The organism is Tardiphaga sp. P9-11 (assembly GCF_008329525.1).
GTDB lineage: Bacteria > Pseudomonadota > Alphaproteobacteria > Rhizobiales > Xanthobacteraceae > Tardiphaga.
Window position 1 is genome coordinate 113172 of the sequence record NZ_NPKQ01000005.1, and the last position, 56819, is coordinate 169990.

At 60.7% G+C, this 56819-nt stretch carries 53 protein-coding genes and 1 pseudogene (2 of these 54 cut by a window edge); 25 read left to right on the plus strand and 29 right to left on the minus strand.

Annotation, left to right across the window (positions count from 1 at the left end):
* The 10 genes from CIW50_RS18280 to ygfZ all read right to left on the minus strand — a co-directional run.
* Window positions 1-865, minus strand: the 5' portion of a protein-coding gene (locus tag CIW50_RS18280; RefSeq protein WP_149532638.1) for an ABC transporter substrate-binding protein. Its footprint begins 104 nt before the window's first position; only the first 865 of its 969 coding nucleotides appear in the window; it begins with the start codon at window positions 863-865; the stop codon falls past the left edge of the window.
* 34 nt (window positions 866-899) lie between these two features.
* Entirely contained in the window at window positions 900-1757 is an 858-nt protein-coding gene (locus CIW50_RS18285) for an ABC transporter permease (RefSeq protein ID WP_149532639.1), read from the minus strand.
* Window positions 1754-2536 carry an ABC transporter ATP-binding protein gene (locus tag CIW50_RS18290; protein ID WP_149532640.1) on the minus strand — a complete coding sequence of 261 codons (783 nt, stop codon included), beginning with the start codon at window positions 2534-2536 and terminating at the stop codon, window positions 1754-1756. Before CIW50_RS18290 ends, CIW50_RS18285 begins: the two co-directional genes overlap by 4 nt.
* Window positions 2537-2734: 198 nt before the next feature.
* On the minus strand, window positions 2735-4426 hold the full coding sequence (locus CIW50_RS18295) for a thiamine pyrophosphate-dependent enzyme (protein ID WP_149532641.1): 1692 nt from the start codon (window positions 4424-4426) through the stop codon (window positions 2735-2737).
* A 184-nt stretch (window positions 4427-4610) separates the two neighbouring features.
* Window positions 4611-6119, minus strand: coding sequence for a flavin-containing monooxygenase (locus CIW50_RS18300; RefSeq protein WP_149532642.1), 1509 nt, complete (start codon window positions 6117-6119; stop codon window positions 4611-4613).
* Window positions 6120-6263: 144 nt separating this feature from the next.
* Complete coding sequence (locus CIW50_RS18305) at window positions 6264-8960, minus strand: DUF2339 domain-containing protein (RefSeq protein WP_149532643.1); 2697 nt, start codon at window positions 8958-8960, stop codon at window positions 6264-6266.
* 126 nt (window positions 8961-9086) lie between these two features.
* Complete coding sequence (locus CIW50_RS18310) at window positions 9087-9593, minus strand: tyrosine phosphatase family protein (RefSeq protein ID WP_149532644.1); 507 nt, start codon at window positions 9591-9593, stop codon at window positions 9087-9089.
* Between the two features lie 77 nt (window positions 9594-9670).
* Window positions 9671-10285 carry a YfbR-like 5'-deoxynucleotidase gene (locus CIW50_RS18315; RefSeq protein WP_149532645.1) on the minus strand — a complete coding sequence of 205 codons (615 nt, stop codon included), beginning with the start codon at window positions 10283-10285 and terminating at the stop codon, window positions 9671-9673.
* Between the two features lie 27 nt (window positions 10286-10312).
* Window positions 10313-10939 (minus strand): DNA-3-methyladenine glycosylase I, encoded by a 627-nt coding sequence (locus tag CIW50_RS18320; protein WP_149532646.1) that lies wholly within the window; start codon window positions 10937-10939, stop codon window positions 10313-10315.
* On the minus strand, window positions 10936-11820 hold the full coding sequence (gene ygfZ, locus CIW50_RS18325) for a CAF17-like 4Fe-4S cluster assembly/insertion protein YgfZ (RefSeq protein WP_149532647.1): 885 nt from the start codon (window positions 11818-11820) through the stop codon (window positions 10936-10938). Before ygfZ ends, CIW50_RS18320 begins: the two co-directional genes overlap by 4 nt.
* Before the next feature lie 150 nt (window positions 11821-11970).
* Here ygfZ and CIW50_RS18330 point away from each other — a divergent pair, with 150 nt between their 5' ends.
* Entirely contained in the window at window positions 11971-13305 is a 1335-nt protein-coding gene (locus CIW50_RS18330; protein ID WP_149532648.1) for a dihydroorotase, read from the plus strand.
* Between the two features lie 195 nt (window positions 13306-13500).
* Here CIW50_RS18330 and CIW50_RS18335 read toward each other — a convergent pair whose 3' ends face one another.
* Window positions 13501-13767, minus strand: a complete 267-nt coding sequence (locus tag CIW50_RS18335; RefSeq protein ID WP_068730348.1) for a hypothetical protein — start codon at window positions 13765-13767, stop codon at window positions 13501-13503.
* Between the two features lie 186 nt (window positions 13768-13953).
* On the opposite strand from CIW50_RS18335, the gene CIW50_RS18340 reads away from it, so the two are divergent.
* Both CIW50_RS18340 and CIW50_RS18345 read left to right on the plus strand, forming a co-directional pair.
* Complete coding sequence (locus CIW50_RS18340) at window positions 13954-15240, plus strand: DUF445 domain-containing protein (protein WP_149532649.1); 1287 nt, start codon at window positions 13954-13956, stop codon at window positions 15238-15240.
* Window positions 15241-15425: 185 nt separating this feature from the next.
* On the plus strand, window positions 15426-16196 hold the full coding sequence (locus tag CIW50_RS18345) for an esterase/lipase family protein (protein ID WP_149532650.1): 771 nt from the start codon (window positions 15426-15428) through the stop codon (window positions 16194-16196).
* 19 nt (window positions 16197-16215) lie between these two features.
* Here CIW50_RS18345 and CIW50_RS18350 read toward each other — a convergent pair whose 3' ends face one another.
* Window positions 16216-17439 (minus strand): bifunctional alpha/beta hydrolase/OsmC family protein, encoded by a 1224-nt coding sequence (locus CIW50_RS18350; RefSeq protein ID WP_149532651.1) that lies wholly within the window; start codon window positions 17437-17439, stop codon window positions 16216-16218.
* Between the two features lie 351 nt (window positions 17440-17790).
* Between CIW50_RS18350 and CIW50_RS18355 the strand changes: the two genes are divergently transcribed.
* The 3 genes from CIW50_RS18355 (at window position 17791) to CIW50_RS18365 (ending at window position 20802) form a co-directional block, all read left to right on the plus strand.
* A complete protein-coding gene (locus tag CIW50_RS18355; RefSeq protein WP_246664338.1) occupies window positions 17791-18810 on the plus strand; it encodes a TRAP transporter substrate-binding protein in 1020 nt (339 codons plus the stop codon).
* A gap of 83 nt (window positions 18811-18893) precedes the next feature.
* Window positions 18894-19469, plus strand: a complete 576-nt coding sequence (locus tag CIW50_RS18360) for a TRAP transporter small permease (protein ID WP_149532652.1) — start codon at window positions 18894-18896, stop codon at window positions 19467-19469.
* Window positions 19470-19509: 40 nt separating this feature from the next.
* Entirely contained in the window at window positions 19510-20802 is a 1293-nt protein-coding gene (locus CIW50_RS18365) for a TRAP transporter large permease (RefSeq protein ID WP_089265860.1), read from the plus strand.
* 1 nt (window position 20803) lies between these two features.
* On the opposite strand, the gene CIW50_RS18370 is transcribed toward CIW50_RS18365, so the two are convergent.
* The 3 genes from CIW50_RS18370 to CIW50_RS18380 all read right to left on the minus strand — a co-directional run bounded on the left by CIW50_RS18370 (window position 20804) and on the right by CIW50_RS18380 (window position 23109).
* Window positions 20804-21589, minus strand: a complete 786-nt coding sequence (locus CIW50_RS18370; protein ID WP_149532653.1) for a FadR/GntR family transcriptional regulator — start codon at window positions 21587-21589, stop codon at window positions 20804-20806.
* A gap of 70 nt (window positions 21590-21659) precedes the next feature.
* A complete protein-coding gene (locus CIW50_RS18375) occupies window positions 21660-22172 on the minus strand; it encodes a hypothetical protein (protein ID WP_149532654.1) in 513 nt (170 codons plus the stop codon).
* A gap of 439 nt (window positions 22173-22611) precedes the next feature.
* On the minus strand, window positions 22612-23109 hold the full coding sequence (locus CIW50_RS18380; RefSeq protein ID WP_149532655.1) for a YbaK/EbsC family protein: 498 nt from the start codon (window positions 23107-23109) through the stop codon (window positions 22612-22614).
* A gap of 187 nt (window positions 23110-23296) precedes the next feature.
* Here CIW50_RS18380 and CIW50_RS18385 point away from each other — a divergent pair, with 187 nt between their 5' ends.
* A complete protein-coding gene (locus CIW50_RS18385) occupies window positions 23297-24013 on the plus strand; it encodes a glycosyltransferase family 25 protein (protein ID WP_149532656.1) in 717 nt (238 codons plus the stop codon).
* 18 nt (window positions 24014-24031) lie between these two features.
* Here CIW50_RS18385 and CIW50_RS18390 read toward each other — a convergent pair whose 3' ends face one another.
* The 3 genes from CIW50_RS18390 to CIW50_RS18400 all read right to left on the minus strand — a co-directional run bounded on the left by CIW50_RS18390 (window position 24032) and on the right by CIW50_RS18400 (window position 26981).
* Complete coding sequence (locus CIW50_RS18390) at window positions 24032-25249, minus strand: O-antigen ligase family protein (RefSeq protein ID WP_149532657.1); 1218 nt, start codon at window positions 25247-25249, stop codon at window positions 24032-24034.
* The gene (locus CIW50_RS18395) at window positions 25246-26121 is read right to left on the minus strand and encodes an amidohydrolase family protein (protein ID WP_089265865.1); all 876 of its coding nucleotides are present in this window, start codon (window positions 26119-26121) and stop codon (window positions 25246-25248) included. Before CIW50_RS18395 ends, CIW50_RS18390 begins: the two co-directional genes overlap by 4 nt.
* Before the next feature lie 89 nt (window positions 26122-26210).
* On the minus strand, window positions 26211-26981 hold the full coding sequence (locus tag CIW50_RS18400) for an IclR family transcriptional regulator domain-containing protein (RefSeq protein WP_149532658.1): 771 nt from the start codon (window positions 26979-26981) through the stop codon (window positions 26211-26213).
* 106 nt (window positions 26982-27087) lie between these two features.
* Here CIW50_RS18400 and CIW50_RS18405 point away from each other — a divergent pair, with 106 nt between their 5' ends.
* The 8 genes from CIW50_RS18405 (at window position 27088) to CIW50_RS18440 (ending at window position 34992) form a co-directional block, all read left to right on the plus strand.
* Window positions 27088-27564 carry a MaoC family dehydratase gene (locus CIW50_RS18405; RefSeq protein WP_149532659.1) on the plus strand — a complete coding sequence of 159 codons (477 nt, stop codon included), beginning with the start codon at window positions 27088-27090 and terminating at the stop codon, window positions 27562-27564.
* 19 nt (window positions 27565-27583) lie between these two features.
* A complete protein-coding gene (locus tag CIW50_RS18410; protein WP_149532660.1) occupies window positions 27584-28030 on the plus strand; it encodes a MaoC family dehydratase in 447 nt (148 codons plus the stop codon).
* Between the two features lie 17 nt (window positions 28031-28047).
* Window positions 28048-29292: an FAD-dependent monooxygenase gene (locus CIW50_RS18415; protein ID WP_149532661.1), complete on the plus strand. Its 1245-nt coding sequence runs from the start codon at window positions 28048-28050 to the stop codon at window positions 29290-29292.
* Window positions 29293-29335: 43 nt separating this feature from the next.
* A complete protein-coding gene (locus CIW50_RS18420; protein ID WP_246664339.1) occupies window positions 29336-30334 on the plus strand; it encodes a Bug family tripartite tricarboxylate transporter substrate binding protein in 999 nt (332 codons plus the stop codon).
* Window positions 30335-30388: 54 nt separating this feature from the next.
* Window positions 30389-31360: a tripartite tricarboxylate transporter substrate binding protein gene (locus tag CIW50_RS18425; protein ID WP_149532662.1), complete on the plus strand. Its 972-nt coding sequence runs from the start codon at window positions 30389-30391 to the stop codon at window positions 31358-31360.
* 241 nt (window positions 31361-31601) lie between these two features.
* Complete coding sequence (gene ykgO / locus CIW50_RS18430) at window positions 31602-31727, plus strand: type B 50S ribosomal protein L36 (RefSeq protein WP_055038661.1); 126 nt, start codon at window positions 31602-31604, stop codon at window positions 31725-31727.
* 101 nt (window positions 31728-31828) lie between these two features.
* Window positions 31829-32473, plus strand: coding sequence for a tetratricopeptide repeat protein (locus CIW50_RS18435; protein ID WP_149532663.1), 645 nt, complete (start codon window positions 31829-31831; stop codon window positions 32471-32473).
* Window positions 32474-32700: 227 nt separating this feature from the next.
* The gene (locus CIW50_RS18440; protein ID WP_502707501.1) at window positions 32701-34992 is read left to right on the plus strand and encodes a mechanosensitive ion channel domain-containing protein; all 2292 of its coding nucleotides are present in this window, start codon (window positions 32701-32703) and stop codon (window positions 34990-34992) included.
* 182 nt (window positions 34993-35174) lie between these two features.
* Here the strand turns inward: CIW50_RS18440 and CIW50_RS18445 are convergent, their stop codons facing one another.
* Window positions 35175-35354 (minus strand): hypothetical protein, encoded by a 180-nt coding sequence (locus tag CIW50_RS18445; protein WP_149532665.1) that lies wholly within the window; start codon window positions 35352-35354, stop codon window positions 35175-35177.
* A 201-nt stretch (window positions 35355-35555) separates the two neighbouring features.
* Here CIW50_RS18445 and CIW50_RS18450 point away from each other — a divergent pair, with 201 nt between their 5' ends.
* The 3 genes from CIW50_RS18450 (at window position 35556) to CIW50_RS18460 (ending at window position 37778) form a co-directional block, all read left to right on the plus strand.
* Window positions 35556-36275, plus strand: a complete 720-nt coding sequence (locus CIW50_RS18450; protein WP_246664364.1) for a DUF3750 domain-containing protein — start codon at window positions 35556-35558, stop codon at window positions 36273-36275.
* 74 nt (window positions 36276-36349) lie between these two features.
* Window positions 36350-37312, plus strand: coding sequence for an alpha/beta fold hydrolase (locus CIW50_RS18455; RefSeq protein ID WP_149532666.1), 963 nt, complete (start codon window positions 36350-36352; stop codon window positions 37310-37312).
* Window positions 37313-37352: 40 nt separating this feature from the next.
* Window positions 37353-37778, plus strand: a complete 426-nt coding sequence (locus CIW50_RS18460; protein ID WP_149532667.1) for an OsmC family protein — start codon at window positions 37353-37355, stop codon at window positions 37776-37778.
* A 65-nt stretch (window positions 37779-37843) separates the two neighbouring features.
* On the opposite strand, the gene pyk is transcribed toward CIW50_RS18460, so the two are convergent.
* Window positions 37844-39277: a pyruvate kinase gene (gene pyk / locus CIW50_RS18465; RefSeq protein ID WP_149532668.1), complete on the minus strand. Its 1434-nt coding sequence runs from the start codon at window positions 39275-39277 to the stop codon at window positions 37844-37846.
* Window positions 39274-39882, minus strand: coding sequence for a DUF1036 domain-containing protein (locus CIW50_RS18470; RefSeq protein ID WP_149532669.1), 609 nt, complete (start codon window positions 39880-39882; stop codon window positions 39274-39276). The genes pyk and CIW50_RS18470 overlap by 4 nt, the downstream gene beginning before the upstream one ends.
* 179 nt (window positions 39883-40061) lie before the next feature.
* Between CIW50_RS18470 and CIW50_RS18475 the strand changes: the two genes are divergently transcribed.
* The 4 genes and pseudogenes from CIW50_RS18475 to CIW50_RS18490 all read left to right on the plus strand — a co-directional run bounded on the left by CIW50_RS18475 (window position 40062) and on the right by CIW50_RS18490 (window position 42675).
* Entirely contained in the window at window positions 40062-40364 is a 303-nt protein-coding gene (locus CIW50_RS18475) for a DUF1244 domain-containing protein (protein WP_149532670.1), read from the plus strand.
* Between the two features lie 188 nt (window positions 40365-40552).
* A pseudogene (locus CIW50_RS18480) lies at window positions 40553-40717 on the plus strand (GapR family DNA-binding domain-containing protein); the annotation flags it as partial.
* A 109-nt stretch (window positions 40718-40826) separates the two neighbouring features.
* Window positions 40827-41105 (plus strand): DUF2312 domain-containing protein, encoded by a 279-nt coding sequence (locus tag CIW50_RS18485; RefSeq protein WP_149532671.1) that lies wholly within the window; start codon window positions 40827-40829, stop codon window positions 41103-41105.
* Between the two features lie 610 nt (window positions 41106-41715).
* Window positions 41716-42675: a Bug family tripartite tricarboxylate transporter substrate binding protein gene (locus tag CIW50_RS18490; RefSeq protein WP_149532672.1), complete on the plus strand. Its 960-nt coding sequence runs from the start codon at window positions 41716-41718 to the stop codon at window positions 42673-42675.
* Window positions 42676-42725: 50 nt separating this feature from the next.
* On the opposite strand, the gene CIW50_RS18495 is transcribed toward CIW50_RS18490, so the two are convergent.
* The 3 genes from CIW50_RS18495 to CIW50_RS18505 form a co-directional block, all read right to left on the minus strand.
* Window positions 42726-43871, minus strand: coding sequence for an MFS transporter (locus CIW50_RS18495; protein WP_246664340.1), 1146 nt, complete (start codon window positions 43869-43871; stop codon window positions 42726-42728).
* Window positions 43872-44102: 231 nt separating this feature from the next.
* Entirely contained in the window at window positions 44103-44861 is a 759-nt protein-coding gene (locus CIW50_RS18500) for an SDR family oxidoreductase (RefSeq protein ID WP_149532673.1), read from the minus strand.
* A gap of 102 nt (window positions 44862-44963) precedes the next feature.
* Complete coding sequence (locus CIW50_RS18505) at window positions 44964-45311, minus strand: carboxymuconolactone decarboxylase family protein (RefSeq protein WP_149532674.1); 348 nt, start codon at window positions 45309-45311, stop codon at window positions 44964-44966.
* Window positions 45312-45544: 233 nt separating this feature from the next.
* Between CIW50_RS18505 and rclC the strand changes: the two genes are divergently transcribed.
* Window positions 45545-46201 (plus strand): reactive chlorine resistance membrane protein RclC, encoded by a 657-nt coding sequence (gene rclC, locus CIW50_RS18510; protein WP_149532675.1) that lies wholly within the window; start codon window positions 45545-45547, stop codon window positions 46199-46201.
* Window positions 46202-46629: 428 nt separating this feature from the next.
* On the opposite strand, the gene CIW50_RS18515 is transcribed toward rclC, so the two are convergent.
* On the minus strand, window positions 46630-47274 hold the full coding sequence (locus CIW50_RS18515; RefSeq protein ID WP_149532676.1) for a response regulator transcription factor: 645 nt from the start codon (window positions 47272-47274) through the stop codon (window positions 46630-46632).
* A gap of 532 nt (window positions 47275-47806) precedes the next feature.
* On the opposite strand from CIW50_RS18515, the gene CIW50_RS18520 reads away from it, so the two are divergent.
* Together CIW50_RS18520 and tehA are read left to right on the plus strand one after the other, a co-directional pair.
* On the plus strand, window positions 47807-49186 hold the full coding sequence (locus CIW50_RS18520; protein WP_172980376.1) for an MATE family efflux transporter: 1380 nt from the start codon (window positions 47807-47809) through the stop codon (window positions 49184-49186).
* A 28-nt stretch (window positions 49187-49214) separates the two neighbouring features.
* Window positions 49215-50222 (plus strand): dicarboxylate transporter/tellurite-resistance protein TehA, encoded by a 1008-nt coding sequence (tehA, locus tag CIW50_RS18525; protein WP_149532678.1) that lies wholly within the window; start codon window positions 49215-49217, stop codon window positions 50220-50222.
* Window positions 50223-50240: 18 nt separating this feature from the next.
* Here tehA and CIW50_RS18530 read toward each other — a convergent pair whose 3' ends face one another.
* The 4 genes from CIW50_RS18530 to CIW50_RS18545 all read right to left on the minus strand — a co-directional run.
* A complete protein-coding gene (locus CIW50_RS18530) occupies window positions 50241-52970 on the minus strand; it encodes an ATP-binding protein (RefSeq protein ID WP_172980377.1) in 2730 nt (909 codons plus the stop codon).
* Window positions 52971-53290: 320 nt separating this feature from the next.
* Window positions 53291-54637, minus strand: coding sequence for a c-type cytochrome (locus CIW50_RS18535; RefSeq protein WP_149532680.1), 1347 nt, complete (start codon window positions 54635-54637; stop codon window positions 53291-53293).
* Window positions 54634-56805: a xanthine dehydrogenase family protein molybdopterin-binding subunit gene (locus CIW50_RS18540; RefSeq protein ID WP_246664341.1), complete on the minus strand. Its 2172-nt coding sequence runs from the start codon at window positions 56803-56805 to the stop codon at window positions 54634-54636. The genes CIW50_RS18535 and CIW50_RS18540 overlap by 4 nt, the downstream gene beginning before the upstream one ends.
* Window positions 56806-56814: 9 nt before the next feature.
* Window positions 56815-56819, minus strand: the end of a protein-coding gene (locus CIW50_RS18545; protein WP_149532681.1) for a (2Fe-2S)-binding protein. Its footprint extends 460 nt past the window's final position; only the last 5 of its 465 coding nucleotides appear in the window; the start codon falls outside the window, past its right edge; the stop codon is at window positions 56815-56817.

Consider the following 56819-nt stretch of genomic DNA (forward strand, 5'->3'; position numbering starts at 1 on the left):
TCTTCAGCGAGGGTGCAGAAATATCGACGCTGTCCGGATAGACGCCGTCGGCGAGCATGCGTTTGACAGCAGATTCGATCACGGCCGGGTCCAACGTCGGGAACTCCTTCTGTGCGATCATGACGGTTTTGGCCGGATCTTTCTTCATGAAACGCATCGCCATTTCCATGCCGTTAGTCACGCGCTGCGCCAGATCCGGATTGACGTCATTGCGCGCTGTGACCGACGAGAACGCATAGGCGCCGTAGCTCTTCGGGAAGCCGTAAACCACCTTCATGCCCTTGGCGACGACCTGATCGAGGCCGGGTTCATACATCACGGCTACATCGGCCTGTTTGGCGAGAAACGGGCCGGGCTCACTGCCGATCGCAACAGGGATCATCTCGACGTCGGTCTTGCCGTCCATGCCGTTCTCTTTCAGCAGTTTCAGGAACAGCGAGGTGCTGGTGGTCGGCATGGTGCCGACGACCACCTTCTGGCCCTTCAGACTCTTGACGTCAGTGAACTTGAAGTCCGGCGAGGTCGCGATCCACACGGCGGCGCCGTTGACGACATTGGCGATGATGCCGACCGGCGCGCCCTTGGAGGCCGCAATGGCTGTCCATTCCGGCCCGTGGATCGAGAACTGCGCGCTGCCGGAGATCACCGCCGAGAGTGCGACGGTGGGCGAGCCCGCAGTTTCCTTGGTGAGGTCGAGGCCCTGTGCGGTGAAGAAGCCTTCGTTGATGGCGACATAAAGCGGCAGATACAGCATCGACTGGAAGGCCTGCGACAGCACGACCTTCTTGTTGTCAGCCATGGCCGGGGTGGCAAGCAGAACAGCAGCCAGCGCTGTGGCGCCGATGATACGCTTCAACAACGACATGCAACGTCTCCTTGAGTGCGAAGGGAAAGAGAAATCAAACCTGAACCTGATGCGAGGTGGTCGCCTGCTTCCAAGGCAGCAAGGTGCGCTCGATGATGTCGATGACGTAATAGAGCACGAAGCCGAGGATCATCAGCGTGAACAGCCCGACCCAGACCGAGTTGAGATCGTACAGGCTGGAGGCGAGGAAGATCATGTGGCCGAGGCCGCGCTGCGACGAGATGAATTCGCCGACTACGGCGCCCACCAGGCCGAAGCCGATATTGATGCGGAAAGTAGCGATGATCGATGGCAGCGTGGATGGCACGACAGCTTTCCAGAACACCTGATGCTTGTCGGCGCCCATGGAGATCATCAGCGACTGCAGATCGACGTCGGCGTCCTTTGCTGCCTGATAGGCCGCGATCAGTGCCACCAGCGCAGTGAGTGAAACCGCGAGTGCGATCTTCGAGATCAGGCCGGTGCCGAACCACAGCACCACGATGGGCGCCAGAGCGATTTTTGGCACTGAATTGATGGCGACGATGAAGGGCTCGACCAGTTTCGCGACGAACACCGAGTACCACAGCGCCAGGCCGAACAGCGATCCGAAGATAGTGCCGATGATGAAGCCCAGAATGGCTTCGAACAGCGTGTACCAGGAATCCGACAGCAGTTCGCCGCTCAGGATCAGCTTGTAGGAGGTGGCAAAGATGCCGGAAGGCGATCCCATCAGGAATGCGGAAATATAGCCGGCATGGACTCCGGCTTCCCACAGCGCGAAGAAGATGGCGACGCCAAGCAGCTGCAACATTGCGCGGCCGAGCGTGGTGTCGAAGGTGGAGCGCTTCTTGCGGGACTTGCGCGGAACGGCCTTCTTGCGCGCGGGCGCGCCGGACATCACGAGGCTCATGATGTTTTCTCCGTCTGGATATCGAGTTCGGCGCAAAGCGTCTTGAAATAGGTCGAGAACTTGACGTCGTTGCGCGCGGTGATGGGCGATGTCGCCTCGATGTCGATCTCGTGCACGACCTTCACCCGCGCCGGGCGGCCGGACAACACGACGACGCGCTTCGACAGAGCCACGGCTTCGTCGATGTCGTGAGTCACGAGGATGACTGTCTTGTTGTAGGTCTGGACGGCGTCCTTCAACACGCCTTCGAGGTACAGGCGCGTCTGGTAATCCAGCGCCGAGAAGGGCTCGTCGAGCAGCAGGATATCGGGATCCATGATCAGCGTACGGATCAGCGCGACACGCTGGCGCATGCCACCGGACAATGTCTTGGGATAGGCGTTCTCGAAGCCGGCGAGGCCGAACTGCTTGAGATACTCGCGCGCTTTCTCCTCGGCTTCCTTCTGGTCGACGCCGCGCGTCTCCAGCCCGAGGAGCACATTGCCCATCACCGTGCGCCACGGAAACAGCAGGTCCTTCTGCATCATGTAGCCGACGCGGCCACGCAGGCTTTCGATCTCCTCGCCGCGATAGGTGATGGTGCCGCCATCGGGCTCCAGCAAACCTGCGATGATGTTGAAGATCGTCGTCTTGCCGCAGCCACTGGGCCCGATGATGCTGACGAAATCGCTTTCGTTGATGGTGAAGGTGAGGTCGTCCAGCACGTTGAAGTCGCCGCCCTTGCCGGCAAACGACTTGCTGATGTTCTGGACGGTGAGCTGAATTTGTTTCGGCGGCATGATGCGGTTTCCTGGGTACCGCACATACGCAAGCTGCGTGCCACCTTTGGGGGCGAAAAAGCCTCAAGCAATCGCGCAGGTTTTCTGCTGATAGCTTGATGCTTGAAGTATTTTGCCCCGGCTTTGGGCAGGCTGGATTTATTCTCGGTGATAAATTGAGCAGGTGTGGCGAAGTGTATTTTTGGCGAACACTTTGCGTTAGCCGGTTACGGCCATCACTGCTTCCTTGATCTTCGCCAGCGCGTAATTGCCGACCATGGCGGCGTCCACATGCGGCAGGTTCGGGATCTCGTCAGCAGCGACCACGCAATCGATGATGGCGGGTCCGTCACAGGCCAGCGCGTCGGCGATGGCCTTCTTCAGATCACCCGGCTGCTTGGCCGTAAAGCCCTGCGCGCCGCAGGCACGCGCCAGTGCGGCGAAATCGGGATTGGGGAATTCGATGGCTTCGCGGAAGGGCGCCAGGCCGATGCTTTCGGCTTCCAGCGTGATCAGGCCGAGGGCGGAGTTGTTATAGACGATGACCTTGATGGGCAGCTTGTGTTGCACGGCAGTCATGAACTCGCCCATCAGCATGTTGAAGCCGCCGTCGCCGGTGAGCACGATCACCTGCTTGCTGCGATCGAGGATCTGCACGCCGTTGCCCTGGCCGACGGACGTGCCGACCGCGGCATTGTTGAACGAGCCGATGATGCGTTGGGTGCCGTTCTGGCGGATCCAGTTCGCCGACCACAGCGTGTTCAATCCTGTGTCGAACACGAAGATTGCATCGGGCCGTGCCAGATCGCTGGCGATGCGCGCGACGGCCTGCGGGTGGATCTTGTTCTTGCTGCGCGCGGGATCGGCTTGCTTGTCGAGCATCTCATCCCACTTCTTGCGGGCGTGACTGGTCGTCTCGAAGAACTTGCTGTCGGTTTTGGTCTGCACCTTGTCCAGCAGCATCTTCAATGCGGGGCGTGCTGAGCCGATGACGCCGAGGCTCGTCGGTGTGCGGCGGCCGAGGGCTTCGGCGCGCACGTCGATCTGAATGACATTACCTTTACGCGGCAGGAAGTTCGAATAAGGATAGTCGGTGCCGATCATCACCAGCAGGTCGCAATCATGCACGGTATTGTAGACGGCCTTGGTGCCGATCATGCCAAGACCGCCCATCCATCTGATGTCATCGAACGCCATGATCTCCTTGCCGCGCACCGAATGCACCAGCGGCGCCTTCAGCTTGTCGCTCAGGGCTCGCAGCAGTTCGGCGGTGCCAAGTGCACCATGGCCACACATGATCACGACGCTGCCGGCTTCATCGATGCGGCGTGCAGCTTCCTGAATCGCAGCATCGTTGGGCAGTATCTCGCCGCGCGGTACCAGCGTGGCAAGGCTCGCGGTTGCGCCTTCGGCTTTCGATGATAGCACATCGACGGGTAGGGTCAGATGCGCGACGCCCGGGCCGGCATAAGCGGTGGAGATCGCCTGATGGATCACACCGGGCGCCTGTGCCGCGGTGGTGATGGTCTGGGTGTAGAGCGCGACGTCGCGAAACAGCAGGTCCGGCTCGGTGGTCTGGAAGAAGTCGACGCCTTTGGCTGCCCGCGCCATTTCACCAGAGAGCGCTAGCACCGGGGCATGATCGCGCGCAGCCTCATAGAGGCCGGCGACGAGATGCGTGCTGCCGGGCCCCGTGGAGCCAGCACAAACGCCGAGCTTGCCGGTGAGCTTGGCCTGGCCTGCGGCGGCCAGCGCCGCGCCTTCCTCGTGCCGTACCCCGACCCATTCGATCTTGCTGCGCCGGACCGAGTCCGCCAAAGGATTAAGCGAGTCGGCGATCAAGCCGAAAATCTGCTGTACGCCAATCGTCTCAAGCACATGGACAATCTCATCCGCGACAGTTTTCGACATGGGGGCTCCGATTTCTTGAAATGGTTCGCCGCCGCGAAGCAGGCACGACGGCAATGCGTTCGGCGATCCCGACATGGGAACCGATCGATCGCATTGCGGCAATAACTGAACCGCGAAACGGTTTCATGATCGTCAATTAAGTTTGCGCAATGCTTGGACAAGTGCGCGATGTGTTGGACGTTTGTTACGTGTATCTGAAGATCGGGTCGTCATAGTCGATCGCCGGAAACACGTCCTTGTCGCTCCAGTAGTCCTGGTTGTGCTGCCACTCCTGCTTGTCGCCGCGCTTCGGCAGCAGGTGCATGCCGCGCATGATATACCCCGGGTTGAAGTCCTCGGGATCAATCCATGGCAGCAGCGGCATGTCGCTGTCCTCAGGCCGCAGCATCGGCCTCACCGTCGTCGCACCGGTCTCGTCCATATGTTTCAGCAGGCCGCAGACGAAATCGGCAACGAGATCGACGCGCAGCGTCCAGCTGGCGCGGAGATAACCGAAAATCCATACCAAATTTGGCACGCCGGTGAACATCATACCGCGATAGGTCACAGTGTCGGAGAAATTCAGCGGTGTGCCATCGGTGGAGAAGGCGATATCGCCGAGCACATTGAGGTCGAAGCCGGTGGCGGTGACGACCACATCGGCGTCGATCGTCTTGCCGGATTTCAGTGCGATGCCGCCCTCGGTAAAGGTCTCGATTTCGTCGGTGACTACGGTCGCCTTACCGGCCTTGATGCTCTGGAACAGGTCGCCATCCGGAATGAAGGCGATACGCTGCCGCCATGGCCGGTAGCGTGGCGTGAAATGTGTGGCGATGTCGTAGTCCTTGCCGAGATAGGCCTGCACGCCTTTCAGCAATTCCTCTTTCACCACCTCCGGTTCACTGTTCGTCCGCTTGGTGAAGGCCTGCTGATCGAACAGGATCTTGCGGCGGACGATCTCGTGGACCCATTCTTCGTCGACATCCAGCTCGCGCAGCGTCTCTGCCAGAGCATTGGCGTTGCGGCCGGTGATGAAGAAGGTCGGTGAGCGCTGTAGCATGGTGACTTCGGCGCATTTGTCGGCGATGGCCGGCACCAGAGTCGCCGCAGTCGCGCCAGAGCCGATCACCACGACTTTCTTGCCGGTGATGTCGAGGTCCTCCGGCCAGGTCTGTGGATGCACCATGCGGCCCTTGAACCGGTTCATGCCGGGCCATTGCGGCGTGTAGCCCTGACTGTGGTTGTAATAGCCCTGGCACATCCAGAGAAAACGTGTGGTGAAGTTCAGCGCCTCCCCGGTATCGTGACGGACGACCGTCAGCGTCCAGAGCTTGTCGTCATTCGACCAGTTGGCGGAGAGGATCTTGTGCTTGTAGCGGATATGCGCGCCGAGGCCGTTCTCGGCGATCACGTCACCCATATAGCGCAGGATTTCCGCAGCGGTGGCGATGGGCGCCGAGGTCCATGGCTTGAAGCGATAGCCGAACGTATGAAGGTCGCTGTCGGATCGGATGCCGGGATAGCGATGGGTATGCCACGTGCCGCCGAAACTGCCCTGCGTCTCTAGGACCAGAAAACGCGTATCCGGATTCTGCTTCGTCAGATGATAGGCGGCGCCGATGCCGGAAATGCCGGCGCCGACAATGATGACATCGACATGTTCGGCGGAGTTTGCGACGGACGAATCTGTGGCGATCTTTCCCTGGACGTTCATGGAGCTCCCGATCTTTTTTGGCTCTCGCGCTTGGTGCGCGGATGCTTTTATGCGGCGATCCCCGGTTTAAGGCCGGGGATCGCCGCGATCGGTATCATTGACGATCACAGGGAATGCGCAAGCGGGAATTGCGCCCGGTTGATGTTAGCTTTCCGCCGCCGGAGCCACTGTCGGTGCCTGCGCCTTGCGCCTGGAGAACAGGATGCGCTGATACAGCCAGCCGATGGCCACCAGCACGAGGCCGAGGCACATGAAAGACAGGGCGCGGTAGACGCCGGTGAGCGACGACATGTCGATTAGGAACGCTTTGAGGATCGTCAGTGCAATCACCACGGCAGAGGCGAGCCGGGCGCGCTGCGAGTTGAACAGGATGCCGATGCCGAGCAGCACGACGCCAAAGCCGAGCCACGCGATCGACAGCGTATATTGCTCGGCATCGGTGATCGAGGCGTTGTAGAAAATCGGCCCGTGATAGATGCGGCGGATTTCGAGCGTCACATACATCAAAGCCAGCACCAGCGCGCCACCGGCGATGGTGTTGCCATAGGCTGGTTTGCGACGGCCGGCGACGGCATAGGACAGCAGCAGGGCGAGCACCGCGGGCAGGGCATAGCCGAGCAGCAGCAGGTTGAAGATCACGCCGCCGACATCGATATGCCAGATGCCGGGATTGGTGATGAACAGCAACCCGCCGAGACTTGCGACGCCGGCGAACAGCGTCAGCAACCCGGCACTGACGCTGTGCACGATGCTGCGGCTCCGCTCCCACAGGCGTTCCAGTCCGATTGCCATGGCCAGCGCGACGCAGACCTGCAGCGCGACTTCGGTGAGGCTCGAGGAGGACCGATAGACATCGCCGCCATTCACGAAGTGGCGGATCTCCATGAAGGCCAGCAGTACCGTAAACAGGATGGCAGCAGATTCCACCATGCGCAGCGGTGCGTCATCGCCGCGGCGGCGCATCAGGATGCTGGCGGCCCAGAACGAGGCAGCCGGCACGCCGTAACCCCATAGCAGCCAGTTGAAGATCGGCGTGGTGCCGACGAGATCGCCGACCACGCGGGGCTCCCAGCCCATGCGGGCGACGACGATGCCGGCGAGGATCGCTGCGAGCCAGCGCAGGAACGGGATCGGCCGCTGCATGGAGATCCAGGCGGTGCCCAGTGCCATCAACGACAGCGCGATGGTGAGCCAGCCCTTCTCCAGTGCAAAGGTCAGCCCCAGCGCCAGCGCGCCGAGCGTGCCGGTGGCGTACAGCGCGGTGGAGATCGCGAGGCCCGGACGTGGCTCGCGCTTGCCAAGTAGTTCGGTGGCGGCCGCGGAGGCTGCGCCGATGATCACGGCGAGAATGGCGAAGGGGATCGAGCGATCGAGATGCGCGATGCGGGCATAGAGCGCGATCAGCAGCGCCAGCGGCGTGAACACCGCGGCGCCCGACCAGATCACCGGAATGACGGCATTGACGGAGCGGCCCTGGGCGAGAAAGCCGAGCACACCGAAGCCGATGGCGAAGAGCGCGGCGGATGCGAGATGCAGCGACACCGAGCTTTCCACAGGGCTGGCGCCGATACCGGCCAGCGGTCCGCCGGGCAGTACCAGCATGTCGAGATTGCCCTGGATGGCCCACTCCAGGAAGACCACGGCGACGAAGCCTGCGGCCACGGCAACAGCCACGGTGGCCGCTTGGGCATACCACGCGACGAACAGCGTGCCGGCGACGATGAGCGCAAAGGTCACCATGGCGATGTCGGCATGGAAGCTCGAGAGCACCACCAGCGTCGCGCTGAGCAGGCTCGCACTGAGGGCGCCCGACGAGATGCCTTCGATGCGGCCTTCTTCCGCCGGCGGGCCATACATGAAGCCGCAGACGACCAGCAGCGCGGCGAGGAGGAAGCCGGCCAAGACATGGAACGCATGGGGTGCGAGCGCCGGGGTGCCAACGTCGAGGCCTGGCAGGGTCCATAGCGTCGCGAAGGTGATGGTGGTCAGCGCCAGCCAGCGCCACAGCCGGATACGCGCGAGGCCGAAGGCGGCCGCCATGACGATGGCGAGATAGATATAGAGCGCCCAGTAATCCGGCTTGCCCGACGATACCAGCACCGGCGTCACGAACGCGGCAACGATACCGAGGCCCGCAAGCGCCGGGCCGTGCAGCAAGGCCGCAGCCATGGTGCACATGGCGACGATGCCGAGCAGGGCGAAGGCCGTGCCGGGGACGAGGAAGTTATAGAGCGCATAGGCTGCATAGACCGTGGCGAAGGCGACGGCAGTGCCGGCCGCCGTGAGGATCGCCGGAATATTGGCGATAGGCAGCGATGCGATTGCCGAGAGGCTTTCCTTGCGGCGCGCGAACTCGCCGACCCCAAGTAGCGCGAGTGCAAACAGGCCGCCGAGCAGCACGCGCACTTCGGGGCCGAGCAGGCCGGCCTCGATGGAATAGCGCACCATGAAGAAGCCGCCGAGTGCCAGCGTGAGGCCGCCGACCCAGACCACCCAGCGGGTGCCGATGCGTTCCTCGAAGCCGGGGCCAGCCGCAGGAGTTTCCACAGGCGCGGCGGGGTCGGGCGCAGTGTGAGCAGGGATATCCGGCTGGATCGAGGGGGCAGCTTCGCGGATCACCTCGGTTGGAGTCTCGGATACGGCAGGGGCAGATGCAATGTTCGGCGCGGTCGGTGTGAGGTCCGGCCTTGCGACGGCGGCCGGCGTTGCTGCCACGCGCGGCAGCGCCTCATAGGCGTCGACCCGGGCGCGCAGCACCTTTACTTCATTGCGCGCCTTGCGCGCGAAGATGAAGGCAACGATGGCAATCACCAGCGTGACGAAACCGAAATCATCGAACATCGACTATCAAACCTTCTGGAAACAGGACGCGCGCCAATCATGCCCCGGAACGGAGTCCGGGGACATGGCCACTCTATGTGTTGTCGTGGAGAACTTTAGTTCACGCGCCGCGTATAATTGCTGGAATTAATCCAGATCGAGGCGAAACGGCTTGCCGATCACGGTCAGATTGCCGGGGCCCATCTCGTCGAGCGCGCGGACCATGCGGCCGCCGCGGCCGAGCGCCTTGTCGGCGAGGGTCACGAGCAGGCGGTTGGGGGAGGCGATCGGCGAGGCCGCGCGGATGCGCAGCGCGATATCGCGCTCGTCGCGATCCGGATTGAGCATGCAGGCGGCGGCGAAGGCGCTGGCCGTCGAGCGCGAGATGCCGGCATAGCAGTGGATCACCAGCGGTGCGGTGCGGTCCCAGTCGCGGGCGAAGTCCAGCACCTGCGCGATGTGGCCCTCGTTCGGCGCGACAAAGCCGTCGATCGCCTCGGTGATGTCGTCGACCTGCACCCTGAGATGGTTGGCCTCCGAGATAGACGGCGGTCGCTGCACCTGCGCGACATTGGCCATGATGGTGAGCACGTGGCTCGCGGCCGTGTCCTTCACGGTGGGATGCAGATCGGCGAGCGAGCAGACGTGGATCATCGGGGGAGCCTTTTTGTTGAGCGTCGTTATAACGCTCCATTCTCTCCACGTCATGCCCGGGCATGACTGAGTTTAAATTACGCCAGCAGCGCCTCAAACCGCGCCAGAAACCGCTTCTCAGCCTTCCCCGCCGACCACGGCGTCAGGTAATCTTCCACCATGGCTTCCGAGAGGCCGGGGTCCTTGCCGAACAAACGCTTTGCCTCGGCTTCCTTGAAGCCTGCAAGGCATGTGGCTTCCAGATAGGCGGCGCCCATATCGGCGGCCTTGATCTGCTTGGTGATCCCCTCGACCAGGACTGGCGGCAGGCCGAAGCGGATGTGGATGGCGCCGAGCAGGCGATTCTCGATCACCTTGTAATCGCCGCCGATCACCGCTTTGAACGGCGAGATCATGTCGCCGATGACATATTCCGGCGCGTCATGCAGCAGGGCCGCGAGCCGTACGCGCTCGTCGGCGCGCGGCATCTGCTCGCGCAACACGGCTTCCACGAGAAGCGTGTGCTGTGCCACCGAGAAAATATGCGCGCCGTGGGTCTGCCCGTTCCAGCGCGCGACGCGCGCCAGCCCGTGGGCAATATCGGCAATTTCGATATCCAGCGGCGAGGGATCGAGCAGATCAAGCCGCCGGCCCGACAGCATGCGTTGCCAGGCGCGGGTGGTGACGTCAGTGGAGAATTTTGATTTGGCCATCGGTTCTTGGTCTTGAGTTTCTTGCTGCTACTTTGCCTTGAGGCGCGGCTTGCGCTTCAGGCCCATGCAGGCCTCGTGGCAAAAGCAGGTCACGAGATGATCGTTGACCATGCCTGTGGCCTCCATAAAGGCATAGACGATGGTCGGGCCGACGAATTTGAAGCCGCGCGCCTGCAGGTCTTTCGAGATCTTGGCCGATAGCGGTGTCGAGGCAGGCACGCTGCCATGGGCCTTGAAGTTGTTGACCAGCGGTTTGCCGTCGACGAAGTCCCACAGATATTTCGAGAAGCCGGCGCCTTCCTCCATGATCTTCAGATAGCCTTTGGCACTGAGGATCGCGCCTTCGATCTTGGCGCGGTTGCGCACGATGCCGGCATCGTTCATCAGCGCATGAACTTTTTTCTCGCTGTAGCGCGCGATCTTCTCCGGCTGGAAATCATCGAATGCTTTGCGAAAATTGTCGCGCTTGCGCAGGATGGTGATCCAGGAGAGGCCGGCTTGGAAGCCATCGAGGATCAGCTTTTCGTAGAGCGCGCGGTCGTCATATTCCGGCACGCCCCATTCGGTGTCGTGATAGGCGACATAGAATGGATCTTCACCCGGCCACGGGCAGCGCGTCTTGCCGTCAGCATGCGTGATCGCAGGTTTGCTCATGCGACATTTTTCTTCGTAGCCAGCGCGCGAACCGCAGCGGCGTCAGTGAGATGGATCGCGATATCTCCGGCCGTGAAAGCCGCACCGGCATCGAGCGCATCGGTGGCGCGGTCGGTGCGGATCATCGCGAGGCCACGGCCATCGGCAGACGAGCCCATGGTGCCGATCGGCTTGTCCGCAGCGCGGATTTCGGTGCCGGCGGCCGGCGCCGTGCCATCCAGCATGACGCCGACAATGCGCGTGCGCGCGGTGCCGCGATGCTGCATGCGGGAGACGACCTCCTGGCCGATGTAACAACCCTTGTCGAAATCGACGCCGCCGAGCTTGTCCATATTGGCCTCATGTGGAAATGCGTCGCCATAGGCAAAGTCGGCGCCGCCACGCGGCACGCCGAGCCTGATGCGATGCGCGTCATAGGCTGATGCATCGACCAGTTCGGCCCCAACCAGCGCAGCCGTCTTCGCGGCGAGATCCGCCGGCACGAGGATGCGGTAGCCGAGCGCAGTGTTGCGCGGATCGGCAAAGGTCAGGTCCGGCTTCATGCCGGGCTCGCCGTCCCACACCGCAAGCACGCCGAGCGCGTCGGAGAGATTCTCTACCGTCACCTTGGCGCGCAGCTTGTAGAAGCCGAGCTTGGTGGCCAGCGGTTGTGCCAGTTCGCGCGGGCAGTCGATCAGGAGCCCGCCGCCATGGCCGGCCGGCGCTTCGGCGATGAGGAAGTCGGCGATGATCTTGCCCTGCGGCGTCAGCAGTGCGCCGAACCGGGCGAGGCCAGGCGCCACCCCCTCGATCTCGGAGGTCACGAGGTTGTTGAGAAAACCGCGGGCGTCGTCGCCGGCGATTTTCACCACACCCCGATCGGGGAGAAACGCTGCTTTCATTGGGAAAATCTCGAAAAATCCAATAAACGAGCCAGGAAACAAGGGTGAATCACGGCTGGCGGATATGACAGCTAAAGTTAAGCCGCTAAGATGCCGACAACAAGGCCCGCGCTCATCCAGCGCGCCATTCACAGGCTGTGACGAGACCAGATGACCCAGACATTCGATACCATTTTGAAGAACGGCACCGTCGTCAATCAGGACGGCGAGGGCGTGCGCGACATCGGCATCCGCAATGGCCGAATCGCGGCCATCGGATCGCTCGGTGCGGCCTCGGCCGCTGAAGTAATCGACTGCAAGGGGCTGCACATCCTGCCCGGCGTGATCGACACCCAGGTGCATTTCCGCGAGCCGGGCCTCGAGCAGAAGGAAGACCTGGAGACCGGATCACGCAGCGCCGTGATGGGCGGCGTCACCGGCGTGTTCGAAATGCCGAATACCAATCCGCTGACCATCGACGAAGCCACCTTCACCGACAAGGTGAAGCGGGGTCATCATCGCATGCATTGCGATTATGCCTTCTTCATCGGTGGCACCCGCGAGAACGTGCAGGACCTGCCGGAGCTGGAACGCGCGCCCGGCTGCGCCGGCGTGAAAGTATTCATCGGCTCATCCACCGGCGCGCTGCTGGTCGAGGACGACGACAGCCTTCGCCGCATCTTCCAGGTCATCAAGCGCCGCGCCGCCTTCCATGCCGAGGACGAATATCGCCTCAATGAACGCAAGAACCTGCGCATCGAAGGCGACACCCGTTCGCACCCGGTGTGGCGCGACGAGACTGCGGCGTTGATGGCGACGCAGCGGCTGGTCAACCTTGCGCGCGAGACCGGCAAGCGCATTCATGTTCTGCATATCTCGACCAAAGAAGAAATCGACTACCTGCGCGACCACAAGGACGTCGCGTCCTGCGAAGCAACGCCGCATCACCTCACGCTTGTCGCGCCGGAATGCTATGAACGGCTGGGCACGCTGACGCAGATGAATCCGCCGGTACGCGATGCCAGCCACCGCGACGGCATCTGGAACGGTATCGCCCAGGGCATCATCGACGTGCTCGGCTCTGATCACGCGCCGCATACGCTCGAGGAAAAGCAGAAGGTCTATCCAGCCTCGCCCTCAGGCATGACCGGTGTGCAGACGCTGGTGCCGCTGATGCTGGATCATGTGAATGCGGGCCGCCTGTCGCTGGCGCGCTTCGTCGATCTGTCGAGCGCTGGTCCGGCGCGGCTTTACAACATCGCCATGAAGGGCCGCATTGCAGCCGGTTATGACGCCGATTTCACCATCGTGGACATGAAGCGCACAGAGACCATCACCAATGATTGGGTGGCCTCTAAAGCCGGCTGGACGCCCTATGACGGTGTGAAAGTCACCGGCTGGCCCGTCGGCACCTTCGTGCGCGGACGCAAGGTGATGTGGCAGGGCGAACTGGTCACGCCGTCGCAGGGCGAGACGGTGAAGTTCCTCGAGACGCTGAAGGCTTGATGAGAACACGCGGGGCGTAGCTCTGCCTGGCGCACCTAGCTCTCAATGTCATCACCCGCGAAAGCGGGTGATCCAGTATCCGAGATAGTCGAGTTTAATGACAGGTGGCGGTGTCTACTGGGGCACCCTGTCAAGTCGGGCGATAACATCGCACGACAAGCGCTTTAATGAAGCGCAGTCTTTAATAGCTGCTTCTTACTGCCGTGCCAGCGTCAGCGAAAATTCGCCATTGCGCACGCGGCCCGGAAGACCCTCGACGAACTTCGCCACGGCGTCTTCGCCATAGGTGCCGACGAGCTCGGCGAATGCGGCGAACAGGCTGGCCTGCGCGAGGCAATCGCCATCGACGCCGTCATGTCGCGCTTCCGCCCAGGCTTCGTTGAGATAGCTCAGCGCGGCCTGCTTCTGTTCCTGATCCGGTAGCGGATCGCGGGCGGGGCGGTACGACAATGATTCGCTCATGAAATTCCCAAAACGGTCTTCGGTGCGCATCAAAGCGAAGCGCACCTCGCAAGTTCGAATCGAGATTTACCACGCGGAGCAGGTTCCGCGAGCGACATCTTTAAGAAAGGTTAACGGCAGCGACTCACATTGTCCGACATTATGTTAACAGCGGGAACCTGTGATCGTGACCGTTTAGGGAAGCCCATGGACGCAAACAGTTTTTCGTCTTTCGCAAGTCCCGGCGACGCTGCACGCGCAGCAGAGTTGCGCCGCGTCAAGGCGATAGCGGCGCTGGTGCTGGCGAGCTGTCTCGTGGTGTTTATCGGTGCAAAAATACTGCTGCCGATTCACCCCGCATTCGGATTCGTTGCGGCCTTCGCGGAAGCCGCGACCATCGGTGGATTGGCCGACTGGTATGCTGTCGTCGCGCTGTTTCGCCGCCCGCTGGGTCTACCGATTCCGCACACGGCGATCATCCAGGCGAATCAGAATCGTATTGCCGACAAGCTCGGCGAGTTCATCGAGGTGCATTTCCTCGAAGCCGGGCCGGTCGAGGCCAAATTGCGCGAGGTGGATTTCGCAAGTTTCATTGCCGACTGGCTGAGCGACAAGAAGCGATCAGCCGATCTCGCGCGTTTCGTGCTGCGTCTGTTGCCGGAGGCGATGTCGGCAACGGAAACCTCCGGTCTCAAGACCTTCCTCGTCCGCCGCGTGATGACGCAGTTGCAGTCCGTTGATCTCGCGCCCATCGCTGCCGGCACCATGCGCGGCTTCATTCGCGATGGTCGCCATCAGGGCCTGCTCGACAATCTGCTCGGCGCCATGCATGGCGCGCTGACCGAGCCCGACACGCTGGCGATCATCAAGAACAAGATTCGCGATGAACTGCCGACATTGTTGAAGCTCTACCGCGCCGATGCATTTCTGCTGAAACGCATCGTCGCTTCCGCCACGACGTTCTTCGACGATGTCCGCAAGGATCCCGCGCATCCGTTCCGCGGCGAGTTCGATCGCATGTTGGTATCCTTCGTCGATCGACTCGAGACCGAGCCGGGTTTCACCGGCCGCATCGATGGTTTGAAGCGCGACCTCTTGGCGCGGCCGGAGCTCGCAGAGCTTGGTCGCAATCTCTGGAACAATGCGCGCGGCTTCATCGAGCGCAGTGCATCAGGTGAAAGCAATGTACTGGCACATCATCTCGCCAACGTGTTCGTCGAGGCCGGCGCAGCGCTGCGCGCCGATGCCGAGATGCGCGGCGAGATCAACCAGGGCATCGTCGTGGTGCTGCGCACATTCATTGCCGATCAGAAGAGCGGCGTGTCGACATTCATTGCCGATCAGGTGAAGTCATGGGACATGGGCCAGCTGATCGGCGTCATCGAAGTCAATATCGGCAGGGATCTGCAATATATCCGCTTCAACGGCTCGCTGATCGGGGGGCTCGCCGGTCTGGCGCTCTACACGATCGAATATCTGCTGCGCTTGCTGTGACGCGTCATTCCGCAATGCGGAAGCAGCTTGGGAGGTGGGTATCCGGATGCGCTTGAACTGCCGCAAACCCGGCCTTAACTTCAGTGAACTGATACTTGTTCGATGCGTTGCGTGATGCCCTTCTTGTGAGGCTGCTTTCAAATCAATCGGTATGACCGGCCAACGCGCCGGCGAGAGGAAATCAGATGTCGGCTACGGCCCAGGCGCAGCGTCCCCCGTCCAAAACCCTGATGTTTCTTGAAGGCCGTGCGGTCCACGAATTCGGAGCTTTTCTCGGAGCGTTGCCGCTGCTGAATCTCGCGCCGCGTGGCGATGGCCATCCGGTGATGGTGCTGCCGGGCCTCGTAGCATCGGATGTGTCGACCGGTCCGCTCCGCACCTTCCTCAAGGGGCGCGGCTATGCGGTGAGCGGCTGGAAGCAGGGCCGCAATCTCGGCCTGCGCGACGGCGTGCAGGACAGCATGGTCGAACTGCTGAAAGAGATGAACGAGACCCACGGCCGCAAAGTGAGCGTGGTCGGCTGGAGTCTCGGTGGCCTCTATGCGCGCCAACTCGCCAAGATGATGCCGGAGCGCGTGCGGTCGGTGATTACGCTGGGCAGCCCGTTCGCCGGCCATCCGAAATCCACCAACGCCTGGCGCGTCTATGAATTCGCCAGCGGCAAGCGTGCTGACGATACCGACGATAGTTTCGGGGGCTCGCTCGCCGATACGCCGCCGGTGCCGACCACGGCGATCTTCAGCCGCAGCGACGGCGTCTGTGCATGGCAGGGCTGCATGGAGAAATCGTCCGCGATGTCCGAGAGCATCGAGGTCGAGAGCAGCCATTGCGGTATGGGCCATCACCCCGCGGTGGTCTATGCGGTGGCCGAGCGCCTTGCGCAGAAGGAAGGCGCATGGGCGCCGTTCGATCGCTCTGGCTGGCGCAGTCTGGTCTATCCGGACCCTAACAGGTAAATGCGCGTCAGCGACGCGCTTACTCCGAAGCCTTCGTCACGATCCTGATCTCAGATGTTAGTGTCCGGTGTACCGGGCACTTGTCAGCGATCTCCATGAGCTTTGCGCGCTGCTCGGCGTCGAGCTTGCCGTCGATCGTGATGACGCGCTCAATCTGGTCGAGCATGCCGTCCTTGGTCTCGCACTCATCACAATCTTTCGCGTAAATCTTCTTGTGGTTCAGCGTTACCGTGATGTGGTCCATCGGCAGTACCTTGCGATCGGCATAGAGCCGCATCGTCATTGCAGTGCAGGCGCCGAGCGCGCTGAGCAGCAGATCATACGGTCCAGGGCCGGTGTCCTCGCCGCCGGCGGCCACAGGTTCGTCCGCGAGCAGGCGATGCGGGCCGACATTGATGACTTGCTGGAATTTATTGGCGCGCGTCTCGCTCACTACCACCCTGCGCGGTTCTTCTGGCAGGCTGGCCACCGGCGTCATGGCAACAGGATCGAGATAGCGCCCGGCCCAGGCGGCGATGACGTCGGCGACATAGATCGCGTCATGTTTCTGCGTCAGCAGATGATCGGCGCCCGCCAGCGAGACGAAACTTTTCGGATGTTTGGCAGTGACGAAAATCTTCGTGGCGTTGTCGATGCCTACAGTGTCGTCTGTGGGCGCATGCATGATCAGCAGCGCCTTGTGCAGCCTGGCGACCTTGGCCATCAGATTATGCTCGGCGATATCGTCGAGGAATTCGCGCTTGATGCTGAATGGCCGACCGGCGAGCTTGACCTCGACCTCGCCCTTTTCGTGGATCGCGTCGACATGCTCGGCGAACATGTCGGTGACATGAGCGGGATCGGAGGGTGCTGCGATGGTGACGACGGCCTTGGCCTCCGGGACTTGTTCGGCCGCGGCGAGGATCGCGGCGCCGCCGAGGCTATGGCCGATCAGGATCGCAGGCGATTGGCGGATCTCGCGCAGATGGTCGGCGGCTCTTACGAGATCGGCGACATTCGACGAAAAGGTACTGTTGGCGAAATCGCCCTCGCTGGAGCCGAGGCCAGTGAAGTCGAAGCGCAGCACGGCGATGCCCTTGAACGTCAGCGCGGTAGAGATGCGCCGCGCGGCGAGCACATCTTTGCCGCAAGTGAAACAATGCGCGAACAGCGCATACGCATGGACATCGCCATCGGGCAGGTCGAGCGCCGCCGCCAGCATCTGGCCGGCTGCGCCGGGGAATTGAAAGCGTTCAGTTGGCACGGTGAACTCCTGTCGTGACAGATGCCTCTTTCTACACCGATTCCGCTCGATCAATCAGTGGGGACCAAGCATCCGTCCGGGAACGATGGATGAGCTGCCCTCTCTTTGCACTGCACCCCAGGTTGAACTTTAGTTCTGCGTGGCCGTTCTGGCGCGCGCTTGCCGGCCTCCGATGTCGGTGCTAGATGTCGGGTCATCGTACAACTTTTGGGATGCGTTGCCGATACAAGCCGATGGACGGCGGGCCGGTGCGCTTCTAGAGTTGCGACCACAAGATCGACCCCACAAAGGGGCGAAGCAGAATAACGGCCAATGCGCCGCGTCGGGAAATTCACAGGGAGGATTGGGTTTATGAATATTTTGCCCATGAAGAGAAGAGATGTCGTTAAAGGCGGCCTGGCCGCGCTTGCGGTTGGTGCCACTGGTCTCGGGCGGTTCACGCCTGCGCGGGCGCAGACCAAGATGGTTCTGAAGGCTTCCGACGTCCATCCGCTCGGCTATCCCACGGTCGAATCCGTGGTGCGGATGGGTAAGAAGCTGGATGCCGCCACGAGCGGCCGGCTCACCATTCAGATGTTTCCGTCCATGCAGCTCGGCGGCGAGAAGGAAGCCATCGAACAGGCCCAGGTCGGCGCACTGCAGATCGCCCGTATCTCTGTCGGTGCGGTCGGCCCGGTGGTCGATGACGTCAACGTCTTCAATATGCCGTTCGTGTTTCGTGATTCGAAGCACATGGAGGCGGTCCTCGACGGCGAGATCGGCACCGAGCTGCTGAACAAGATCACGGCCAACGAAAAAACCGGTCTGGTCGCGCTTGGCTGGATGAATGCCGGCTCGCGCAACATCTATAACAGCAAACGCCCGATCAAGACGCTCGCCGATCTCAAGGGTCTCAAGATCCGGATGATCGGTAATCCCTTGTTCATCGACACCATGAACGCGCTCGGCGGCAATGGCGTCGCCATGGGCTTTGATCAGGTGTTTAGCGCCATGCAAACCGGCGTCGTCGATGGGGCCGAAAACAACTTGCCATCTTTCGTGGCGCAGAACCACTTCCAGGTCGCCAAGTATTTCTCGATGACCGAGCATCTGATCATTCCGGAATTGCTGGTGTTCTCGAAGGCGTCATGGGCGAAGCTCACGCCGGACGATCAGGCATTGCTGAAGAAATTCGGCCGCGAAGCGCAGCTCGAGCAGCGCACGCTTTGGTACGAGGCGGAGAAGACTGCGCTCGACAAGATGAAGGAAGTCGGCACCGACATCGTGACGACGATCGACAAACAGCCTTTTCGCGATGCCGTGAAACCGGTGTGGGATAAATATGGCGCGAAATACGCCGAGATGACCAAGCGCATTGCTGCGGTGAGCTAGCGGCATGTTCTCAATGTGTCGTCCCCGCTTTCGTGGGGACGACAGGATAGACCTGCGCTTCCGCCGCGTTACCTGAGGTCTTCATGTCTGACGTTATTTCCAAACTGCCGGTTGCATCCAATCATCACGCCGATACGGCCAGCCATGGTGCGGCTTACGCATTCCGCCGTGCCATGAACGCTCTGTACTGGACCGGTGCCGTGTTTTCTTGCCTGGCGCTTGTGTTGATCTCTGCGATTATCCCTTGGGCTGTTTACACCCGCTACATTTTGAACAGCGCGGCGTCCTGGCCGGAGCCGCTGGCGGTGTTGCTGACCATCGCGGTGACGTTTATTGGCGCTGCCAACTGCTATCGCCAGCGCATCCACATGAACATGACCGTGGGTACCAACCTGCTGCCGCCTCGCGCGCGTGTCGCAGCCGCCTTTATCAGCGAGTTGCTGATGGCTGCGGTGGCACTGTTCATGGTGATCTGGGGTATGAAGCTGGTGATGGCCACTTGGGGCAATTCGGTGGATGAATTTCCCTGGTTGTCCGTCGGGATCACCTACATGCCGATCCCCGTTTCCGGCGCGATGATGTTTCTCTTTGTCGTCGAACGCCTGACCATCGGTCCGCCGCCGCAGGATGGCAGCGACGCACACATACCTCTCGACTAGCTTCGCCGATCAGCTCCAGCCAGAACAAAGAAAATCCGACATGGACATCGCCGTTCTTCTGCTCAGCATGTGTCTGTTCTTCGCCGTCGGCATGCCGATCGCCTTCGCGCTGGCGCTTTCGGCGCTGGTCGGTGCACTGTGGATCGATCTGCCTGTTGCGGCCGTGATGCAGCAACTCTCCAGCGGCGTTGGCAAGGTGTCGATGCTGACCGTGCCGTTCTTCGTGCTGGCCGGTGCCATCATGGCGGAAGGCGGTATGGCGCGGCGGCTGGTGGATTTTGCTGCCGTCGTGGTCGGCTTCACGCGCATTCGCGGCGGCCTGTCGCAAGTTAATATTCTGGCCACCACCATCATGTCCGGCATCTCCGGCTCGTCGGTCGCAGATACGTCGGCGATTGGCTCGGTGATGATCCCGCAGATGGCGGCAAAGGGTTATCCACGGGTGTTCGCCACCAATGTGACCATCTCCGCCTCGGTCCAGGCGATCCTGGTGCCGCCGAGCCACAATGCGGTGATCTATTCGCTGGCGACCGGCGGCGTGGTCTCGATCACCAGCCTGTTCCTGGCAGGCATCGTGCCCGGGCTGCTGCTTGGTTTCGCGATCATGCTGCTGTGTCTCTACTTTGCCTATCGCGATGGTCATCCGAAGGGCGAGCCGGTGCCAGTGAAGCAGGCGCTGAAGATGTTGGGGGATGCCACCTGGGGCATCGTCACGCTGGTGATCGTGCTCGGTGGCATTCTCACAGGCGTGTTCACGCCGATCGAGGCTGGCGCTGTGGCGTGCGTCTGGGCCTTCTTCGTCACGATGTTCATCTATCGCGACTACAAATGGTCCGAGCTGCCGATGCTGACCTACCGGACGCTACAGACGGTGGCGATGGTGCTGACGCTGGTCGCGACCGCGTCCTGCTTCGGCTATGTCGCCGCCATGATGCGGATGCCGGCGCATATGACCGAGTTCTTCGTCGCCATCTCGTCGAACAAATACGTGCTGTTGATGTGGCTCAATATCATGCTGCTGATCCTCGGCACGGCGCTCGATCTCGCGCCGCTGCTGCTGATCTGCACGCCGATCCTGCTGCCGGTGGTGAAGAGTTTCGGAATCGATCCCGTGCATTTCGGCATTGTGATGCTACTCAATCTTGGCATCGGCCTGCTGACGCCGCCGGTCGGTACCACGCTGTTCGTCGGCTGCGCCATCGGCAAGGTCTCGGTGGACGAAGTGATGCGCGGGATCTGGCCGTTTTACTGGGTGATGTTCGCCGTATTGATGCTGGTGACTTACGTGCCGTGGTTCTCGATGGCGCTGCCGCACGCGTTCGGCTTCAGGTGAGCTACTGGACCGGATCGACTGACAACTGCTTGTAACGTTCCTTGCCGTTCAACAGATGCCGGCGCATGGCATCGCGAGCCTTGCGCGGCGAGCGTGCACTAATCGCATTGACGATGACTTGATGCTCCTTCTCGATGCTCTCGAGATAGCGCTTCTGCAATTCGACCTTGCCATCGAAGGTGCGGATGCTCTGTCGCGGTATGATAAGGCCGCCAAGGAATTCCAGAAAACCGACAAAGCGTGCATTCTGCGTGGCGACAGCAATGGCGAAGTGGAAGTCAAAATCTTCCTTCACTGCGCGGTCGCCATTGGCGATGGCGCGACTGAAGGTAGTCGCGGCTTTGGCAATGGCCCTGATCTGGGCAGAGGTTGCGCGCTCGCTGGCTATAGCCGCAGCCTCTATCTCGACGGCCGTGCGCAGTTCAAGAATTTCGATCACGCTGCCGATTGAGCCCAGACCGTCGGGGTCGATGGCATAAGGCTGCTGGTCGGGCTCGCTGTTGACGAAGGCACCGGCGCCTTGCCGGGTGGTTACAAGACCCCGGGCGCGGAGTGCCGCAATCGCCTCGCGAACGACCGTGCGGCTGACGCCCATGGCCGCCATCATGGCTTGCTCGGTCGGCAGGCGCGCGCCTGCTGGCAAGCGACCTTCAGTGATCTGGGCGGCGATACGCTCGACCACCTCCTCGGTGCGGCGGCGCACTGGATTGAGCGGTCGCAGCAAAGGCGTGCCTGCGGCTCCATTGGTTGTCTTGCGCCTGGTGCGTGGCTTAGCTTGTCCGGTCATCGTACAACCGGGCTATCATCGCCGATGTCGCTGCGCAAGCTTGCGGCACGCGGCATTGCGCTGCACGCTCTTACATTGTTTCGAGTTCGGGCAGCTTGAGGTCGCATTCGACCCAGGCACCGTGAATGGCGAAGCGCTGGAACGGCGAGTCTGGGACAGGGGCCTGCAACGGGGCGAGGAACTGCGCGTCGGCAGGGCTGCGCAGGTGAAACTGGATATGGCTGGCGGAGAGGGCGTTGCGCGACAGCCAGACCATGCCGGAAAACAGCTCGATCAGCAGTTGTCCATATTTATCGAGACCGGCACTCCCGAGGTCGTAGGTTGGCGACATGGTCATGAAGCGGCAACGCAGCACGGGGCCTTCGAATTTGGGCATCAGAAGTTTGCTGACCTGGCAGAAAGCCTGCGGAACGGTGCCGTCGTAGAGGCCGTACAACCCACCCTTGCCGCCCTGCATGACCGGGTCCAAAGCGGCGAAAATGCCTTGGGTGTAAGTGGAGAAGTCTTCCTCGGCTGCCTCGGCGGCCTTCCGCCACTGTGACTTCAGAGAAGCCCAGCTCCTGTCGGCGTCGGTGATCGGCAAGAGCCGCATCTCGAGGTCCCCCCGCCGATTTACACACGGCCGGGCGCAACCTTAGCTATATACCCTCAAGATTTTGATAACGCGGGAACCTCGGCGCCAGCGGTTAGTGCGCCAGCGGACGTCTGCGAGCGCGTTCAGGCGCCAGCGGACTGCAGTCCGGCTGCAGCTGCGGCCACAATCGATGCCACAACCTGCTTCCAGGTCTTCGACGACTGCGGGCGATGAGACGGGGCTTTGAAGCGCATGGTCCTTGTCCGGTTTGGCCGCACATATTGTTGTGCAGCCGAGCGTCCTCTGGGACGACACCCGGAAAATCGTGCCTCGCGCAGGGGAAGTCGATCCCCCGACAAAAATAGCAATACCCGCACTGTTCTGGTGCGGCATGACGGTTGGCTTGTTCTCTGCCGACAATCAACGGCAGTGAATTATTCTCGCTGCCTCAACCCATCGCGGGAGCTTGCTCCTGCACCACCGCCGGCTCCTGGCAAACATTGACCCAGCTGGCCCCGGTCAGTTCGGCCATCTGTGCCGGAGACATCCGCACCGAACTGTTGACCGAGCCCGCCGCCGGCCACACCTCGGCGAATTCCTTCAGCGACACGTCGCAGTAGACTTGTAATGGCGTTGCCAGGCCGAACGGGCAGACACCGCCCACCGGATGGCCGGTGAGGGCAACGACCTCGTCGGCTCCCAGCATGCGCGGCTTGCCGCCAAGCGCATCGCGTGCCTTCTTGTTGTCGAGCCGCGCTGTACCCTTGGTCACCACCAGCACCACCCGGTCGCCGACCCGCACCGACAGCGTCTTGGCGATCTGGCCGGGTTCGACGCCCAACGCCTCGGCGGCGAGAACGACCGTGGCCGAGCTTTTGTCGGTGACGGTGATGGACAATTCGGGGGCGTTGGCGGCGAGAAAGGCGCGGACGGACTCAAGGCTCATGATGCGGTCTCGGTGACATACCGCCACGCCCTCTCACATGTCGCGGTCAAAGGGAAGTCCCATCCGGGCATTGGGGAACTGGCGCCGCGCTGTGGCTCGGCGCGCCATTCCCTCATGCCGGTTTTGACCTTATACGGGCTCCTGTCCGGCTAATTGTGCCGGACGATGTTCCGGAGACCACTCGTCGATGCTGCCGGCCTATGTGATCCATGCCAAGTCGTTGCCCGAGCGCACGGAGCATATCCAGCGCGAGCTCGACCGTGCGGGCATCAAGTTCGAGTGGGTGCTGGATTTCGATGCCGACGAGATCACCTCCGATGTCGATCGCGCCTATTTCGCGGAAGGCGCTGACCTGACGCTGAGGCAGAAATCCTGCGCGCTGAAACATGTGGTTGCCATGCAGCGCATTCGCGAGCGCGGCCAGGATCTGGCATTGATCTTCGAGGATGACGCATTGCTGGTGCCGGATTTCTGCGACCAGTTGAAGCGCGTGCTTGACGAAGCCGAAAAGTGGCCACGGCCGCGAATTCTGCATCTTGGCGCCGCGACGAATTTTTACACCCCGGCATCGGAGTTGCGCGCGGGCCAGATCGTCTATTCCGGCAATCGCGTGCGCAATATGGAAGCCTATGTGCTGGGCGCGCCCGAGGCTTCGGCGCGGCTTGACTGGATCGCGCGGCATCCGATGCACGAGCCGATCGACATCGCCTTCAACACTGGCGATCCTGCCATGGGCATCCCGTTCCTGTGGCCAGAACCGCCGCTGGCCGAACAAGGCTCGCTCAACGGCGTGTTCAAGAGTTCACTTGATCGCAAAGGGCATGCGCAATTGCAGTTGCGTATACAGTTTGCCGTGCAGAAGTTCAGGCGGCGTTATTTGAAGCGGTGGCTGAAGCTGAAGTAACTGGCGGCTTCCGGCCGGTCATTCCGAATGTGCATTGCGCACCAACGCGCCCAGCAACCCCACTGCCAGGCAGTACAGCATCCCTTGCGTCACCGCCGAAATGTGGCTGTTGAATAGAGAGCCAATCAGGTTCTGCAACACAACCGCCTGGCCGACGATGCTCGCATAATCGCGCGCGAGAAAAAGCCGTGCATGCGCGATCCACATGGCCCAGAGCAGCAGCCCGCCGATCAGGCCGACCTGCAGCACCGTATGAAGCGTTTGATTGTGCGGATCTGGTGTGGCCTGGCCATAGGGCGACGGCTTCGTCGCCTCCATGCTCTGATACAACGGCTTGATGCTCCCGGTGCCGTGCCCGACGATGGGCGAGGCCTTCACAAAGCCGACTGCCTTGCTCCAGAAATCCAGCCGCGATGCAGTCGAGACTGTTTCGCCGCCGGCGGTCTCGCCGCTATTGGCGTTGATGTCCGAGTTGATCTCTGCGATCCGGCGCTGGGCTTGTGGCGAGGTCAGCAGTGCTATGCCGATCACGATCACGGCTGCGACCGCGACCATGGCAGAGCGCCGCCAGCCGCCGGCGTGGATGACGAATAAACCGAGCAATGCAGCGGCCATGATTGCGCCGGTCTTCGACACATAGATCAGGAAAATGTCGGCAAAGAACAGAAGTGCGAGCACGATCATTGCAATGGCACGGCGGGGGTCTTGCACCCAGATACGCATCGCGCCGATCGCCAGAGCGAAGGCACAAAGTGCGAAGCAGCCGGATTGAACCGCGTTGTCCTTGAAGGGCACGCCGGGTGCCTTGAACCAGCCCCACGGTCCCGTGGGCCACAGGAATGCAGCCCATGACAGGGCGAGAAGACATATACAGGCGGCAAGAAAGCCATAAGCGATCTGTAACGCTTGTTTCGGCGTAAATGCCGTTGCCATCACCAATGGGATCAGCAGCAGCTTGGCGTAGGGACCAACCCATCTGATCGCGCCGCTGAGCGGCTGCATCGACCAGAGCACGCCGACCAGGATCAGCGCGAACAGCGCGACCGGCAGATAGGCCGCAGGCCGCCGCAACGTGGCGATGAAACGATCGCGGTCGAGTGTCAGCAGCGCGAGCACTGCAAAGATCGACACCGCGATAGCCTGACCGCTGGTTGAGAACGGCAGCGAGAAGCCGGTGGCAATGGCAGCGATCTGCCGGGCATCCGCAAGTTTGCGCGGCAGATCGTTGTTCGTCATATGCCCAGGAGTTTCCGTGCGTTGTTCTTCAGGACCTTCGGACGCACCTCGTCGCGAATGTCGAGCTTGGCGAAGTCGGCCATCCAGCGATCCGGCATGATCACCGGCCAGTCGGAGCCGAACAGCATCTTATCCTGCAGGATCGAATTGATATAGCGCACCAGGATCGGCGGGAAGTATTTCGGCGACCAGCCGGACAGGTCGATATACACGTTGGGCTTGTGGGTCGCGACCGACAACGCTTCTTCCTGCCAGGGGAAGGAGGGATGCGCGAGAATGATCTTCATGTCCGGAAAATCCACCGCGACGTCGTCCATGTACATCGGGTTGGAATATTTCAGTCTCATTCCCATGCCGCCCGGCATGCCAGAGCCGACGCCGGTCTGGCCGGTGTGGAAGAGCGCGATGGCGCCGCCTTCCTGGATCGCTTCATAGAGCGGATAGGCCATGCGGTCGTTGGCGTAGAAGCCCTGCATGGTCGGGTGGAACTTGAAGCCCTTCACACCGTATTCGGAGATCAGCTTGCGTGCCTCGCGCACACCGAGCTTGCCTTTGTGCGGATCGATCGATGCGAACGGGATCAGCACGTCGGCGTTCTCTTTGGCGATCTCCAGCATCTCGTAGTTGTTGTAGCGGCGGAAACCGGTCTCGCGCTCGGCATCCACCGGGAAGATCACCGCGGCGATCTTCTTGTCGCGATAATAGGCAGCGGTTTCCTGCACCGTCGGCGGATGCTTGTGCGGCGACTTGAAATACTCGGCCATCCGGGCCTGGAAATCGTCATAGCCGTCGTCGGCGTGGCAGCCGCACGGTTCTTCCGCATGGGTGTGGATGTCGATGGCGACCAAGTCGTCCGGATTGAGCAATTTCATGTCCTGCGTCTCCCGCATTTTCATCATTATCGTTGGCGGTTGCCTTAGCAAACCGGCCAGCCCAATGAAAGGCGCGGAAGACTTCCGGGCTAACCAGTAGACGAGGTTTGTGTCCGGATGTCCTGCGCGGTGCGACGGAGAGGGATCAGGTATTTCTCCTTCGCCATGGTTTCGTCCATGGTGCCAGAGATGGCATTCATGCTGATCGCCGCGACGACCCGGCCGCCGTGATCGCGCACGGGAACGGCGATGCCGCAGATCGCGGGATCCAGTTCGCCATCAATCCAGCTATAGCCCTCGGCGTCGACGCGCTCCAGCTCACGTTCCAGCAGTACGGGATCGGTGATGGTGCGTGGGGTGATCTGCTTGAAGTCGGAGGTGGCGAGATACTGCGCGCGCTGTTCCGGCGGCAGGGCTGCCAGCAGGACGCGGCCGAGCGACACCACATGTGCGGGCAGGCGACTGCCGATGGCGAGATTCGCCGAGAGAATGCGCCGTGCCGGCAATCGCAGCGCATAAACGATTTCGGTCTCATCCAGCACGGCCAATGAGCAGGATTCGCCGATTTCGTTACGCAGGTCTTCCAGCGCGCGTTGCGCGTAGCCCCAGTATGGCAGCGCGTTGAGATAGGACAGGCCAAGCCCCAGCGCCCGCGGGCGCAGGCTGAAATAGCGGCCATCGGCTTCGCAATATTTCATCACGATCAATGTCGCCAGCATGCGGCGCGCCGTCGCGCGGCTGAGGCCCGCGATGGCGGCGACTTCAGAGAGCGTGTGCCGGCCGGGTGGGCGACCCAGCGCTTCGATCGCCGCAAAACCACGGGCGATCGCCCGAACAAAACCGTCACTGTCTTTGGCCATGCACCATCCTACCGGTCCGGGCTTGTCAGTCCCGAGAAACCGCGTCTATAGTTGTTCGTAAGGCGGCTATAAAGTTCGCCTGGTGAACGATAGTGGAGAAGGCGCTATGGCGCAAGCGGAAGTTTTTGAAACCGATTTCTGGAAGGACGCGAACTTGCGCAAGGTCTGGGACGAGATCGTCCCGGGCGAGCCACGCAAGACGCTGCCCTATGTTCTGACCAAGGAGGCGATCCAGCTCTACTGCCGCTCGGTCGGCGAGAACCACCCATTGTATTTCGACGAGGCTTACGCGAAGGCGTCGCCCTATGGCGGTCTGATCGCGCCGCCGTCGATCCACATCCTGCTGATGTTCTCCTGCACCCCCACCGATGACTGGATGCGCACGCCCGGCACCGTCAATGCCGGGCAGTCCTGGAGCTACAACAAGCCGGCACGGCCGGGCGACACCATCACGCTGCAGGCCCGCGCGCTCGACAAGTTCATCAAGCGCGAGCGGCTGTTCGTGGTCCACGACAACGTATTTTTCAATCAGCACGGCGACGTCATCTGTTCTGGCCGCGGCCAGACCATCCGCCCGATGTGAGCGAGACGAGAGATTCATCATGACGACCAACTTTGAAAAACTCTCCACCGGCGACACCATCGACGGCCCGAAGTTTCCGGTTTCGCGCGAATCGATCCGGCTCTTCTGCGACGGCTCGCTCGACTACAATCCGCTGCATCTCGACGACGACTACATGAAGAACAGCTTCGGCAAGACCAATTTCGGCGGCATCATCATGCATGGCATGAATAATTTCGGGCTCATCACCCGGATGTTGACGAACTGGGCCTATCCCGCGGGTGCCATTCATCGTCGTCTCGAAACGCGCTGGGTCAAACCGGTGAAACCCGGCGACACGATTCAGCCGGTCGGCATCATCAAGGCGAAACAGACCACCGAGAAGTCGCGTTGGGTGCTGATCGATGTGTTGGTGAAAAACCAGAACGACGAGAAGGTCGCCATTGGCGAGGCGATGGTCGAATTTCCCGTTCAAGCAACCACCTGAGCGTCGGAGGCAAGCGCATGCCGATTTCAATTGCAGGAGCGGGGGTCGGCGGACTGACCGCCGCCCTTAGCCTGCATGCCGCCGGCCGCGACGATGTTGTCGTATTCGAAGCTGCACGCGAAATTCGGGACGTCGGCGTCGGCATCAACCTGCCGCCGCACGCCGTTCGCGAACTCAGTGAATTAGGGCTCGGAGACGCACTGGCAGCCATCGGGGTGCCGACAAGGGAGCTCGCCTATTATGACCCTGCCGGGCAGCTGATCTGGGCTGAACCTCGCGGACTTGATGCCGGATACCGATGGCCGCAATATTCGGTTCACCGTGGTCAGTTGCAGCGGCTGCTCGTCGATGCCGTTCGCCAACGGCTCGGCGCTTCGGCCATTCGGGTCGGACGGCGTGCAACCGGTATCGCCCATTCGGGTCACGACGGCGGTGTCGCGATGCTGGCGGTCGATGTGGAGACGGGGCAGTCCGAATCTCATCCGTCCGACCTGGTGGTGGCGGCAGATGGTATCCGCTCGGCACTGCGTGACAGTTTGTACGGCGCGCCCACCGCCATCGCATCGAATGGATGGGTGATGTATCGCGGGGCGGCCAAGGCCGGACCGTTTCTGACCGGTCAGTCGATGGTCATCATCGGTGACGAAAGGCAGCGCGTCGTCGTCTATCCGATCGCTCCGGGCCTCATCAATTGGCTGCTGGTACGCCCGGCTGACAAAAATCGATCGGATGCAGAACTCGGGAATTGGAATGTACCGATAGCGTCCGAGGCAGTCGCCGCCTTCGCGCGCGACTATCGTTTCAACTGGCTCGATGTGCATGAACTGATTGCGTCAACAGCTCATGCCTATGAATATCCAATGGCCGACATCGATCCGTTGCCGCGTTGGGTTTTTGGACGTGGCGTTCTACTCGGTGACTCCGCCCATGCGATGTATCCGTTCGGATCGAACGGCGCGTCACAGGCGATTCTCGACGCGCGGGTACTCGCCTATCAGATTGCGACGGCGCCTTCGATCGACGAGGCGTTGCTGGCCTATGAGAGCGAGCGCCGTCCCGTGGCAACTGAAGTCCAGCTGGCCAATCGACGGCAGGCTGGTGACGTCATGGCACGCGTGAGCGCGATGGCGCGACGCGGCGCCCATGGCGATGCCGCCACCGAGCTGCAGGATATAGAGCGTCGCTACAAGCAACTTGCCGGTTTTGACGTCAATGCGTTGAATGACCGCAAATCATGGAGCGTGCACACCACGTCATCATGATCATCAACGGATGGAAAATCCGGATCAGAAGAAACTCGGAAACATGGGAAGATTCGATATGGGATGGCTTGGAACGACGTTGCGTTGCGGCTTGATGGCTGCTGGCTTGGCCTGCGCTGTTATCGGTGTTGCCAGCGCTCAGGAAGCATATCCGGCGCGGCCTATCCGGTTGCTGGTCGGCTTTGGTCCCGGCGGGGCGACCGACATCACGTTCCGCAAGCTTGGCGAGCTTGCGAGCAAGCAACTCGGCCAGCCCATCATCATCGAGAACAAGCCGGGGGCAGGCGCGACGCTTGCGCCCTCGACGATGGCGAAGACCGACAGCCCCGATGGCTACACGATTGCGGCAGCTACCGCAGGATTGTTGCGTTACCCTTACATGCAGAAAGTCGATTGGAATCCGATCAGGGACTTTACCTGGATTGCGGGTCTCGGTGGTTACACGTTCGTACTCGCGGTCAATGCCGACTCACCGTTCAAGACGGTTGGGGATCTCGTCGCCTATGCAAAGGCAAATCCCGGTGGGCTGACGATCGCGACGGCTGGGGCTGGCACCACGATGCATCTTCTTGCTGAGGCTCTTGCCGGCATGGCGGGTGTCGAGATCACACATGTTGGATATCGCAGTAGTAGCGAGGCCGGTACGGCCGTGCTGGGAGGCCATGCCATGGCAACCGTCGATGCGGTAGGTACGATTCTTCCTTACACGGAGCCCGGCAAGATGCGCATGCTGCTGTCGTTCGACCCGCAACCGGTCGACTGGCTGGCGGGCGTGCCGACTGCAAAGAGTCTCGGCTACGACCTTGTCTATCCCGCTCCCTATGGACTCGTGGGACCGAAGAACATGCCGCCCGAAATTGTCGGCAAGTTGTATCAGGCGTTCAAGGCGGCGGCCGACAGCGACGAGTACCGCAAATTGCTTGAGACACTACGACAAACGGCGTGGACGCGCACGCCAGGCGAGTACGAGCAATGGGCACGAGAGTTCTATGTTTCAGAGCGATCGCTGGTCGAGCGCGCCAAGCTGCTGCGACAGCCCTGAGACGATCTGATGTTGCAAACAATGCGAAAAGCAAAGCAAGGGCAGGGAACCGCGATGAAGCTTTTATTGACTGCAGTTTGTTCGGTATTCATGCTGGTCACAGCGACGACCAGCCACGCCGCCGACCAGCATTTTCCGGTCAACCAGATCAAGATCATCGTGCCGTTTCCGGCCGGGGGCACGACGGACATTCTGGCGCGGTTCGTCGCGCAATATCTCGGTGAGAAGCTAGGCGTCACCACGATCGTCGAGAACCGCCCCGGCGCATCGGGCACAATCGGTTCGGAAGTTGTCGTGAAGTCGCCCGCCGATGGCAGCGTGTTGTTGGTCACGGCCACGCATCACGTGATCAATCCGAGTCTGCGTAAGAGTCTGCCTTACGAGACACAGAAGGACTTCTCGCCGATCGCCCTGATCGCGACGGCGCCAAATGCGCTTGTTGTGACCAGGGACTTTCCAGCGAAGTCGGTCGCTGAGTTGATCGAGCTGGCGAAGAAGCAGCCCGGCAAGCTATCCTTCGGATCGGCCGGCGTCGGCGGCGCCAATCATCTGTCGGGCGAATTGTTCAAGCAGATGGCTGGAATCAATATCGAGCACATCCCTTACAAGGGTGCCGCGCCGGCGATGAACGACCTGATCGGCGGCCATATTCCGATCATGTTCGATACGTTGCCGACTGTTTTGCCTGCTGCAGAGGCGGGCAACATCCGTGTGCTCGCGGTCACCAGCCTGACCCGGGCGGCCTCGCTCCCCAACGCCCCGACCCTCGATGAGGCTGGCGTAAAGGGGTTCGAGGCGACCGCCTGGTTCGGCATGTACATGCCGCAGGCCAATGGCAGCCCGGCCTATATGAAGCTGGTCGCGGCCATGAAGGAAATTCTGGCGGCACCCGCGACCCGCGAGAAATTCGCCACCCAAGGCGTCGAGCCGGGCAAGCTGACGGGAGCTGAATTCACGGCTTTTGTCGATTCGGAGATCAAGAAGTGGGGCGCAGTGGTGAAAACCGCGAATGTCCCGCAAGAGTGATCCGCACGTGTTTGAAGGGTCCGGTGGCTGTTCCCGGACTCTCAAGCCACCAAAATACCTGCAAATATCGATCCGGTGGTCGCCAGATGCCTGGATCGGATTGACAGTCCGGCGCCCGATGGCTTAGAAACCGCGGGTCCCGGGCGACTTGGTCGCCAGCGGGTTCAAGCCCATTTTCGCTGATTTCGGCCTGCCGCGCACGGCCTTTGAAGTCAGTATCGCAAGCTATCAGGATCGACCGATGAAAGTCCGTAACTCGTTGAAATCGCTGCGTGGTCGTCACCGCGACAACCGCCTGGTCCGCCGCAAGGGCCGTGTCTACGTGATCAACAAGACCCAGCGCCGCTTCAAGGCTCGCCAGGGTTGAGTTGCTGCTCGGCCGGGATTTTGCCGGCTGGGCTCACGACATCACAGGTGTTTGACGCGCTGCTGCTTTGCAGCGCGTTTTTTCGTGTCTAGACTTGCGGTATGGCATTGAGAATCCCGGCCGCAGCTTTTGGAATTCTGCTGAGTGCATTTCTGGGCGCAGCGCCTGTTTGCGCCCAGCTGCGAGATACGCAGATCGTGTCCCCGGATGCGCCGAAGAAGATTCCCGAGCCCCCCGCCAAACTGCCGAAGATCAATGCCGACAAGACGCGCGGTCTCGATTTTCTGTTTGGTGCGCTGAAAGCGGCGCCGGACGAAGCCAGTGCCAAGCACGTCGAAGGCCGGATCTGGGCTCTGTGGTCGCAGACCACGAGCGACACGACCGCGCTGCTGATGACCCGCGCCAAGACGGCGCTGGACGCCAAGCAGGTCGATCTGTCGCTGGAATTGTTGAGCGCGGTTGTGAAGTTGCGCCCCGATTACGTCGAGGGCTGGAATCGGCGCGCCACGCTGTATTACCTGCAGAACGACTACACCCGCTCGCTGCAGGATATCGAGCAGGTGCTGGTGCGTGAGCCACGACACTTCGGGGCGCTGGCTGGTCTGGGCATGATCATGCAGGAGCTGGGCGACGACAAGCGTGCGCTTGATGCGTTCCGCAAGGCACTTGCGGTCAATCCGCATCTCGAAAAGGTGCCGGAGCTGGTCAAGACCCTGGCCGAGAAGGTCGAAGGCCGCGATATCTGAAATTCCTTGAAAGTCTGGGCGCTCGCGGGACATCGCGGGAACATTGCCCTGCTTTGATGCATCCCTGCTGCCCGCGATGGAAAAACAAGACATCGTCGCCGGGGAATCAAACTTCTGACACAGGAAATGGGCGAAAAGGGCGTTTTCCGAGCCACAGGAAGGGACACCTTTTGGCGCCGAAGTCATTTCCGTTATTCGCTTTGCTATGTGTGTTGATGGCCGCACCGATGGCTGCTGTGACCAGCCCTGCGCTGGCGCAGAAAGCTGATGCGCCGCCGGCGCCTGCAGTTTCGACGCTGTCCCCCGATCAGGCCAAGGCCGCGCTCGACACATTGCAAGACGACGTCAAGCGCAAGGAGATGATCGATACGCTGCGCGCGATCGCCACGGCGACACCCGCATCGCCGGAGAAGAAGCCTGCCATTCCGCTCGACGCGGACAGTCTTGGCGCGCAATTGCTCGTGACGATTTCCGATCAGCTCGGCGATATTACGCGCGAGGTTTCGACAGCCGTGCAATCGGTCACGCGCTTTCCGGCGCTATGGTATTGGCTGCAGCGCAGCGCCAACGATCCCGGCACCTATCATCTCCTGTTCGACATCGCCTGGAAGCTTGTTGTCGTATTCGGTGGTGCGCTGGCGGCGGAATGGCTCATGGTCTGGCTGCTGCGCAAGCCGCAGGGCGCGCTTGAGGCGCGCATTCCCTTCGTCGCGCGCGCGCCAGCGGCGGTGATTGAACGTGCCGATCCACCGTCGTCCACAGCCGACTTCACCGAAGCGCCCGATCTCAACAAACGGCGGCGCAGCCTGACCCGGGCCTGGCAATCGCTGCTGCGGCTTCCCTATGTCGTCGGGCGTCTTCTCCTCGAATTGTTTCCGATTTTCGTCTTTACCGGTACGGTATCGCTGCTGCTCGGCACCCAGATCGGCGATGCCGGGATCACGCGCCTCGCGATCCTTGCAATCGTAAACAGTTATGTGGTGGCGCGCGCCATCATCTGCGCGATGCGCGCGCTGTTCGGGCCGCTCGCCCTGTTCAGGGTGAAGGAGGAGACCGCAGCCTATCTCGAAATCTGGACGCGTCGCATCGTCGGCGTCGGCGCCACCGGCATCGCAATCGCCAATGTCGCCCTGATGATGGGCCTCTATCGCTCGGCGCATTTCGCGCTGATCAAGCTCGTGATGCTGGTCGTGCATCTGTTTGTCGTCGTCATCGTCCTGCAGTGCCGGAAGCCCGTTGCCGATGCACTCCGCGCGCCGATCGGCGCTGCGGGCTTCCTGAGCGCGATGCGCAATCGCCTCGCCAGTCTTTGGCATGTGCTGGCGATCGTCGTCGTGATGGCGGCTTGGACCATCTGGGCGCTCAATATCCAGAACGGCTATTCATTGCTGCTGCGATACATCGTTGGCACGGTCATTGTCGCGTTGGTGACCCGGCTCGTCTCAATGATTGGGCTGAGCCTCATCGATCGTGGTTTCCGCATCAAGCCGGAAATCCTGCAGCGCTTTCCGGGTCTTGAGACGCGTGCCAATCGTTATCTGCCACTGTTGCGCAAGGTCGTCGCAACGATCATCACGGTGATCGGCCTGGTTGCCTTGCTGGAGGTGTGGGGCGTCAATGCCATTGTCTGGTTCTATGGCGGCCAAATCGGCAGTCGGATCGTCTCGGCTGTCGTCACCGTCGGCATTGCTGCCATTGTCGCTGCGGTTGTGTGGGAAGGCAGCAATGCGTTGTTGGAGCGCCAGCTCACGGCGCTGACGCGGGACGGTCATTTCGCCCGTGCGGCGCGTCTGCGTACGTTCCAGCCGATGCTGCGCACGACATTGCTCGGCGTAATCATTGCGGTGGTCTCGCTCACCGCGCTGAGCGAGATCGGTGTCAATGTCGCGCCGCTGCTTGCCGGTGCCGGCATCCTTGGCATTGCCATCGGCTTCGGCTCGCAGAAGCTGGTGCAGGACGTGATTACGGGCTTGTTCCTGCTGCTGGAAAGCACAGTTCAGGTCGGAGACAACGTCACGGTGTCGGGCCTGTCGGGTGTCGTGGAGAACGTCTCGATCCGTACCATCCGGCTGCGTGCCGGCGATGGTTCGGTTCACATCATTCCCTTCAGCGCGGTGACCACCATTACCAATGCCAGCCGCGGTGCCGGCAACGCGGCCGTCAGCGTCAGCGTCGCTTACAAGGAAGATACCGACCGCGCCGGCCGGTTGCTGAAGGACATCGTCGAGCAGATGCGCAATGAGGCAGCTTTCAAGCCGCTGATCCGCAGCGATCTGGAACTGTGGGGCGTCGACAAGGTCGATGGTTCGATGGCGACGATCGTGGGTCAGATCCGGTGTACCGATTCTGGCCGCTGGGCAGTGCAGCGCGAATTCAATCGCCGCATGAAGATCCGTTTTCAGGAAGAAGGTATCGAGATTGCATCGCCCGGACAGACCGTTCTGATGCAGTTGCCGCCACCCGGTGCGGAAGACGATGACGCTGAGCAAAATAAGCCGGCGCAACGTCGCACGGGGTAGTAATCGTCGATGGTTTTCGGCGATGCGGGAGCTTCGGATTAACCAAAGTTGCGGCTACGCTGCGCGCCACGGCAACCATAGTCGCCGTTTCGCCCGCGTTCCACCATTCCGCAATGTCCGAAAGTGGAAGACAAAGACGAGCCGGAAGACAGGGGCGATCCAGAATAGGCACGTCAGTCGATCTAGTGCAGGACGTTATTGCCGGGCCGGATAGCACCGCGCGGGGGTGAGGCGGCATAGAGTTGCTGCAATTCCGCTTCCAGTTGCTCGTTGACCATCAGCAAAGCCTTGAGCGCGCCACGCAGGTCGTTGTTACAGGCGGATATGATTTCGTCGATCGCAACTTCGGTTGGGCTGGGCATTGACTATCTCCAGTTCAGATCATGGGGCAGTCCGCCCCGTGATCATGGCGATAACCCGGCGGATGTGGCGGCGTTCCTGTGGATAGCGTGGACAGTTTTGGCGGGGCGGGCCAACGCCACCGTTGTGGCAAAGCTGCAAAGGGTCCCCATATCCACAATATTGCTCCCGTCCACAGGCCTATCTCGGTGAGAAAATTTGTGATTGTCCTGATTGCGTTGCTCGTCGTTCCCATCGGTGTGTCGGCGGTTAAGTACTGGATGGGTGATCGCTCGGTGGATTGGCAAAGTGCGGACCGCTCCAGCGCTGGCCTGCTTCCGCCGCCTGGGGCGCATCCCGAGGCGTTGGTCCGTGTCTTTGCGGCACGGACTGTGCGTTGGCGCGGCATCTTTGCGGTCCATAGCTGGATCGTATTCAAAGAAAAAGGCGCGTTGCGCTATACTCGCTACGATTATACGGCATGGGGCGAGCCCATTCGCTTGAATGGTTTTGCCGCTGATGGTCGATGGTTCGGCGACGTGCCGACTGCGATCGCATCGGCCGATGGTGACGCGGCCACAGCAATGATCCCGAAGATCCAGACGGCGATTGCTGGCTATTCCTGGCGCTCCTATGGCGATTATCGTGCGTGGCCTGGGCCGAACTCCAACACCTTTGTCGCAGCGGTTTTGGCATCCGTGCCAGAATTGCAGGTCGCGCTACCGCCAACCGCGATCGGCAAGGACTTTCCCTATGCCGGCAAGGCCTTTGGCTGGACACCCTCCGGCACCGGCGTGCGCGCCACGCTGGGCGGCTATCTCGGTGTCACCGCAGGCTGGATCGAAGGGCTCGAGCTCAATCTGCTCGGTGCCGTATTCGGCCTCGACATCCGCCGGCCTGCGATCAAATTGCCGGGCATTGGTCGTCTCGGCGTCAGCGCGTAAGTGGCGCGCGACGCGAAACTCTTAGGGTACCGCCGCGTATCTGAACGGTGCACAAAATTTCCCGGATATCGGCAATGATATCAGTCACTGTGGTGGCCGCTTTATGCGTGCTGGCTGTGGCCACACAGGTCGGCGTGCTGGTATTCGAGCGCAAATATCCGCCAACGGGTGAGCTTGTCGACGTCACGGGTGGCCGTCTGCATGTGGTGCAGATCGGACCACGCGATGCATCTGGGCCGCCGATTGTCCTCATCCACGGCGCCACGTCGAGCATGGAGACCATGCGGCTGCCGCTCGGCAATATGCTGGCAGAAGAACACCGCGTCATCCTGATCGACCGTCCCGGCTTTGGCTGGGGCTTGCGTGACGATTTGCCGAACTCTTCTCCGGCGAAGCAGGCGAGGATGATCGACGAAGCGCTCGAAAAACTCGGTGTTGATCCGGCGATCGTCGTGGTGCATTCCCTTGCCGGCGCATTGGGTGCACTGATGGCGCTGGACTATCCGCATCGCGTGGCGGGTCTGGTGATGCTGGCGGGTGTCACTCATCCCTGGCCCGGTGGCGTTGGCATCTATAACGAGATCGTTACCACGCCGGTGATAGGCAAGCTGCTGGCCTATACGATCACGCTGCCGCTCGGTTATTTCCTGACCGACATCGGAGGCCGCGCAGTGTTTACGCCGCAGGCCATGCCGGACGGCTATATCGAACAGACAGCGACGCCACTCGTATTGCGGCCACGCAACTTCCTCGCCAATGCGTGGGATCTGGTGACACTGAAGTCTGCGGTCGTGGCGCAGGCGTTGCGCTATGCTGACATCAAAGTGCCGACTGTTGTCATTGCGGGCTCTGCCGATACCATCGTGTCGCCAGAGATTCATTCGAGGTATTTCGCGAAAACGGTGCCGGGCGCCAAACTAATCGTGCTCCCGGGCGTTGGTCACATGGTGCAAAACGCCGCCCCGGACCTTATCATCGGTGAGGTCGAGAAGATGATCTTGGCCGCTGACACAAAACCGAAGGCGGCGTCGCGCTAGTCCCACTCGATCGACTTCAAACCAAATTGAGGAGAATTGTATGACCGCGACTTTCGGTTCGGCCAAATGGCAGGGTGGCATCAAGGACGGCAAGGGATCGATTTCCACCAAGAGTGGCGCGCTCGCCGACTATCCCTATGGCTTCGCCAGCCGCTTCGAAGGCAAGCCGGGCTCCAATCCCGAAGAACTGATCGGAGCGGCCCATGCCGCCTGCTTCACCATGGCGCTGTCGCTGATCCTCGGCGAAGCAGGGTTGAGGGCAGACAACATGGAAACCAAGGCCGACGTGACGCTGGAAAAGCAGGGCGACGGTTTCGCCATCACCAAGGTGCATCTCACTCTGTCGGCTTCCATTCCCGGCGCCGACAAGGCGAAGTTTGACGAACTCACGGCGATGGCCAAGGCCGGCTGTCCGGTCTCGAAGGTGTTGAAAGCCGAGATCACGCTCGACGCAACGCTGCTCTAGGCAGCATACGCTTCTGGCGTTACTGCCCTCTCCCTACGCAAGCAGGGAGAGGGCGAAGCAGCGAACTACATATCCGCGTCGTTTGGCCCGACATAAGCGATGCGCACCATGTTGGTCGCGCCCGGCGTACCAAGCGGTACACCTGCCACGATGATGATGCGCTGGCCGGCTTTGGCGAAGCCGTCGCGGAATGCGATTCGTCCGGCGCGATCGACCATATCGTCGAGATTCTTCGCATCCTCCGCCACGACGCAATGTACGCCCCACACCACCGACAGCTTGCGACCGGCAGCCAGGTTTGGTGTGATTGCTACGACCGGTGGCTTCGGCCGCTCGCGCGCCACACGCATCGCAGTCGAGCCTGAACTGGTCCAGCAGATGATCGCTGACAGATCGAGCGTCTCGGCGATCTGCCGCGCGGCGTCTGCGATAGCATCGCCGGCGGTGGGCTCCGGCTCGGGCCGCTGCGCCATGAGTACCGTGCGATAGGTCGGATCGCGTTCAACTTCCTCACCGATACGGTTCATCGTCGAGACGGCTTCGACCGGGAATTTGCCGGCAGCTGATTCGGCCGACAGCATGACGGCGTCGGCGCCTTCATATATGGCCGTCGCCACATCCGAGACTTCGGCGCGGGTGGGCACCGGGCTCTGGATCATCGACTCCAGCATCTGTGTGGCGACGACGACGGGTTTGCCGGCGCGGCGGGCCATGCGCGTCATGCGCTTTTGTAGACTTGGTACCCGTTCCAGCGGCAGTTCGACGCCGAGGTCGCCGCGCGCAACCATCAGTGCGTCGGAGGCTTCGAGAATGCTATCGAGACGGTCGATCGCCTGCGGCTTCTCGATCTTCGACATGATGGATGCGCGGCCGCGCACCAGCCGCTTGGCTTCATGCACGTCCTCGGCGCGCTGCACGAAGGACAGGGCTATCCAGTCGATGCCGGTCTCGAGTGCGGCTTCCAGATCCAGGCGGTCCTTCGGCGTCATTGCCGACACCGGCAGGTCCGTATCGGGCAGGCTGACGCCCTTGCGATCGGAGATGCGGCCGCCGACCACCACGCGCGTCACCGCGCGGTCGTTCGATGTCTCCTCAGCAATCAGCCGCAGTTTGCCGTCGTCGATCAGCAGGGCGTGGCCCGGGCGAAGTGCGGCGAGAATTTCCGGATGTGGCAGGTGCACGCGGGTGGCGTCGCCGGGTGCGGGATCGGAATCCAGTATGAAGCTCTCGCCGTTCTTGAGCTGTACGCCGCCTTCAGCAAAGGCGCCGACGCGCAGCTTCGGGCCCTGCAGATCGACCAGAATGCCGATCGGGCGGCCGTAGCTGCTCTCGACATTCCGGATGGTCTTCACCAGCTCGCGCATCTTGTCATGCGGCGTGTGGCTCATATTGATGCGAAACACGTCGGCACCAGCCTCGAACAGCTTGCGGATCATCGCACTGTCCGAGGAGGCTGGGCCCAGCGTGGCCAGAATCTTGATGCGGCGTTGACGTCTCATTGTTTGCCTCCCGGCGGAATTGATGGCGGCAGGGTTGTTGACCCGCCCGGGGGCGTGCCACCTGGCGTATTGGGTAGGCCGGGGAAACCCGCACCAGGCGCGCCTGGAGGCGGTCCGGTCGGCCCCGGAATGCCCGGTAGCTTCGGCGGCTGCTCGTTAGTTTCGGTCAGTTGCACCGTCCAGGCGCGCTGTTCGCCGGTGTCGACCTCAAAAAAGCCGGTCCGGTCAAAGCCGCGTGCGAGGCAATTTTCGGTGCCCTTAATGGTAAATTCCTTGTCACGGGAACACATGAAGGCTTGACCCGACCATTCGCCGCCCCGGTCATAGTCGAGCGCGTAGATATAATAATACCGGGCAACCAGCGTTCCTCGCAGCAAGGTCTCGCAGGCTCGCGATGAGACGTTCCACCAGCCCTCGGTGGTCCAGCCTTCGGCATCCTTGTAACCCAGCGCAATCCCGACCCGGCTTGAGGTGTTGTTGCACAGCCGGAAATCAGCCGCCGCGGGGCTCGCCGACAGGCACGCCAGCGCCAGCGCCAGCACGGGCAACAGGCTGGTGAGGGGGAGGCGTCGGAACGGGCGGGGACGGGAATCTGTTGCGATCATGCGGCGAAGCTATCTCAATTCATTGACGATTTCGCGTGACCCGGCGAGCCTGTCAACGGCCGCGGAACCAATTCTGCCCAGTCGGGCGGGTTTGCGCTGTGATATGGCAAAATCTGTGACAGCGCCCATGTTACACGAAGACGACAGACCGGTATCGGGCGCAACAGCGAGACCTCCTTATGGCCATTGACGACAAGACCCAAACCGAACTCGAAGCCGCCGCCTTTCGCCGGCTGGTTGACCATTTGCGCGGTCGCACCGATGTGCAGAATATCGATCTGATGAATCTGGCCGGTTTCTGTCGCAACTGCCTGTCAAACTGGCTGAAGGACGCTGCCGACGCCAAGGGCGTGGAGATGACCAAGGATGAGAGCCGCGAAGCGATTTACGGCATGCCTTACGAGACCTGGAAATCGCTGCATCAGGCCGAGGCCAAGCCCGAACAAATTGAGGCCATGAAGAAAGTGCACAGCGGGCACTGACGATTTCTCGTTTTTTTGAGGCATGAGATCAAAGCTGTGGGGGCGCTGTGGATGACCGCGAAGGCGCCTTGACGCAGGGCGCCGTGGTCTTGAGTGTCATTTCCTTAAGATTAATGCGCGCATAACGCTGCGCACTCAAACCCACCCCATATCCGCTTAAAGCAACATCAGTTCACCAGGAGTTTTCGATGGCCACCTCTGCTGCGTCCGTGCTGGACGATCAGGCGACACATTCTTTCGCCAAGGATCAGCTCAAGGCCATCGTCGAGCGTATCGAGCGCCTTGAAGAAGAAAAGAAGACGATCTCGGACGACATCAAGGATGTCTATGGCGAAGCCAAGGGTAACGGTTTCTAATCGACCCTTCTTCACGATTGTAACAGAAACATCAAGGGCTTAGTCGGCGCTGTGTCGCCTGTGACTTTTCGCCCCATTTCAGCGGTCAAATCGAGAGAAAATCGCCATGTCAGCGACAGCTACAGCTACCAAAGACGCCACTGGTTCGCACAACGTTGCGGCAGCCGAACTGAGGCAGTTCGTAGAACGCATCGAACGCTTGGAGGAGGAGAAGAAGACCATCTCCGACGACATTAAGGACGTGTTTGCCGAACTGAAGGGGCGGGGTTACGACGTAAAGGCGGTCCGGCAGATTATTAAAATCCGGAAGCAGGACGAGAACGAGCGCCAGGAGATGGAGGCCATCCTTGAAACCTATCTGCAGGCCCTTGGAATGATCGTCTAATTCTATGAGCGTTGCGTTGGATGGGTGGGTATTCCTATGGGGAACCCGCCCATCCCTCAGCCTATTGGTGGACCAAGTTAAGGTTGTGGTGCTCCGTCCGTCATGGAGAACGGGCCTGCGCAGCGGCTCGCCAAATTGCGAGCAAGCAGGGCCGTTCCTTGCTCGATTGATCAGTGTCCGCATCGACCAGTTCTTAGCGGTCGGATAGGGCGACCATTGATACGAAATGGTTCGTCCATAATACTGTCATGTCGGCCCAGCCCTCACCAGGAAGAGCTCATTCCGACCTTCCATTATCGGAAGACCCTGCACCGTAAGGGTTCGAACCCGGGTAGCCATGAGGTCCACTTCTCGGCCCGCTTCGGCTTGCGAAAGCGATAAAGAATGCAGGGCACGATCGAAATACGTGCGGTCGCATGGCAGGTTCGCTCGGCTTTTCTTGTCCAGCGGATGTGCATAAAGCCTATCAAGATTTCCGCCGATCCAAGGAGCCAATAACGCAACGGTACCACGACTCGCCGTTACGCGGATGAGCGGGCGTTGCGCGTGAAAGGGAGTATACTTCGCGATACCACGGTATCTATTATGGAACAGCAAGTAACAGGTCGAGATGCTCGTTCGCTGCCTTTTCATCGTCGCCGCGTTTCTGTCGTTTAGTTTCGTACGAGAAGCGAGAGCGGAATATCCGGATCGACCGATCCATCTGATAGTCGCGTTGCCACCCGGCGGATCGGTGGACGTTGTAGCTCGTATTCTTGCCGAGAAGGTCAGCGCTAGCCTCGGCGAACCAATCGTTGTTGAGAACAGACCGGGAGCCTCGGGCATCGTTGCCGCGGAAGCGGTCTCTACGGCCGAACCTGACGGCTATACGGTTCTTTTCACCACATCGGCGCTAACCACGAGTCCGTGGATGTTGTCGTCGTCGTTTGATCCCGTCAAGAGTTTGCTGCCCGTAGTCCTGGTCGCTCGTGCGGCTTATGTTCTGGTCGTGAGGCCCAGCCTAGGTGTGAATTCACTCGATGAATTCGTTGCCTTGGCAAAAGCGCAGCCAGGCAAGCTTAATTGCTCGACTTACGGTGTAGGGTCTCCTCCTCATCTGGCCCTGGAAATGCTAAAAGACGCCGCCGGGCTCGACATTGTTCACATTCCTTATCGAGGATTTGGACAAGCCCTCCCGGATATGATGTCCGGCCTACTCTCCTGTGCCATGGAAATTCCGGCGAACGTGGAGCAGCAAATCCGTGTAAACAATCTGAAAGCCATTGCTGTCACTACCGCCAAACCGATCGATATCTTCCCGGGTGTGCCTCCGATTGCAACACGTTTTCCAAAGGTGATAGTTGATGGCTGGCAAGGAGTTCTGGTTCCGGAGCGAACACCCCAGTCGGTCGTAAGCCGGCTCAACATGGAATTTGTGAAAGCTTTACGAAATCCGGATACGGTCAAGCGGTTGCGAGAACTTGGCTTTGAGCCGATCGGCAACGACAGCGCAACGGCGGCGACCGTGTTCAGAAATGACTATGAGCGATTCGGGGTTATTCTGAACGAGATGAAGGGCACGCAACGGTGAATTCCGGCATCGGCTGAGCCCACGTCATCTGTCATTCCAGCTCGTAAAATCTAGGCCGCTCGGGAGCGGAACATTAGGAAGAGCGCGAGTGCGACCAACTCGGACATTGCCGCCACCATGCCGAGCTGTGCGATCGCGTCATTCGCCAGAATGACCGAGCCGATCGAACTGCCGACCGCAAAGCCTGCGTACATCACCGACGTGTTCAACGACAGAGTGACGGAAGCGGACGGCAAACCGCCAGCGGCGATCAGGTGTGCCATTTGTGCGGGAAAGAAGCCCCAGACCGTCAGCCCCCACAACGCGATTGCGAGCAGAACAGGGATCAAGGCACTTGTTGGCGACAGCAGTCCGTTGCTTGCCGACAGGACGAGGAAGGAAAGCGCCAAGAGCAGGAGCATGGGCGCGATGACCCGAGCCGATCCGAGCTTGTCATTGAGATAGCCGCCGATCACGACGCCTGCCGCTGCGGACACTCCCCAGAGGGAGACCGATGCGCTGATGCCGCCAACTCCGAAGCCGAGTGTCGACGCTAGATAGGGCGCGATGAACGGATAGGCAATGAAGGCACCGATAGACCAGAACGCGCTCACCGAGAGCGCTTTCAGCACCGCCGGTTCGCCGGCAACTTGCGCCCGTTGACGGAAACCGGGCACGGCGACGCCGCCCCCAGCGCCGTTCTCGAGGCCAAGCATGATGCCGATCGCCGCGACCGCCGCCATTACGCCGACAGCGAAGAAGGTGGCCCTCCATCCGAATGCGTGACCGATCATCGCGCCCAACGGCAGACCAAGAGCAATCGCGATCGTCATGCCGCCGCTGACGATGGCTAGCGCTCTGCCACGCAGTTCTCCCTTAACGATCGCACCAGCAAGCGCGTTGGCGTTCGGAATGTAGAGCCCGGCGGCCACGGCGAGCATGACGCGTGCGATGAGTAGTCCCGTGAAGCTCTGCGAAGACCAAGCTACGAGGTTCGCTATCGCGAAGGCTACCATCGTGCTGATGAGCAGCCTGCGCCGGTCGAAGCGCGCGGTGAGAACGGTAAGGATTGGGGAAGAGATCGCAAGCGTAAGAGTGAAGACGGTCACAAGAAGCGCCACGCTGGAGATGGGGCGGAGGAAATCCCCCGCCATCTCGGGAAGCAGCGGCGCGATCATGAAGCCTTCTGTGCCGATGGCGAATGTGCCCAATGCCATGCAGAAGACCGGAAGCATGCCGGAGTTGGGCGCCTGAGGTGCGACGGACGCGGGCCGTCCGCCGTCCGGCGGAGGAATGGGATCCCCCGTCCTTGCGAAACTAAGGATGCGCGCAGCCCCGAGCGAAACTCCGGTCTCTATCATGGCATTGTCCCTCATCGTGTTTATCCTTGGGGGCAAAACGGTTGGACGGAACCGGCTCGACGAGGTTCGTCGCACCGGTTCTGGAAGTCAGACCGGAATCGGTTCTGCCGCGAGGTATTCGTTGAACTGATTCACCCAGGCATGCTCGTTCGGGCCAGCGTTGTCCCGCATCTTCCGGGCCGATTCGACTACCACTTCAAAAGCATCGGTGGCCAACCCCGCCATCGTCTGCCCGATGAAGGCTTCGAGCGGCATGGCGCGCGGATCGCCGGACTTCTTGACGAGGTCGGTGTTCACCCAAGGCGGTGCGATTTCCTGCAGCGAGACGTTCGAGTTGCGCAGCTGGAAACGCTGAGAAAGCGAATATGAGTGCAACGCCGCTTTCGATGCTGAATAGACCGCGTTGGACGCCAGCGGCGTAAACCCGAGAATCGACGTATTGTTGATGATGACCGAATAATTCTGCGCCTTGAGATGCTCGATCAGAGCCGATGTCATCCGGATCGGACCAAGGAAGTTCGTCGTCAATATCTGTTGAGCGACTTCGTCGTCCATCGGGCCAGACGCGTCGTCGAACGGCATGATGCCTGCGTTGTTGATGAGGACGTTGAGCGCTGGATAAGTGGTCAGCAGCGAAGCCGCGGCGCGCTTGATATCCGACGGGTCGGTGATGTCGAGACGGATACCCTCGATGCCAGGGTTGGCGTCCGAGATCTCGTCGAGCAAGTCCCGCCTGCGTCCGGCGATGATTACCTTGTTGCCGAGTTTGTGGAATGCTTCGGCCAGGCCTCGACCGATGCCGGAAGTGCTGCCGGTGATGAGAATGGTGTTATCCGTCATCTTCATGATGAATGTCCTTTCAATGAAACCGTGGAAATGATGCCGATCTCGCTTTGGCTTCTTCCGCTTTGCGAGACATGGAATTGGATTCTCCGTCGAAGATCGGAATCAGGTCTCTTCGAGGGCACCGAACGCGTCGAGCGTACGAAGCGAATAGACCGTCGCTGCGCCAGCATTCACGCTGATCGCGATGCCCAGAGCTTCGGCGATCTCCTCCTTCGTCGCGCCCGCCTTGCGTGCTTGCGCGGTATGAACGGTGATGCAGCCGTCGCACCGCAATGTCACGGACACGGCTAATGAGATGAGCTCGCGAAGCTTCGCATCGAGCGAGCCCGTCTTCGAATTCGCCTGACTCAATTGTACGTAGCCCTTCACGGTGTCGGGGCTGAGCACGCCTAGCTCTTTGACGCCGGCATTCACCTGACGTCGGTAGTTATTCCAGTCCATCATCGTCATATCGAACTCTCTTTGCTCGTTGGCTCGCGCGAGGTAGGCGCCACCGTCTGACTACAGATCGGACATCTGGATGCAGTCGGATAGGCATACTCACGTATGATATCGAGGTGGAGAGTGCGTGGACCGCGTAGAGATCATCCATATGCAGGGGCCGGCCTAAGCTTTCGTATGATTACTATCGAGACCGTAGCCCCTCGATATTGGAGGCTCAGCTAACTCATCGGGAGACCACCATGCATCATATTGTAGTACGCGCTCTTGAAATCATCGCTAGTCATCGATCGAACGGGATCGGCATCGTCGCGATGAAACTCGCTATCGCCATCATCTTTATTTGGATCGGAATGTTAAAATTTGTGCCGTACGAAGCGGACAGCATCACCCCATTCGTCGCTAATAGCCCCTTCATGTCGTTCTTCTACGCGCACCCGGGCGACTACGCCGCGCATCTCACCAAAGAAGGCTCGCTCGTGCCGGTGCAGCGCGTGTGGCAGGTTGCGAACCATACCTATGCGTTCTCGCGTGGCTTGGGTGTGGTTGAGTTTGCAATCGGTGTCCTCACTCTTGCGGGCTTGTTTTCGCGTTGGCTGGGATTGATCGGTGTGATCTTGGCCTTCGCCACTCCCTTCGTGACTTTGTCGTTCTTAGTGACGACGCCGGAGGCCTGGGTGCCAGCGCTCGGGGACGCGGAATTCGGTTTTCCATACTTGTCGGGAGCCGGGCGCCTAGTCCTAAAAGACGTGGCGATTCTCGCGGGCGCGTGGCTGGTCATCGTCGATACGGCACGAACAATTGTCATCGAACGAAGCGCGCGGCGATCCGCTGGGGCGCATACAGCGGGGCAGGTCGTCCATCAGGCACCGCCTGAGCATCCGCAGGCGGCCGAATAGGTTACGAGTTATCCGAAGTAGAACACTGTGTCGTGATAGCCGGAGCAACACGGCTGTCGCGGCAATATGCCGATAGTTGATCTTGCAGCGCGCAGGGCATTGTCTGGAAATTTCCGTGCTTTCATGAGCCGCTCCATGCCGCGAAACAGAGAGGGGCCGATGCCGTTCTCGGCGGATACGTCGGTTCCTCCGAACTAATCGCAGAGCTTCGGCCGATCGGCTCGGAATCGAGGGAATTTCACGGATTCACTGTGGTGCGAGTGGAAGATGGCTTCTCCTTGCCTGAGGGACGTAGAGGCGGAGAAGCCATCTTCAATCGTCCGGACGCGGGGGATCAGCGTTCGGACATCAGTGAAAGCGCCGCGTTTAGGAGGGATGACCGTTGAACAGGAGCGTCGCGGGGCGGAACCCGGCAGAACGAGTCTCGATCAATCCTTGTCGGCGAGTTCGACTGCTCGAACGAGGTCCGGCACGGTCCGTACGCCCATCTTCCTCATCATCGATCCGCGATGTAGTTTCACAGTGATCTCACTGAGGCCGAGAGCGCCCGCGATCTGTTTATTCATAAGACCGCGGACGACGAGCTCCATGACCTGCCGTTCCCGCGGGGTGAGTTTCGCCACGAGCTCGGTCGCGGAAGTCCGACGTGCGTGATCGGCCGATCTTTCACGATCTTTGCGTAGAGCCAGTTGAATGGAAGACATCAATTGTTCGTCCGCCAGTGGTTTGAGCAGAAAGTCCACGGCACCGGCCTTCATTCCTCTGACCGACCAACTGACGTCAGCATGTTCGGTCATCAGGACGACCGGCATATGGATTCCCACTGCAGGCAGCAACTCCTGAAAATCCAGTCCGTTTGCGGTCGGAAATTCGATGCTCAGCAGCAGGCACCCAGCGTCCCTTTTGTCGCGTCGATTGACGAAAGCGGCCGGGGATTTAAAATTCTGAGCCTCGAAACCGAACGACCTAAGGCGGTCGGTGATGTTCTCCGCCAAACTCACGTCGTCCTCGATAACGTGTACCAGACCGTGTGGCAGTGCCGGGTCGCCGGCTTGCGCGATCGTGTTCAACATCTGCTCTTTCCTCTTGCAGGACTACGGTCGGCTCCAGATGCTGAGTCCGAAGGGGCCTTGAGCCAAGGATCCAAAGCGAACGCAGCGCCAGCACGACCGGCTCGCGAAGGAACATCTGCCCGAATCCCGGAAATCGCGAGTTTAGAGATGTAAAATCGTCTGAACACGTTGTTGCGGCGGCAGTCGAGGGTTGAAGCTTGGATTAATAATATACCGGAAATTGCTGATGGCGCCCGAGGACGGAGCGCCTTTGGATTGCCACGGACGGGTTCAATCGAAATGGGCTCGTCACGCGCCACCCATCTGCCGTTGCCGGGCGGGCTTGGATTGGGATCGCCTCGCGCTCCGCCGATTCTTGATCAGCCGCTCCGATCCGAGAGCGATCGTCACGCCCATACACTCGTATAGTTAGCAAGCGCTCCGCGTAGGTTCATGCTGACAATAACGCTCGTCGGTCTAGGCCTGCGAATGAAAACACGAATTTGCGCCAAAAGGTGAGCGGCCCACGCTGCGAAGAAAAATGACAGAGGAAATGTCTGGACCTGCTCCAGCCGAGCTGGACCCCCGCACTAAGCGTCTCCTGGAAGGCTCGATACTGTCGAACATCGTCAGGCTCGCGGTACCGAACACGACCGTCATGGCGGTTCAGGTCATCATCGGACTGCTCGAAGTCTACTTCGTGTCCGGCCTCGGCGTCGACGCGCTGGCGGGAGTTTCACAGGTCTTCCCGCTCGTATCGCTCATGATAGCGGTGTCCCAAGGGGCCGTGGGCGGGGGAATAGTTACTGCGATCGCGCGTTGCTTGGGGCGGGGCGAACTCAGATCGGCGAGCGAATATGCGTGGTACTCCCTCGCCTTCAGTGCGGTGTTCGGTCTGCTTACGACCACAGTTATGGAGTGCTTCGGATCGGATCTATATCGCTTGATGGGAGCGCATGATGCGACGCTCGAGATCGCAAACTCGTATTCGAGGATAATCTTCGGCGGCGTCGTCTTGATGTGGAGCTTTAATCTACTGATGGCGAGCATCCGCGGCACCGGAAACCTCGTGGTACCCGTCGTTGTAGTCTGTTCCTGCGCGGTGATCGTCATTCCGCTCTCTCCGTTCCTAATTTACGGGGGATGGGGAATGCACGGGTTGGGGGCAGCCGGCGGAGCTGTTGCAATGCTCGTCTACTATGGCATGGGAACGGTCGCTTATGGATTGTTCATCTGGCTTCACAAGGGTGTGTTGATGCCGACGAAATCCGTTCCTCGCCTGACCCTTGCTCCGGCATTGGGTGTTCTGCGGATCGGAGGAATGTCGGCGTTGGTCGGAAGCAGCACCAACCTCACGCTTGCGATCGTCACGGCATACGTCGGGCTTCACGGAACAGAAGCGCTGGCCGGTTACGGCTCGGCTTCAAGACTGGAATTTCTCCTCGTGCCTCTTTCGTACGGAGTGGGCGGCCCCGTTGGGATTCTCGTGAGCACGAATCTTGGAGCGGGGCAGGTCGACCGTGCGGTCAAGGCGTCCTGGTTGGGAGTGGCCATCGCGGCCGGCGTGACTGAAGCTATCGGGGTTTGTGCGGCGCTGTTACCCGATGTATGGACGGGAATTTTCACCTCGGACCCTGTCGTTCAGTCGGTCGGAGCACAATATCTGCGTGTCGTCGGACCGTTCTTTGGCTTCTTCGGAATAGGTTACGTCCTTTATTGCACGGGGCAGGCAACAGGCCGGTTGGCTCTACCCGTGTTCGGCGCGCTGACAAGAGCGGCGATCGCGATCGTGGGCGGCTACTTACTGCTGGGCATACACGGCAATCTGCGGTCAAATTTCGTGGCTGTCTCGGTCGGCATGGTCTGTTTCGGGCTCGCGGCGTTGCCGGCGCTGGTGGCCCGTGTCGGCTACAAGCCGCGAAGTGCGCGGTAACCTCATTGAACTGTCGGAGTTAGGGGACATGATGTCTGATAAACCGCAAATGCCGGCGATCTTGAACATTCCGGCAAGCTTTTTTGGAATCGTACTGGGGCTTGCCGGCCTTGGTGGGTGTTGGAGGGTCGCGTCACGCCTATGGTCGCTTCCTGCAGCCGTAGGCGAAGGCATCGTGGCAATTGCGGTGATCGTCTGGGCGCTATTGAGCGCGCTCTACGTCGGAAAATGGGTGTGGGGAAGGAAAGCGGCTCTGACGGAGTTCGACCACCCGATCCAATGCTGCTTCATCGGACTTATGCCCGTATCGACGATGTTGGTCGGCATCGCGATCCTCCCGTACAGCTACGTTGGGGCAGCGATCATTGGCGCCGTCGGAGCGGTAGGGCAGATTGCCTTCGCAGTCTACCGAACTGGGCTCCTTTGGACGGGTGGGCGAGCACAGACGACAACGACGCCGATCTTGTACCTGCCGACGGTCGCTGGCAATCTGGTGACGGCGAACCTCGCATCCGCCCTCGGTATAGGCGATCTCGCCGCGATGTTCTTCGGTGCCGGAGTGCTCGCGTGGCTCGCGCTTGAGTCGGTCTTAATGCATCGCCTTTATACACAAGAGCCGATGGCGATGCCGCTCCGCCCCACGCTGGGAATACAGCTCGCGCCTCCCGTCGTTGCGTGCTCAGCGTATCTATCGTTGACGACCGGAGCCCCCGACTTAGTCGCCAAGGGCCTGCTCGGATACGGCATACTCCTGGCCCTGATACTGATCAGGTTGCTGCCATGGATCATGGAAGGAGCTTTTTCCCCGGGCTATTGGGCGTTCACATTCGGCATGACCGCACTGTCGTACGATGCCATGCGGATGGCCGAACGAGGTGCGGGCGGCGGCTTCGAGATATTGGCAATAGTGCTTTTCGTCTTGGTCAACCTAGGGATCGCCGCAATCGCGATCGCGACGTTGCGCTTGCTGTTCGAGCGGCGTCTTCTGCCGCCTCCGGCAGCTGCCGTCCCGACCACTCCGGTCAGAGTCGTCTGAACCCGGCGATTTCGACGGTCAGGCTTGGAGGGATTGGAGGATCGAATTCGCGGCCGAGAGATCGCGCGTTTCGAAGCCTTCAGTGAACTGGGCATATGTCTTCAAGAGGAGGTCCCGCCCTCGCTTCCTTTGACCTCGTTCTGCCAGATGAGTCGCGAGAGTCGTGGCGGTTCGAAGCTCCCAGCTGAGAGCGCCTTGTGCTTGGGCGAGTGCCAGGGATTGCTCGAGAAGCTTCTCCTTGACCTCGGCGTCGGGGGTCACGGTCGCCTGAATTCTGAGGAGCTCAGGCGAGCACCAGCGGTCTGGACCGGATTGCAATCTCTCTACGACATCGAGTGTGATGAAGTCTGAACTGACGGTGACCATGAGTTCGTCGATGAAGGGGTTGTGGTGCGCGTCACTCTCCATGAAGTGGCTCTCCCTGCTTCCCTCTCCCGTGAGGTGGGCAAGCATCCTGAGGTAATGAGTCGCGAAATTGGCCCAATGAGGATAGCCGTAACTGGACGTTATGTTGAGGAGCTTGTCAGTGTATAGCCGCGCCTTTTCATAGTCGCCGGTCCAGAAGTAGATCGGACAGAGTCCCACCACGAGGCTGTAGCACATTGAAAGTACGTGCTGCTTGCGCGTCGCCAGTTCGAAACAGGATTCCGCCATCCTGAGAGCCTGCTCCGGCTCTCCTTTAAGCCAATACAGGCGGGAGATGAGAGCTTCGCACGCCACGCGCGGATCTAGAAGCAGCGCGGACGATTCGCTATCAAGGTTGGATTGCCTCTTGGCGATCTCGCGCGCGAATGTGATCGCCTCGTTCTGTCTGCCGATCCAATGAAGCGACAGGGCCCTCATACGCAAGTTCGTCAGGTGTTCGCCTTCTTCTGCCGCGGGGTCGATCAGCTTCGCGTGTTGCTCTGCAATCCGCAGCGCGTTGGACTCGTCGCCCGCAATGCTCATGGCGCGCCATAGGCCCCAAAGGGCCAAGCGGCGATTTGGCTTGTCCTGTAGTTTTTCAGCGAGCGAGGCCGCTTCGGTGAAGTAGCTGCTCATGACTTTCGGGTCGCCGCTCGTATGCCAGGTCGCGAAACCGAGAGCTATGTTCAGATGCATCCTTTCATTCGGCATGTCCTCCTGCTGCTCGTCGAGAGCGGATAGCGCCGTCAGCAAATGTTTTCGGTATTCGCTGGTCAGAGAGAGGCGAAACCACAGGGCGGACGACGCGGCGACGAGGCGAATGCCGCTGCGGATCTCATCATCCGAAGAGAATGCCCATCTGATTGTGGCGCGCAGATCGTTGATCAGGATGCCGAACGATTCTAGCCAGGATTGCGCGGACTGTGCGCCCCATCCCGCCTCCGCCCGGTTGGCCGCATCAAGAAGGCAGGTAAGATGTCGCCGCTTCATGGCGACTTTGAAGTCGGACTGGTCCAACTTCACCGTGGCGTACGCGCGCGTCGCATCCAAAAGTCGGTACCTCGGCTCGTCGCCGCTCAGTTCGGCGGAAATGAGCGAGTTGGAAACCAGCTTCTGGAAGCTTTCCCGAAATTCGCTCAGGCCTGTCGAAAGCGCGCCGGCGACTGTCTCGGCGGCGCGGAGACGGAACGGCCCTTGAAAAACGGAGATCGCGGTGAGGATCGATCTCTCTGTCTCGTCGAGAAGCGTAAAGCTCCAGTCGATGAGCGCATCAAGCGTCTGATGGCGGTCCGGCGCCGTTCGCCGCCCGCTCCATAGCATGCGGACGCGATCATCCAGGGCATCGTTCAACGCCGCCAACGTATAGACGTCGCAGCGGGCGGCCGCCAGTTCGATGGCGAGGGGCAAGCCATCCAGTTTCCGGCAGATTTCCGCGACGACTGGCGCATTCTCCTCGTTGAGCTCACCAATTCCTTCCGCTGCGGACGCGCGCTCGAGAAAGAGTTGGACGGCGGGGTAAGCGGCGACCTGCTCCACCGTGAGGCTGGGAGTATCAGAGGGGACTCTCAATGGTCCGACCCGCAGGACGTGCTCGCCACGTGCGCGCAAAGGCTCGCGGCTGGTCGCGAGAATGTGGACCGAGGGGGCGTTGGAGAAGATCGCCTCTACGATCGGTGCTATCCCCTCGAGCAGGTGCTCGCAGTTGTCGAGCACGATCAGGAGCTTCTTTTCACGAAGAAATTTCAGGAGTCCGATTTGCGGGTCGCTCGTGGAAACCGCGAGGCCGAGGGAGGAGGCGATCGTACTGGTCACAAGTGCTGGGTCGGCCAACGGTGAAAAATCGACAAAGCAGACCGCCTCGTCGAACGTGGTGTTTAGTCGCTGACCGGCAACGAGTGCGATGGTGGTTTTGCCGACTCCTCCTGGGCCCACGATCGATATGAAGCGTTTCGACGAGAGCTTGTCGTAGACCTGCTCGATCGTCGTCTCGCGGCCGATGAGGCGGAGCGGAAACTGAGGCGGCCTTCTTAGCTTCTCTCGGTAAAATATTTCTGGATTGGCGGTCTTGCCGGCCACCGCGGTGACCTCGGCGGACAGGCAATATCCACGCCCGGCAACGTTCTTGATAAAGCCATCGCCGAGGATCTTCCGAAGGTTGGAAATGTGGACCCTGATGACCACGTCTTCCACGTGGAGGTCCTTCCAAACCGCCTCTTTCAATTCGGCGACGGTAACTAGCTCGTTGGATGTCCGGATGAAAGCCAAAAGGATATCGAACGCACGTGCTCCGATCGGGACCGCCTTGTTCGCCTTCTCAAGCGACCGGATGGCGGGACGGAGCACGAAGTCGCCGAACTGAAAAGCCTCTGCGTCCGGAAGAGTCGCTCTAACAGTCATATCGTGTGCGTTTGGCCATGCTTGTCCGTCCATGTCGCCGCGTAGCACAGGCCCACAGAGTGCAAAAGAATGTTCCACGCATGGCGGCGTTGCCATTTGGGATATTATATCTTCTAAGTCGCTGAAAAGCGACGACTAATGGTCGCAGCCGGACCGGTAGGCCATCCGGATTACAAATGTTCGCGATTGGTCTGCGAGGCCTCGCAGACCAATCGCGGCGCTACTTTCCTTTACACGGGCGTCGCTGGATCAGCAGGACGTCGTGATCATTGGCCAGCCTGCTTTCTCAGCGTCGCAACATCCTTCTCCGTGACTTTCGAACCCTTCGAACCGAAACGAGCGGTCACGTAATTCGCCACCGCGGCAATTTCCGCGTCGGAATGACTGTTCCCAAACGATGGCATCGAGAGCGCTCCAGACGGGGTATATCGCTTCGTCCCCGATATTACGATCTGCGCGACGTTTGTCGCACCCGGGTCGTTTACGGCCCATGCGCCGGTGAGCGTAGCCATAGGAGAGATGGAGCTTTCCCCGGTCCAACCGTGACAACTGACGCATGCTCCCTCGAACACCGACTTTCCAAGTGCATTAGCAGTCATGCCTTCCTTGTGTGAAGGCGGAGCCCTAGGCGCCAAGGTGTCGGGCAAGTCGGGGGAGGTCACCGCCGGTACACTCCGCAGGAAGGACACCATGGCTTTGATGTCTGGTGCGGTCAATTTGCTGAAGCTGTGGTCAACTGCCTCGCCCATCGGGCCCGACGCCGTGCCATGACCTTTGGCATGGCCGACCGACAAATAAGATACGATATCGTCGTCGCTCCAGCCGCCGAGCCCGGCCTTCGTATCGGAGCTTATGTTGAATGCGCGCCAACCAGCCGTCAGAGCCCCCCCGAACTTCTTGCGATTGTCCAAGGCGAACCCGATGTTTCTCGGAGTGTGGCATTCGCCGCAATGCGCGAGCGCTTCGACAAGATAGGCGCCTCTGTTCCATTCTGGACTCATCGAGGTGTCCGGTTGGAAGCGGGTATCCGGGTTGAAGAATGCAGACCAGAAGGTCATCGCCCAGCGCTGATTGAAAGGAAACGCAAGGGTGTTGACGGGCGGTTTGGAGATGACCGGGGGTAGGCTGAAGAGATACGCCTTGACGGCCAGGACGTCGGAATCGGTCATGTAGGTGTACGATGTGTAGGGCATAGCTGGATAGAGACGGGCACCGTCGTGGCGCTTACCCCGTCGAACAGCATTCAGGAAGTCCTGGTCGGTGTAATTGCCGATGCCGGTTTCCTTGTCCGGCGTGATGTTGGTCGAGTACAAGGTTCCGAAGGGTAGCTTGAACGCAAAACCGCCGGTGTATTCCTTTGCGCCGGGCGCGGTGTGGCAGACCATGCAGTCAGCTGCCCGCGCCAGATACTCGCCGCGCTCGACCAGTCCCGCTTGAGCCATGGTCGCCGGCACGCCAGTCGGATCGGCAGCCTTGTACTCGCTTAGGGCGACTTTAGGGCCTTGGCTGAAATCGATCGGGCCCGGGCCGTGGACATACCAAGCGACCCCGGCGGCGATCACTGCGGCGATCGCGATTCCGCCACCCGTAATTCGATACGACGGACGCTTCATGATTTCTTCCCCGCGGCGATCAGACTTCGGTCGATGGGCAGCTTGCGTAGGGCGACGCCCGTCGCGGCATAGATGGCGTTGCGCAGAGCCGGCGCGCTGCCTATAACGCCTGCCTCACCGATGCCGCCCGGAGCTTCGCCGCTCTTGACGATATGAATCTCGATCTTCGGCATCTGATCGATACGCAGCATTCTGTAATCGTGGAAATTGGACTGCTGCACGCGCCCCTTGTCGATCGTGATCTCACCGTATAACGCGGCGGTCAGACCGAACACGATGCCGCCTTCCAGCTGCGCCGCAATGGTATCCGGATTGACCGCGATACCTGTATCGACGGCGAGCGTGACCCGGTGCAGACGAACTTCGCCGAGATCGTCGACCTCCGCTTCAACGACCGTCGCGATCGCGGTGTCGAAGGTCGGTTGAAGGCTGACGCCGCGGCCAAATCGTCGAGGAAGCAACTTGCCCCATCCCGACTTCTGCGCCACGAGATCCAGAACATTCTGCACCCGGGGCGCTTTCCCGAGCATGGCCCTCCGGAAGGCGATGGGATCCTTACCTGCCTTGCGCGCCAATTCGTCCATGAAGCTTTCGATGGCGAACACGTTGTTATTGGGGCCTACGCCGCGGAAAAATCCAGTCGGAATCGCCGGAGGCTCTGCACGCACGTATTCGACCTGGAAATTCGGTATTTCGTAGGGAGCGTCCGTCGCGCTGTCGACAGCGTCGCCGTCGATGCCGTTCCGAAATCCTGGAGGGAGCCACCGCGCGACGATGGCGGATCCGGCAACTCGATATTTGAAGGCAACGATCTTGCCGTCCTCCAACGTCGCCGCGACGTCGTCCCGATAGATAGGTCGATAAATGTCGTGTTGGATGTCTTCTTCGCGCGTCCAAACGACCTTTACCGGACCGTCGACGTGCCTTCCGATGCGCACGGCTGCAATCACCATGTCGGGTTCAAGCCTTCTGCCGAAACCGCCTCCGAGCAGATGCTGGTTGACGATGACCTTGTCCACCGGAACACCAGCGGCTTTCGCCGCTTCGGACTGCACGCGCGTCATGATCTGCGTGCCCACCCAGACCTCGCAGGCTTCCTTCTTGACATGGACGGTGCAATTCAATGGCTCCATCGTGGCGTGTGCGAGGAACGGCAATTCGAACGACGCCTCGTATTTCTCGCCGACAGCGAGGCCTTTCGTGACATCTCCGTTCGTCTTGGCGACCGCGCCCCCCTTGGCGCTGGCGACCCGCAGTTGCTTCCATATCTCCTCGGAATCGAGGTTGGCGTTCGGACCCTCGTCCCAGATAATGTTCAACGCCTCCAACCCGCATTTTGCGGCCCACATATTGTCGCCGACCACCGCGACAAGATCTTCGAGGACGACGATCTTCCGAACGCCCGGGACCTTTTTCGCGGCGGTGTCGTCGATCTTTGCGACCTTGCCACCGAAAACCGGACATTGTGCCAAGGTCGCGAAGCTTAGGCCCGGCATCATGGCGTCTATGCCGTATTTCGCCTTGCCGTTGACTTTGTCGGGAGTATCGAGACGTTTGAGAGGTTTTCCAATGAGCTTGAACTCATCCGGATTCTTGAAAGGAGTGTCCTTTGGAATCGGAAGTGCGCTGGCCGCTTCCACCAAATCGCCATATGCAAAACTGCGGCCGCTCAGCGCATGGATCACCTCGCTGTTTGCCGCCGTACAAGTTGCCGGATCGACCTGCCAACGTGCTGCGGCGGCCTGTATCAACATGGCCCGCGCATTTGCGCCCGCCGCGCGCATTGGTTTCCAGAAGGCCCGAATGGAATTGGAGTTGCCAGTCGACTGCAGACCAAACATCGGATTGCCATACAGCTTGTCGTCCGGCGGCGCGTGCTCGAGCGTGAGGCGCGAGAAGTCCGCATCGAGTTCCTCCGCCAAGATCATCGCGATAGACGTGTAGATTCCCTGTCCCATTTCGACTTGCGGCATCACAAGCGTGGTGATGCCGTCGCCGCCAATGCGGATGAACGCGTTCGGTGCGAACCTTGCCGCGGCGATAGGCTGTGTCACCGCGTCCGCCTTGCGTAGCGGAAGATGGAACGCGACCAGTATTCCGCTCGCTAGTCCTCCGCGCAGGAGGTTCCGGCGCGAGAGCCCGACTTTCTTCGTATCAGCGATCGTCACGACCGGCTCCTATG

Bases quoted from the DNA above. Each gene is read 5' to 3' on its own strand.
- CIW50_RS18285 (WP_149532639.1), bottom strand. From the start codon at position 1,757: ATGAGCCTCGTGATGTCCGGCGCGCCCGCGCGCAAGAAGGCCGTTCCG.
- CIW50_RS18290 (WP_149532640.1), bottom strand. From the start codon at position 2,536: ATGCCGCCGAAACAAATTCAGCTCACCGTCCAGAACATCAGCAAGTCG.
- CIW50_RS18295 (WP_149532641.1), bottom strand. From the start codon at position 4,426: ATGTCGAAAACTGTCGCGGATGAGATTGTCCATGTGCTTGAGACGATT.
- CIW50_RS18300 (WP_149532642.1), bottom strand. From the start codon at position 6,119: ATGAACGTCCAGGGAAAGATCGCCACAGATTCGTCCGTCGCAAACTCC.
- CIW50_RS18305 (WP_149532643.1), bottom strand. From the start codon at position 8,960: ATGTTCGATGATTTCGGTTTCGTCACGCTGGTGATTGCCATCGTTGCC.
- CIW50_RS18310 (WP_149532644.1), bottom strand. From the start codon at position 9,593: ATGATCCACGTCTGCTCGCTCGCCGATCTGCATCCCACCGTGAAGGAC.
- CIW50_RS18315 (WP_149532645.1), bottom strand. From the start codon at position 10,285: ATGGCCAAATCAAAATTCTCCACTGACGTCACCACCCGCGCCTGGCAA.
- CIW50_RS18320 (WP_149532646.1), bottom strand. From the start codon at position 10,939: ATGAGCAAACCTGCGATCACGCATGCTGACGGCAAGACGCGCTGCCCG.
- ygfZ (WP_149532647.1), bottom strand. From the start codon at position 11,820: ATGAAAGCAGCGTTTCTCCCCGATCGGGGTGTGGTGAAAATCGCCGGC.
- CIW50_RS18330 (WP_149532648.1), top strand. From the start codon at position 11,971: ATGACCCAGACATTCGATACCATTTTGAAGAACGGCACCGTCGTCAAT.
- CIW50_RS18335 (WP_068730348.1), bottom strand. From the start codon at position 13,767: ATGAGCGAATCATTGTCGTACCGCCCCGCCCGCGATCCGCTACCGGAT.
- CIW50_RS18340 (WP_149532649.1), top strand. From the start codon at position 13,954: ATGGACGCAAACAGTTTTTCGTCTTTCGCAAGTCCCGGCGACGCTGCA.
- CIW50_RS18345 (WP_149532650.1), top strand. From the start codon at position 15,426: ATGTCGGCTACGGCCCAGGCGCAGCGTCCCCCGTCCAAAACCCTGATG.
- CIW50_RS18355 (WP_246664338.1), top strand. From the start codon at position 17,791: ATGAATATTTTGCCCATGAAGAGAAGAGATGTCGTTAAAGGCGGCCTG.
- CIW50_RS18360 (WP_149532652.1), top strand. From the start codon at position 18,894: ATGTCTGACGTTATTTCCAAACTGCCGGTTGCATCCAATCATCACGCC.
- CIW50_RS18365 (WP_089265860.1), top strand. From the start codon at position 19,510: ATGGACATCGCCGTTCTTCTGCTCAGCATGTGTCTGTTCTTCGCCGTC.
- CIW50_RS18370 (WP_149532653.1), bottom strand. From the start codon at position 21,589: ATGACCGGACAAGCTAAGCCACGCACCAGGCGCAAGACAACCAATGGA.
- CIW50_RS18380 (WP_149532655.1), bottom strand. From the start codon at position 23,109: ATGAGCCTTGAGTCCGTCCGCGCCTTTCTCGCCGCCAACGCCCCCGAA.
- CIW50_RS18385 (WP_149532656.1), top strand. From the start codon at position 23,297: ATGCTGCCGGCCTATGTGATCCATGCCAAGTCGTTGCCCGAGCGCACG.
- CIW50_RS18390 (WP_149532657.1), bottom strand. From the start codon at position 25,249: ATGACGAACAACGATCTGCCGCGCAAACTTGCGGATGCCCGGCAGATC.
- CIW50_RS18395 (WP_089265865.1), bottom strand. From the start codon at position 26,121: ATGAAATTGCTCAATCCGGACGACTTGGTCGCCATCGACATCCACACC.
- CIW50_RS18400 (WP_149532658.1), bottom strand. From the start codon at position 26,981: ATGGCCAAAGACAGTGACGGTTTTGTTCGGGCGATCGCCCGTGGTTTT.
- CIW50_RS18405 (WP_149532659.1), top strand. From the start codon at position 27,088: ATGGCGCAAGCGGAAGTTTTTGAAACCGATTTCTGGAAGGACGCGAAC.
- CIW50_RS18410 (WP_149532660.1), top strand. From the start codon at position 27,584: ATGACGACCAACTTTGAAAAACTCTCCACCGGCGACACCATCGACGGC.
- CIW50_RS18415 (WP_149532661.1), top strand. From the start codon at position 28,048: ATGCCGATTTCAATTGCAGGAGCGGGGGTCGGCGGACTGACCGCCGCC.
- CIW50_RS18420 (WP_246664339.1), top strand. From the start codon at position 29,336: ATGGGAAGATTCGATATGGGATGGCTTGGAACGACGTTGCGTTGCGGC.
- CIW50_RS18425 (WP_149532662.1), top strand. From the start codon at position 30,389: ATGAAGCTTTTATTGACTGCAGTTTGTTCGGTATTCATGCTGGTCACA.
- ykgO (WP_055038661.1), top strand. From the start codon at position 31,602: ATGAAAGTCCGTAACTCGTTGAAATCGCTGCGTGGTCGTCACCGCGAC.
- CIW50_RS18435 (WP_149532663.1), top strand. From the start codon at position 31,829: ATGGCATTGAGAATCCCGGCCGCAGCTTTTGGAATTCTGCTGAGTGCA.
- CIW50_RS18440 (WP_502707501.1), top strand. From the start codon at position 32,701: ATGGCTGCTGTGACCAGCCCTGCGCTGGCGCAGAAAGCTGATGCGCCG.
- CIW50_RS18445 (WP_149532665.1), bottom strand. From the start codon at position 35,354: ATGCCCAGCCCAACCGAAGTTGCGATCGACGAAATCATATCCGCCTGT.
- CIW50_RS18455 (WP_149532666.1), top strand. From the start codon at position 36,350: ATGATATCAGTCACTGTGGTGGCCGCTTTATGCGTGCTGGCTGTGGCC.
- CIW50_RS18460 (WP_149532667.1), top strand. From the start codon at position 37,353: ATGACCGCGACTTTCGGTTCGGCCAAATGGCAGGGTGGCATCAAGGAC.
- pyk (WP_149532668.1), bottom strand. From the start codon at position 39,277: ATGAGACGTCAACGCCGCATCAAGATTCTGGCCACGCTGGGCCCAGCC.
- CIW50_RS18470 (WP_149532669.1), bottom strand. From the start codon at position 39,882: ATGATCGCAACAGATTCCCGTCCCCGCCCGTTCCGACGCCTCCCCCTC.
- CIW50_RS18475 (WP_149532670.1), top strand. From the start codon at position 40,062: ATGGCCATTGACGACAAGACCCAAACCGAACTCGAAGCCGCCGCCTTT.
- CIW50_RS18485 (WP_149532671.1), top strand. From the start codon at position 40,827: ATGTCAGCGACAGCTACAGCTACCAAAGACGCCACTGGTTCGCACAAC.
- CIW50_RS18490 (WP_149532672.1), top strand. From the start codon at position 41,716: ATGCTCGTTCGCTGCCTTTTCATCGTCGCCGCGTTTCTGTCGTTTAGT.
- CIW50_RS18495 (WP_246664340.1), bottom strand. From the start codon at position 43,871: ATGGCATTGGGCACATTCGCCATCGGCACAGAAGGCTTCATGATCGCG.
- CIW50_RS18500 (WP_149532673.1), bottom strand. From the start codon at position 44,861: ATGAAGATGACGGATAACACCATTCTCATCACCGGCAGCACTTCCGGC.
- CIW50_RS18505 (WP_149532674.1), bottom strand. From the start codon at position 45,311: ATGACGATGATGGACTGGAATAACTACCGACGTCAGGTGAATGCCGGC.
- rclC (WP_149532675.1), top strand. From the start codon at position 45,545: ATGCATCATATTGTAGTACGCGCTCTTGAAATCATCGCTAGTCATCGA.
- CIW50_RS18515 (WP_149532676.1), bottom strand. From the start codon at position 47,274: ATGTTGAACACGATCGCGCAAGCCGGCGACCCGGCACTGCCACACGGT.
- CIW50_RS18520 (WP_172980376.1), top strand. From the start codon at position 47,807: ATGTCTGGACCTGCTCCAGCCGAGCTGGACCCCCGCACTAAGCGTCTC.
- tehA (WP_149532678.1), top strand. From the start codon at position 49,215: ATGATGTCTGATAAACCGCAAATGCCGGCGATCTTGAACATTCCGGCA.
- CIW50_RS18535 (WP_149532680.1), bottom strand. From the start codon at position 54,637: ATGAAGCGTCCGTCGTATCGAATTACGGGTGGCGGAATCGCGATCGCC.